The following is a 56,039-nucleotide window of genomic DNA, read 5'->3' as shown; positions in this document are numbered from 1 at the left end:
ACAGAAGCTTCTTCCGCCCCACCGGCGGATCGCGGCAGCGAGCGCGCGATCCGCCTGCTCTTCGTGATCCAGCTCGTCTCCATGGGGGCCATGGAGATGAGCGGCCCCTTCTGGCCGGTGCACCTGCGTGCGCTCGTCGGCAGTGAGGGCCTTTTCGCCTTCGCCGCCATCGCGGTGTACGTGGGGCCCATGCTGGGCATCATGCTGACCAGCGCCTTCTGGGGCCGCATCGGCGACCGTCGCGGCCACAAGCCGATGATGATCCGCGCGCTGATGGGCCTGGCGCTCACGCAGCTGGCGCTGGCCTTCTGCACCGACGTGTGGGCCATCCTCGCGTTGCGTTTCATGCAGGGGGCCTGCGCCGGATTCATTGCGCCGGCGCAGGCCTATGGCGTGGCGGTGGTGTCGCCGCTGCGGCGAGCGCGTCTCTTCGCCTTCCTGCAGGTGTCCACCAACGTGGGTTCGCTGGGGGGGGCCATGGCGGGCGGCCTGATCCTCGACACGGCGAGCTTTTTCTGGATCAACACGACGGCGGCGCTGCTGTGCGCATCGTGTGCGCTGGCGACATGGGTGCTGCTGCCGGCGGCCACGCACTCGGGCCCAGCGCCCGCCGCGAAGAGCGCCACGACCGAACCCGGCCGGCAGGCGTGGCGCCGTGCGCCCATCGTCGGGCTGCTGTTCATCATCGGCCTGCTGCTGATGAGCCGCATGCTCACGCAGACCACGTTCTCGCTGTACGTGCGTTCGGTGTTTGGCGTGGACAACTGGGTGGCGGGCCTGTGCTATGGCTTGCTGGCGCTGGGCTTCGTGGTCTCGGCCCCGCGCTGGGCGCGCCACTTCGAAGGCAAGTCCTGGCCGGAGGTGCTGCCGCAGGTCGCCGTGGTGGCCGCGGCCTGCGCGGTGCTCACGGCGCTGGCCGGCTTCACGCACCTGGTGGCCGTGTTCGTGGCGATCCACTTCGCCTGGGGGCTGCTGCTGGGCGCCACCACGCCGGTGCTCACCGCGCTGATCTCCACCGCCGCCGGGCCGCGCCACCAGGGTCACGTGCTGGGTGTGGCGCAGAGCACGGGCCAGTTCGCCTCCATCACCGGCATCGCGCTCGGCATGGGCTTCACGCAGGTGGCGGGCCTCGAGCACATCTACGCCTTCGTCGCGCTGTTCTACGCCATGGTGGTGGTGGTCGTCGCCGTGATGCGAAGACGTTCGCGCAGCGCGCCCGCCGCCACCGCGCCGGAACAGCTGCCGTCCTGAGTTGTCACGAGAGAAACCATGAACCCCACGACAGAACACAAGACTTCTTCATCACGCCGGTGGCTCCTCGCCGGTCTCGGGGCGACGGTGGCCGCCGGCGCCATCGCGGCCTGGCGGCTCGCCACGCCATCGGCCGATGTGCCCCAGGCCGCGACGCCCGCTGCGGCCACGGCCACGACAGCGACAACGATCACCGACCTGCGGGGCCGCAAGGTACAGGTGCGCCTGCCCGTGCAGCGCGTGATGCTGGGCGAAGGCCGCCAGCTCTACCTGCTGGCCGCGCTGGACACCGAAGACCCGCTGCACCGCATCGTCGCGTGGCGCAAGGACATGATCCAGGCCGACCCGGACACCTATGCGCTCTACAAGGCCAGGTTCCCGAAAATCGCCGATATCCCGACCTTCGGCGGCTTCGAGGACGGCACCTTTGACATCGAGCAGGCCATCGCGCTGAAACCCGACGTGATCCTGCTCAACGTGGAGGCGCAGCGTGCCACCGACGATGCGCGCTATATCGAAAAGCTCGACGCGGTGGGCATCCCCGTGGTGTACGTGGACTTCCGCCACCAGCCGGTGGAAAACACCGAACCCACCATGCGCCTGTTCGGCCAGTTGCTCGGCAAGGAAGTGCGCGCGCAGGCGCTGATCGACTTCCGCCGCCAGCAGCTCGCGCGGGTGACCGACGTGATCGCAGCGCGGCAGCCGGCGCGGCCCAAGGTGTTCATCGAGCGCATCGGCGGCTACAGCCAGGACTGCTGCCTCACCTTCGGCGACGAGAACTTCGGCCGCTACGTCGAGATGGCCGGCGGCACCAACATCGCCAAGGGCCTGGTGCCCGGCACCTTCGGTCAGCTCAATGCCGAGCAGGTGCTCGCCACCGATCCGGCGCACGTGGTGGTGACCAGCGCCAACTGGGAGGCCTACGTGCCCGGCGGCCGCTGGGTCGGCGTGGGCCCGGGCGCAGACCTCGCCGAGGCGACCCGCAAGCTGGAGGGCTATCTCGAACGACCGGCGTATGCGGCCACCAGTGCGCAACGCAACCGCGCCTTCCACGCCATCTGGCACCAGTTCTACAACAGCCCCTACCAGTTCGTGGCGGTGCAGCAGCTGGCCAAGTGGCTGCACCCGGAGTTGTTTGCCGACCTCGACCCAGACGCGACCTTCCGCGAATTGCACGAGCGCTTCCTGCCCATCGCCTACCGCCCGGGCTATTTCGTGAGCCTCGCGCGCGAGGCCGCCGCGAAAGGGGATGCGCCATGAGCAGCACCCTGCCGTTGACCGCGCCACCCGCCGGCCAGTACCGCGTGCTGGTCAAGCGCCGCCAGGCCTTGCTCGCGTTGCTGGCCTTGCTGCTGCTGGGCAGCTTCCTGCTCGACCTGGCGCTCGGCCCCACGCGCTATGGCCTGGGGGAAGTGGTGCGCGCACTGCTGTGGCCCGCTGAAGCCTCGCCGCAGGCGCGCGTGGTGATGTGGGAGATCCGCCTGCCGGTGGCGTTGATGGCCGTCGTGGTGGGTGCGGCCTTGTCGCTGGCCGGCGCGCAGATGCAGACCGTGCTCAACAACCCGCTGGCCAGCCCCTTCACGCTGGGCGTGTCGGCCGCGGCCAGCTTCGGCGCGGCACTCGGCCTGGCCTTCGGTGTGCGGCTGCTGCCGGTGGCCTTTCCGGCCGTGGCCGACTACATCGTTCCGATCAACGCCTTTATGATGGCGCTGCTGTGCTCGGGGCTCATCCACGCCCTGAGCCTGCGCCGCGGGGTGACGGTCGAAACCATCGTGCTGCTGGGCATCGCGCTGGTGTTCACCTTCAATGCGCTGCTGGCGCTGGTGCAGTACTTCGCGAGTGAACAGGCCGTGGCCGCGGTGGTGTTCTGGACCATGGGCAGCCTCACCAAGGCTACCTGGCCCAAGCTCACCATCACCACGCTCGCGCTGGTGTGCACGCTGCCGCTGTTCGCCAGGCAGGCCTGGGCGCTCACGGCATTGCGCCTGGGCGACGACAAGGCCGCCAGCTTCGGCATCAACGTGCGGCGGCTGCGCCTGCAGACCTTGGTGCTGGTGAGCCTGCTGGCGGCGTTTCCGGTCGCCTTCGTCGGCACCATCGGCTTCATCGGCCTGGTGGGCCCGCACATCGCGCGGCTGCTCATCGGCGAAGACCAGCGCTTCTTCATGCCGGCCTCGATGCTGGCCGGGGCGTTGATCCTCTCGCTGAGCTCGGTGGTCAGCAAGACCCTGGTGCCCGGCGCGATCTTCCCCATCGGCGTGATCACTTCTTTGATCGGCGTGCCGTTTTTCATCTCCCTCATCCTCAGCAGCCGGAGACGCACATGGTGAGCCTGCAACTGAAGGGCGTGGGCGCCGGCTACGGCCGCACGCTCACCGTGTCCGGCGTCACCACGCCGGTGTTCACCGGCGGCGAGGTGGTGGCCGTGATCGGCCCCAACGCGGCGGGCAAGTCCACGCTCTTCAAGCGCATCGCCGGCCTGCTGAAAGGCCCGGGCGAGCTCCAGCTCGAAGGCTCGCGCAAGGGCGAGGCCGGCATTGTCTACATGCCGCAGGACACCTCGGCCAGCCCGGCGCTCACGGTGTACGAGTCGGTGCTGCTGGCGCGCAAGCAGCACGGCGGCGGCTGGGCCGTGCGGCCCGAAGACCTGGCGCTCATCGACGAAACGCTCGCCTCGCTCGGCATCCGCGACATCGCCTTCCGCCAGCTCGGAGAACTCAGCGGCGGCCAGCGCCAACTGGCCTCGATCGCCCAGACCCTGGTGCGCGACCCCGAGGTGCTGTTGATGGACGAACCCACCAGCGCGCTCGACCTGCACCGGCAGCTGCAAGTGCTCGCCTTCACCCGCGAACTGGCCCGCCGCCGTGGGCTGCTGGTCTTCATCGCGATCCACGACCTCAACCAGGCTCTTCGGTTTTCGGACCAGACACTGGTGCTGGCCAATGGCTGCCTGTGCGCCAGCGGCTCCAGCAGCACGGTCATTTCGACCGAGATGCTGAGCGAGATCTACCAGGTGAACGCTCGTGTGGAGCCGTGCTCGCGCGGCACGCTGCAGGTGATCGTGGACGGGATGGTGGACGAGCCGGCGGTGGCATAGGGCGCCTGCCGCACGGGGCGGCTGAGCGGTCCGCCGCCGGGAACCTTAGAGCGCTACCGGCATCCCGCTGCGCAGCGACTGCGTGAGCGCCTGGCCGATGCGGGTGGCTTCGGTGGCGTCGTTCAGTGTGAGCGGGCTTGGGCGCTCGCCACGGCAGGCCGCGACGAAGGCTTCCATCTCCAGCCGGAAGGCGTCGCCGAAGCGCGCGAAAAAGTCGGGCAGGGCGCGGTGGCCCACGCCGCAGGCGTCGCGGTACTGCACGCGGCTCAGGTGCGCGCCCATGCCCACCTGCAGCGTGCCGGTGGTGCCGATCACCTCGGTGGTGGTCTCGTGGCCGTGCGGCATGGTGCGGCTGGCGTAGAACACGGCGCGCTGGCCGCCCTCGAACTCCACGATACCCATGCCGTTGTCCACGTCGCCGTGTTCGGCCAGCGCGGGGTGCAGGGCGATGGTGCCGCTGGCGAAGGCTCGCGTGGCTTTCGGGTTGCCCAGCATCCAGCGCGCCAGGTCGATGTCGTGCACGCTGCAGTCCATGAAGATGCCGCCCGACGAGCCGGCAAAGCGCACGAAGAAGCCCGATTCGTCGTTCTGGTCGCAGGTCTGTGAACGCACCAGGAAGGGCTTGCCCAGGTCGCCGCTGTCGATGGCGGCCTTGGCCTCGGCGTAGCTGGGGTCGAAGCGGCGCACGAAGCCCACCATGGCCACGAGGTTCGGGTGCTCCTTCGCAACGGCTTCCACCGCCTCGCAGGTGGCCACGTCCAGCGACAGCGGTTTTTCCACGAACACGTGTTTGCCCGCGCGCAGGCAGGCGATGGTCTGGTCGGCGTGCAGCGTGGTGGGGGTGACCAGCACCACGGCGTCGACGTCCGGGTCGGCCAGCAGGGCGTCGAGCGTGCCGTGGCAGCGGCCCACGCCCAGTTCGCTGCGCGCCCAGTCGAGCTCGGCGGTCACGGGGCTGCAGGCCGCCACCAGGCACGCGCCCGGGGTGTGGCGTGCGAGCTGTTCGGCGTGGCGTTTGCCGAGCCGGCCCAGGCCGGCGATGCCGACGTTGAGTGTTGGAATGCTCATGACAGTCCTTGGAGGGTGAAGGGCTTGCGTCTCTGTTCCAGCGCACGCCGTGGAACTGGCTTTGCCAGGCCACAGGCGTGGTCCTCCTGGGGGGAAGACGCGAAGCGGCGCAGGGGGGTTACAGGACGACCGGCTGACCGGTCTGGGCACTCTGCGCGGCCGCGTCGGCCAGCTTCTGCGCCAGCACGCCGTCCTGCACCGTGGTCTTGAAGGGCTGGCCGCTTTGCAGGCAGGCGAAGAAGTGTTCGATCTCCAGCCGGTAGGCGGCGGCGTAGCGCTGCAGGAAGAAGGCCTCGGGCTTGTCGGCCTTCACGCCGTTCGCGTCCCACTGCAGCACTTCGCTGGGCGTGTGGTTGCCACACTGCAGCAGGCCGGCCGAGCCCAGCACCTCGAAGCGCTGGTCGTAGCCGTAGGCGGCGCGGCGCGTGGTGTTGATCTGGCACAGCCGGCCCTTGGTCGTGCGGATGGTGACGGCGGTGCAGTCGAAGTCGCCCGCGGCGCCCACGGCCGGGTCGGTCAGCACCGAGCCGGTGGCGGACAGCCAGGCGGCCTCGTCGCCGTCGGCGCAGAGGATCCAGCGGAACACGTCGAAGTCGTGGATCAGCATGTCGCGGAAGATGCCGCCGGACTGTTTGATGTAGTCCACCGGCGGCGCGCCGGGGTCGCGGCTGGTGATGACCAGCATTTCGGGCTTGCCGATCTCGCCCGCGTCCATGCGGCGGCGGGCTTCGTTGAAGGTGGGGTCGAAACGGCGCTGGAAGCCGATCATGCAGCCCACGCCAGCGGCGGCCACGGCCTGGGCCACGGCTTCGGCGCGCGGCACGGACAGGTCCACCGGCTTCTCGCAGAAGATGTGTTTGCCCGCGGCGGCGGCCCGTGTGATCAGTTCGCTGTGGGTGCTGGTGGGCGAGCAGATGGCCATCGCGTCGATGGACGGATCGGCGAACACGGCGTCGATGGTCGACACCTCGGCGCCCAGCGCCTGGGCCAGGTCGGCGGCGGCCGCGGGCACGGCGTCGCAGACGTATTTGAGCTGGACGCCCGGCAGGGCGGCGAGGTTGGCGGCGTGGATGCGGCCGATGCGGCCGGCGCCAAAAACGGCAACGTTTTTCATGGAAGTTCGGTCAGGTGGTGGGTTGGAGAAAGGGGTTGCGCGGTGCCACGGCGCTCAACGCGACGCGGCACCGCTGGGCTTGTATTCGAGTTCGAGCCGGTAGGCCAGGGCGATGAACAGGCACTGCGCCAGGGCCATGGTGCTGGAGAGCGCGCGGAAACCGAACACCGCGCTTTCTTGCACCACCAGCGCCACGTCGGCCATCTGGGCCAGTGCGCCGACGCGGCTGTCGGTGATGGCGATCACCGGCACGCCGGCGTTGGCGGCCTGCCGCACCACGCCCATGGTTTCTTCGGCGTAGGGGGCAAAACTCACAGCCACCATCACGTCGCCCTGGCGCAGGCCGCGCAGCTGGCCGCTGTGCATGGCGCCGGTGAAGTCGACCAGCTGCACCGGTTTGTCGGTGTGCTGCAGGGCGTAGGCCAGGTAGGTGGCCACCGGGAAAGCCCGGCGCGCGCCGGCCACCCAGAGCGAGGACGCGTGGGCCAGCAGGTCCACCGCGCGGTCGATCGGCAGGTCGGGCAGCTGTCGGCGCAGTTCTTCGAGGCCGGCCACGGCCCCGCCCACGAATTCCTGGGCGATGCCGGCGCTGTCCAGCGGGTGGTCGCTGCGCGCCACGGCTTCGCGGATGCGATTCTGGTAGCTGCGGCTGGGGGCGATCTGGGTGGACAGCCCGGCGCGAAACAGCGCCTGCATCTCCGAGAAGCCCGAGAAACCGAAATGTTTGGCAAAACGCACCACGGCCGAGGGCTGCACGCCACAGTGGTCGGCGATGTCCTGGATGCGTTCCAGCCCCACGTGGTCGCGGTGCTGCTCGATGTAGGCGCCGATGAGCTTGAGCTGGCGGCTGAGCTGCCCGTGCTCGCGCACCAGGCGTTGCAGGAACTCGTCCACCGGGGTGAGCGGCTTGGCTGGGGTCATGGTCTGGGGTGGCGTGAAGGGCAGGGAGAAGGGCTCCGCTGCGGTGGAACGAACTGTAGCCGAGAAATGGAAAAATAGAAAAAATCTTTCATTAGGGAAAACATCTAGAACAAATATTCTTTTCCGGTTTTAACATCCGCCCGTGCCACCGTTTGGCTGGGTCTTGCCCGCCCCTGACGGCACGCTGGCTTTCGCTTCCACAACCCGACTGGAGACAACATGAACGCTTCATCCCTGCGCCCCGTGCTCAAGACCCTGGCCCTGGCCGCCCTGCTGGCCGCCGGCGCCGCCCACGCCGAGGGCCGCTACATCCTCATCAGCCACGCCCCGGATTCGGACTCGTGGTGGAACACCATCAAGAACTCCGTCAAACAGGCGGGTGAGGACTACGGGGTGACGGTCGAATACCGCAACCCCGCCAACGGCGATCTGGCCGACATGGCGCGCCTGATCGAGCAAGCCGCGGCGCAGAACGTGGACGGTGTGATCACCACCATCGCCGACTTCAACGTGCTGCAGGGCGCGCTGAAGAAAGTGACCGACAAGAAGATTCCGCTCATCACCATCAACTCCGGCACCACCGCGCAGAGCGAAAAACTCGGCGCCATCATGCACGTGGGCCAGCCCGAGTACGAAGCCGGCAAGGGCGCGGGCGAGCGCGCCAAGGCCGCGGGTGTGAAGAGCTTCCTGTGCGTGAACCACTACGCCACCAACCCGGCCTCGTTCGACCGTTGCCGTGGATTTGCCGAGGCCATCGGCGCCGACTTCAAGAAGAGCACCATCGACTCCGGCGACGACCCGACCACCATCGAGTCCAAGGTCAGCGCCTACCTGCGCCAGAACAGCGGCACCCAGGCCGTCCTGGCCCTGGGCCCGACCTCGGCCCACCCCACACTCAAGGCGCTGGAAAAGGGCGGCCAGACCGGCAAGATCTGGTTCGCCACCTTTGACCTGTCCGACGAGATCGGCAAGGGCATCAAGAGCGGCGCCGTCCAGTTCGGCATCGACCAGCAGCCCTACCTGCAGGGCTACATCCCGGTGGCGGTGATGGCGTCCATGAAGGCCATGAAGACGAACGACATCAAGAAGGTGTCCGAGGCCATCCAGGCCAACGCCAAGACCCAGGCCCGCTTCAAGGAATACGGCCTGGCACCGGCCTTCGGCGCGCGCCACATCGGCTCGGGCCCGGGCTTCGTGACCAAGGACACCCTGCCCAAGGTGGAGAAGTACGCCGGTCAGTACCGCTGACCGGATCGCGGACCGGTGCCCGGATGGGCCCGGTCCGCTGCCAGTGAACCCTCTGAGGAAATGAAATGGCCAGTGCAAACTTGAGCGGCACGCCCGCCAACCTGCCGGGCGACGAGCGCATGCGCAACGTCGGCGCCTTGCGCAAACTGCTCGCCCGACCGGAGTTCGGGGCGATCGCCGGCACCCTGCTCGTGGTGGCGATCTTTGTGATGGCCGCGGGCGATTCGGGCATGTTCAGCGCCGAAGGCTCCGTCAACTGGGGCACCGTGGCGGCGTTCCTGGGCATCATCGCCGTGGGCGCGGCCCTGCTGATGATCGCGGGCGAGTTCGACCTGTCGGTCGGCTCCATGATCGGCTTCGCCGGCATGATGGTGGCGATCCCGATCCTGGAGTGGGGCTGGGCACCGAGCCTGGCCGTGCTGTTCGCCTTTGCCTGCGCCATGGCCCTGGGCTGGCTCAACGGCTGGCTGGTGATCAAGACCGGCCTGCCCAGCTTCATCGTGACCCTGGCCTTCTTCTTCATCCTGCGCGGCCTGTCGCTCGCCGTGGCCGTGCTGCTGACGGGCAAGACCATCCTCTCCAGCAGCGGCGACGTGGTGCTGCACGAGGCCATGATGGCCGACCCCATCGTTAACGCCCTGTTCCATGGCCATGTGCTCACCGGCCTGTTTGACGCGCTGTCCGCAGCGGGCTGGATGGCCGCGCGCGACGACGGCACCGCGCTGGCGATTGGCGTGCCCAAGGTGGTGGTGTGGTGGCTGCTGCTCACGGCGGTGGGCGCCTTCGTGCTGGCCCGTACCCGCGCGGGCAACTGGATCCTGTCGGTGGGCGGCGACGCCAACGCCGCCAAGAACGTGGGCATTCCGGTGGCCAAGGTCAAGATCGGCCTGTTCATGTTCACCGCCTTCTGCGCCACGCTGTTCGCGGTGTTGCAGGTGGCCGACGCCGGTTCGGCCGCGGCCGACCGGGGCCTGCAGAAAGAATTCGAAGCCATCATCGCGGCGGTCATCGGAGGCTGCCTGCTCACCGGCGGCTACGGCTCGGTGATCGGCGCGGCGTTTGGCGCGCTGATCTTCGGCATGGTGCAGATCGGCATCGGCTACACCAGCATCGACAACAACTGGTACCGCGTGTTCCTCGGCGTGATGCTGCTGATCGCCGTGCTGTTCAACAACTACATCCGTCGCCGCTACGCGATGGGCAGGACGTGAACACCCCCCCGCGCCGCCTTCGGCGTCACCCCCCAGGGGGCGCCACTGGCAGCCCGGCGAAGCCGGTTCTGCGGTGGCCTTGGGTGGGCGTTGCTTCGTGACACCCCGTTTGCTGATTTTCTGAAGGAACATTTTGTGAGTGACTACATCCTTCAACTCGAAGACATCTCCAAGTTCTTCGGCCCCGTGATCGCGCTGAACGGCGTGACCCTGCGACTGAAAAAGGGTGAGGTGCATTGCCTGCTGGGCGACAACGGCGCGGGCAAGTCCACGCTGATCAAGACGCTGGCCGGTGTGCACCTGCCCGACAAGGGGCAGTACCTGGTGGATGGCAAGGAGGTGCGCCTGCGTTCGCCACGCGACGCGCTGGACGCCGGTGTCGCCACCGTGTACCAGGACCTGGCGCTGGTGCCGCTGATGAGCGTGGCGCGCAACTTCTTCATGGGCCGCGAGCCGGTGCGCCGCCTGCTGGGTCTGGTGCCGGTGATGGACCACGCCACCGCCGAACGCATCTCGGTGGAAAAGCTCAGCGAGATGGGCATCCGCGTGCGCGACGCGGGGCAGATGGTGGGCACCATGTCGGGCGGAGAAAAGCAGTGCCTGGCCATTGCCCGGGCCATCCACTTCGGTGCGCGCGTGCTGATCCTGGACGAACCCACAGCGGCCCTGGGCGTGAAGCAGAGCGCGAACGTGCTCAAGCTCATCGTCAAGGCGCGCGCACGCGGCATCTCGGTCATCTTCATCACCCACAACGCCAACCACGCCTACCCGGTGGGCGACAGCTTCACCCTGCTCAACCGCGGCAAGTCCATGGGCACCTACGCCAAGGCCGACATTTCCAAGGAAGCGCTGCTGGACATGATGGCCGGTGGGGCCGAGATGAAGACGCTGATGGAAGACCTGGAAGGAGTGACCATCTGATGCCCAAGCTTTCATTCCCGCCGGGGCGCACGCACGACCTGGCCTGCCTGGGCCGGCTCGCGGTGGACCTGTACGCCCAGCAGTTCGGCAGCCGCCTGGAAGACGCGCGCAGCCTGGCCATGTACCTGGGCGGCAGCTCGGCCAACCTGGCCTTCGGTGTGGCGCGCCTGGGTTGCAGGAGCGCCATGGTCTCGCGCGTGGGCAACGAGCAGATGGGCCGCTTCCTGCTGGAGCGCCTGCAGGCCGAAGGCTGCGACGTGAGCCAGGTGCAGATCGACCTGCAACGCCTGACCGCCCTGGTGCTGCTGGGCATCAAGGACCGCGACACTTTCCCGCTGCTGTTCGTGCGTGAGAACTGCGCCGACATGGCCATCGACGCTTCGGCCATCAGCGAGGACTTCATCGCCCAGTGCCGTGCGCTGGCCATCACCGGCACCCACCTGTCCACCGAAGGCACGCGCGCCGCCGCGCACAAGGCGCTGCAGGCCGCGCGTCGCCACGGCACCGTGACCGTGCTGGACATCGACTACCGCCCCGTGCTGTGGGGCCTCACCTCGCGCGGCGCGGGCGAGAACCGCTACGTGGCCGACGCGGGCGTGACGCGCCAGCTGCAGGAATCGCTGCCGCTGTTCGATCTGCTGGTGGGCACGGAAGAAGAGTTCTTCATTGCGGGAGGTGTGGCGGACGACCTGATCGCCAGCCTGCGCGCCGTGCGCGCGCTGTGCCCGCAGGCCACGCTGGTGGTCAAGCGAGGCGCCCTGGGCTGTTGCGTGATCGAAGGCGCTGTGCCCGACCACATCGACGCCGCGCCCACCTACCGGGGCGAACGCGTGGAGGTGCTCAACGTGCTGGGCGCGGGCGACGCTTTCCTCTCGGGTCTGATGGCCAGCCTGCTGCAGGGCAAGGACTGGGCCGAAGCGACCCAGGTGGCCAACGCCTGCGGCGCCATCGTGGTCTCGCGCCATGCCTGCTCGGCCGCCATGCCCACGCCGGCCGAACTGGCCCACTGGTTCGGCGGCAGCCGTTGCCCCAAGGTCGACGCCGACGAGCAGCTGGCCCACCTTCACCGCGTGACGGCCGCACGCCCGAGCTGGAACGAGCTGTGCGTGATGGCCTTCGACCACCGCAGCCAGTTCTACGACATCGCGCGCGCCGCTGGCGCCAGCGAATCGCGCATTCCAGCCTTGAAGAAGCTGCTGGTGCAGGCGGCCGAGCAGGTGGAGCGCAGCCGCCAACTGCAGGGCCACACCGGGGTTCTGATCGACGGCGGCGACTACGGCCGCGACGCGCTGGCCAGTGCCACCGGGCGCGGCTGGTGGGTGGGTCGCCCGGTCGAGCTGCCCGGTTCGCGCCCCTTGCGTTTTGACGGCACGCGTTCGGTGGGCAGCGCGCTCATCCACTGGCCGACCGAGCAGGTGGTCAAGTGCCTGGTGCACTACCACCCGGACGATCACTTTGAGCTGCGCCTGCAGCAGGAGCAGACGGTGTTGGAACTGTGGGAGGCCACGCGCGAGAGCGGCAACGAGCTGCTGCTGGAGATCATTCCCCCGAAGGCGATGACGCCCGACGGCACGGCAGACGCCGCCGTGCTGCGCGCGGTCAAGCGCTTCTACAACCTGGGTGTGAAACCCGAATGGTGGAAGCTCGCGCCCATGCAGGAGCAAGGCTGGCGCGATCTGGAAGCGCTCATCAGCGAGCGCGACCGCCACTGCCGCGGCGCCGTGATCCTGGGCCTGAACCAGCCGCTGGATTTCCTGGCGTCCAGTTTTGCCAACGCCACCAACCCCATCGTCAAGGGTTTCATGGTCGGGCGCACACTCTGGGCCGACGCCTCGCTCAAGTGGTTCCGCGGCGATATCGACGACGCGGCCCTGATCGACGAGGTGGCTCGCAACTTCGCGGTGCTGGTGGACGCCTGGCGCTCGCGCCACACCGCACAACGCGCAGCAGCCTGAACATGGACCATCCCCGCGTCGCCTTCGGCGCCACCCCCTCAAGGGGGCGATGCGAGTGGCCCGGCGGAGCCGGTTCCACCGCATCCTGGGCCTAAGGCACGCACGCCGAAAACGTTCGAAGATTGAAACCATGAAAACCGTACGACTCACGATGGCGCAGGCCCTGGTCAAGCACCTGGCCGCCCTGCGGATGGAGGTGGAACACCTCGACGGCCGCACCTCGATCGAACCCTACTGCGGCGGCGTGTTCACCATCTTCGGCCACGGCAACGTGGCCGGCCTGGGCGAAGCCTTGGCGGCCGAGCGTGACCATCTCAGGACCTACCGCGCCCACAACGAACAGACCATGACGCACGCCGCCATCGCCTTCGCCAAGGCCCAGTTCCGCCAGCGCATCATGGCCGTGTCCACCAGCATCGGCCCGGGCGCGACCAACATGGTCACGGCGGCGGCCGTGGCGCACGTGAACCGCCTGCCGGTCCTGCTGCTGCCGGGCGATGTGTTCGCCACACGCCGCCCCGACCCTGTGCTGCAGCAGATCGAAAGCTTCGGCCAGGGCGACGTGAGCGCCAGCGACTGCTTCCGCCCCGTCACGCGTTACTTCGACCGCCTCACCCGGCCCGAGCACATCCTCACCGCGTTGCCGCGTGCCATCCAGACGATGACGGACCCGGCCAACTGCGGCCCGGCCTGCCTCTCGCTGCCGCAGGACGTGCAGGCCATGGCCTTCGACTGCCCCGAGGACTTCCTCAACCCCGGTGTGCTGCGCTTCCGCCGCCCGCCGGCCGACGAGCGCGAACTGGCCAACGCCATCGCGCTGCTGCGCGGCGCCAAGTGCCCGCTCATCGTGGCCGGTGGGGGGGTGCTCTACAGCCAGGCCTGGGTCGCACTGCGCGCCTTCGTCGAGACGCACGGCGTGCCGGTGGTCGAGTCGCACGGCGGCAAGAGCAGCCTGCCCTGGGACCACCCGCTCAACCTCGGCGCCATCGGTGTCGACGGTGTGTCCTGGGCCAATGAGATGGCGCGCGAGGCCGACGTGGTGTTCGCCGTCGGCACCCGCCTGCAGGACTTCACCACCGGCTCGCACGCCCTGTTCCCGCAGGCCCAACTGCTGAGCCTGAACGTGCAGCCCTACGACGCCGGCAAGTGGAGCGGCACCGCCCTGGTGGCCGACGCCCGCGTGGGCCTGGGCCAGCTCGAAACCGGCCTGGCCGGCTGGGCCGCCGACGCCGCCTGGACGGACCGCGCGAAGCAGCAGGCCGCGGCCGCGAACGCCCGCATCACCGAACTGACCACCAACGTCCCGAAGGACATGCTGCCCTACGACGCCGAAGTCATCGGCGCGGTGCGCGACTCGGCCACCGAGCTGGGCCTGGACAGCGGCCAACACGACGTGGCCCTGTGCGCCGCCGGCACGCTGCCCGCCGAGCTGCACAAGCTCTGGCGCGCCAGCCTGCCGGGCAACTACCACATGGAGTACGGCTATTCGTGCATGGGCTACGAAGTGGCCGGCGGACTGGGCGTGAAGATGGCCCGTCCGGACCAGGAGTCCATCGTGCTGGTGGGCGACGGCTCCTACATGATGGCCAACTCCGAGCTGGCCACCTCGGTCATGCTCGGCCAGAAGATCATCGTGGTGGTGCTGGACAACCGCGGCTACGGCTGCATCCAGCGCCTGCAGACAGCGACCGGCAGCCCGGCCTTCAACAACCTGCTCGACGACTGCGTGCCCGAAGGCGGCGAGCGCAGCAGCATCGACTTCGCGATGCACGCGCGGTCCATGGGCGCTGACGCGGTGCACGTGAAAGACGTGGCCGAGCTCAAGGCCGCCATGGTCAAGGCCCGCCAGGCCAGACGCACCCAGGTCATCGTGATCGACACCACCCACACCCGCACCACCGATGGCGGCTGCTGGTGGGAAGTGGCTATTCCTGAAGTGTCCGGCCGCGCCGGGGTGCGCGAAGCCCATGAACGCTACACCCAGGCACAACGACTGCAGCGCCTCTGACCCCCATCCCATCAAAATCGAAAGAGTGAGAACACCATGAGCTGGAACGTCCGTATCGGCATCAACCCCCTGTCGTGGATGAACGACGACCTGCCCTCGCTGGGCGGGGAAACGCCGCTGGAAACCGCACTGAAGGAAGGCAAGGAGATCGGTTACGAAGGTTTCGAGCTGGGCAACAAGTTTCCGAAGGACGGCCCGGGCCTGAAGGCCAAGCTCGACGAGTTCGGCCTGGCCTGCGTGTCGGGCTGGTACTCGGGTTTCCTGGCCGAGCTGGAGCCGGGCCAGACCAACGAACAGGCCGTCGCCGCGGAGATCGAACGCTGCAAGGCGCACATGAGCAAGCTGCAGTTCAACGGCGTCAAGGTGGTGGTCTACGGCGAGTGCGCCGGCACCGTGCAGGGTCAGATGGACACGCCGGTGTCCAAGCGCCCGCAGTTTGCCAGCGATTCAATGTGGCTGGCCTACGCCGAGCGCCTGAACGCTTTCGGCGAGCACCTGCTCCAGACCTACGGCATCCAGCTGGCCTACCACCACCACATGGGCGCCTACGTCGAATCGCCCGCCGACGTGGACAAACTGATGGCGCTCACCGACCCGGCCAAGGTTTTCCTGCTGTTCGATACCGGCCACGCCTACTTCGGTGGCGCCACCAGCCCGGTGGAGCTGCTGAAGAAACACGTCAAGCGTGTGGTGCACGTGCACTGCAAGGACGTGCGCACGCCCGTGATCGCCCAGGCGCGCAACGACGGCTGGAGTTTTCTGAACGGTGTGATCAATGGCACCTTCACCGTGCCGGGCGATGGCAGCATCGACTACGCCAGCGTGCTCAAGACCTTGAAGGACAACGGCTACGAAGGCTGGCTGGTGGTCGAGGCCGAGCAGGACCCGGCGGTGGCGCCGAGCTACCAGTACGCCCAGAAGGGCTACGAGACCCTGCGCTCGTTGGTGGACAGCCTGAACTGATCGACAGGAGACACACCATGGTCAGCCCATTGCTCGCCAAGGCCGCGCCCACCGGGCGCGAGATCGTCAACGTCACGCCCGAAAGGGCCGGCTGGACGCATGTGGGCTTTCGCGCCCTGCGCCTGGCGGCCGGAGAGTCGGAAACGGTGGACACCGGCGAGCGCGAGCTGTGCCTGGTGGTGCTCACCGGCACGGTGGACGTCACCATCGACGGTGAAACGTACGCCAACATGGGCACGCGCAGCAGCGTGTTCGAAGAGGTGTCGCCGGCCGCGGTCTACGTGCCGCCCGGCAAGGTGGTGCACATCCGTGCGGTGCGCGCGGCCGAGGTGGCGCTGTGCACGGCGCCGGCCGATGCGCGCAACCGCAAGGTCAGCGTGCTGGATTCTTCAAAGATGAAACGCAGCGTGCGCGGCAAGGGCACGAACACGCGCTACGTCTGCGACATCCTGCCGCACGACGACCCGACCGCGGCGCACCTGCTGGTGGTGGAGGTGGTGACGCCGGCCAGCCATTCCAGCAGCTACCCGCCGCACAAGCACGATCAGGAAACGCCGCCGGTCGAGACCCAGCTGGAAGAGACCTACTACCACCGCCTCAACCCGCCGCAGGGGTTTGCCTTCCAGCGCGTCTACACCGACGACCGCAGCATGGACGAAGCCTGCGCGGTGGAAGACCACGACGTGGTGATGGTGCCGCGCGGTTACCACCCGGTGGTGGCGCCGCACGGCTACGACCTGTACTACCTGAACGTGATGGCGGGGCCGAACCGCTTCTGGGTCTTCAAGAACGACCCGGCGCATGAGTGGATGATCAAGTAGCTCCCCCCGCGCCGCCTGCGGCGTCACCCCCCAGGGGGCGATGCGAGTGGCCCGGCAAAGCCGGTTCCACCGCATCCTGAAGAGAGTCACGCGCTCCGGAGTGAGCAGGGACTTTCCGGCGCGGAGGATTTGACCGAGGGCATCGCGGAGCCGGCTTCGCCGGGCCCAGATGCCGTCCCCTTTCAGGGGGGAAGCCGCGTCAGCGGCGCAGGGGGGTTACTCCACCTCGTGCCGGTCGGCGGCGGCGAACAGGTCTTGGGCAAAAGCCGGATCGGAGTCCAGCAGGTCCATGGCCATGGCGCGCACCTGTTCGGCTTCTTCGAAACGGGTCAGCTTGCGCGGGGTGGTGACGGCCAGAAGCCGCGCGCTCAACAGGGCGCGGGCGCGTTGCAGGCCTTCGTGGAACCAGGCGGCGATCGGGGCGACCAGGGAAGGGTGGGCGGTGTGGGCAAGGACGCTGGACATGGCGTTTCTCCTATCAAGCAAGCAAACAACAAATGTTGCAGTGCAGTATAGGGTAAACCCTAGGTTTTTGCATCAGCCCTGATCAAGAATCCCCACGCGCCGTGACGCAATGCCCGTTTCGAGCCCGGTGTGAGGTGGCATGCGTTCCGTTCAAACCTGCGGCTGTGCGGCGCGCCGGATCCAGTCACGGAACGCTTGCAGCGGCGGGTAGCCCTCACGGTGCGCAGGCCATGCAAGGTAATAGCTCCCGCTTTCCAGCGGGCCGTCCACGGGCATGACCAGATCGCCGCGCGCGAGTTCGCCGTCGATCAGGAACCGGGGCAGCAGGGCGCAGCCGAGTCCGGCGGTGGCGGCTTGCGCGGCCATCGCGAACTGATCGACCAGCATGCCGTGGACCTCGGCGGCGTGCACACCCATCGCCGCGAACCAGCGCTCCCAGGCGTCGGGGCGGCTGACCAGGTGCAGCAAGGGCGCAGAGAGCAGGTCGGCGGCGGACCGGATCGGGTGTTGTGCCAGCAGCCCGGGGCTGCACACGGGCACCACCGTCTCGTTCATCAGGCCATCCAGTGTGGCGCCGGGCCACTGCGGCGTGCCGAAGTGGATGGCGGCGTCCATCGACTCGGCTTGGAAGTCAAAGGGCACCAGTCGCGTCGTCAGATTGACGGTGATGCCGGGGTTGTGCGCCAGAAACTGCGGCAGCCGGGGCGCGAGCCAGCGGGTGCCAAAGGTCGGGAGGATGGCCAGGTTCAGCGTGCCGCCCCGGGGGTTGGCCCGAAAGGCCAGGGTGGCGGCGGACACGCGCCGCAGCGCGGCCCGGATTTCCTGGGCGTAGGCCTCGCCCGCCATGGTCAGGCGGACCGTCTGGCGCTCCCGGGTGAACAACTCGGCGCCGAGCTGTTCCTCCAGCCCCCGGATCTGCCGGCTGACCGCGCTTTGCGTGAGGTGGAGCTCGCCGGCGGCTGCGGTGAAGCTGCCCAGCCGGGCGGCCGCCTCAAAGGCTCTGAGCACGCCCATCGATGGCAGGAACCGTGGGGGGAGTTGGGGTTGGGTCATTGCCGTTGGTCATTCGAAAACCGAATGACATCGGTCGGCATTATCGTTTGACCTGCCTCTATGTCCCGGCAAAACTACCTCCCTGTACCGCGGAGTTGAGAAGGCTTCAGAATGAACTGGGCTGCTCTCTGTGCCTGTGGAAGTCCCCCTCCATGTCGCCATGAACCACCCTGATCGCCTGAGTCCCGACGAAATCCGCTCGCATTGGGCCTGCCCATGAACCTCGATCCCCGTTCACACGGCCTGTGGGAGGCCTCCGCACCTCCGGCACCGACCACTTCGGCGCTGACCTCGACGCTGCACGCCGATGCGGTGGTGGTCGGCGCCGGGTACACCGGTCTGTCGGCCGCCCTGTACCTGGCGCAGCGCGGCGCCCGCGTGGTGGTGCTGGAGGCGCAGGAGGTGGGCTTTGGTGGCTCCGGGCGCAACGTGGGCCTGGTCAATGCCGGCATGTGGGTCATGCCCTCCGCGCTGCCCGGCGAGCTGGGCGAAACACGGGGCACCCGGCTCTTGAACCAGCTGGGCAACGCACCCTCCCTGGTGTTCGAGCTGATCGAGCGCCACGGCATGGACTGCGAGCCGCAGCGCAGCGGCACCCTGCACTGCGCCCCCGACGCGGCGGGCCTGCGCGACCTGCACGAACGGGCGCGCCAGTGGCAGGCCCTGGGTGCGCCCGTGAGGGTGTTGTCCCAGGCCGAGACGGCGCAGAAGACCGGCACCGAGGCGTACCTGGGCGCGCTGCTGGACCTGCGCGCGGGCACCGTCCAGCCCCTGGCCTACGCCCGGGGGCTGGCCCATGCCGCCATAGCCGCCGGTGCGCAGCTGCACACCCGCACGGCGGTGACCTCGGTGCAGGACGAGGGACAGCACTGGCGCCTGGACACCGCGGGTGGCGCCGCCGTTCACGCGCCCTGGGTGATCGTGGCCACCAACGCCTATTCCAGCGCCGACGGGCCCTGGGGCGCGCTGCAGGCCGAGCTGGTCCGGCTGCCGTACTTCAATATGGCGACGACCCCGCTGCCGCCCGCGGTTCTGAAACACATCCTTCCCGAGCGCCAGGGCGCCTGGGACACGCGCCAGGTGCTGTCCTCCTTCCGTCTGGACCGCCAGGGACGCCTGGTGTTGGGCAGCGTCGGCGCGCTGCGTGGCCTGGGCCACCGCATCCACCGCGACTGGGGCCGCCGCGCCCTGGTTCGGCTGTTCCCGCAACTGCGCGGCGTTTCCTTTGAACACGAGTGGTACGGGCAGATCGGCATGACGGCCAACGCGCTGCCGCGTTTTCACCCACTGGCCCGCAACACCGTGGCCTTCTGCGGCTACAACGGGCGCGGCATCGCACCCGGCACGGTGCTGGGCCGCGAGCTGGCGCGCCTGGTGCTGGGCGAGATCACGGCCGCGGACCTGTCGCTGCCCGCCACCGACACCGCGCCGGCGCGGCTGAAGGCGGCGCGGGAAGTTTTCTACGAGATCGGCGCGCAGTTCTCGCACCTCGTCGGTGCCCGGTGATCAGCAACACCCCCTGCGCCGCTGTGCGGCTTCCCCCCTCAACCTCTCCTTCCACAACATCCCCTGAAATCCCCATGCCCCATCCCCTGTCCCAAACCACTTCGCAACGGCTGGCCCGCCTGGGTGTGGACCCCAGCGCATTCACCGGCGGTGCACTGACCGTGTGCTCGCCGATCGACGGCAGCGCGATCGGCGCCGTGCATCCGGCCTCGGCCGAAGCGGTCGCAGAGGCTGTCGGCCGGGCCGAGTCGGCCTTCAAGGCCTGGCGCAGCGTGCCCGCGCCGCGCCGCGGCGAGCTGATCCGCCTGTTCGGCGAGGAGCTGCGCGAGCACAAGCAGACACTGGGCGAGCTGGTGTCGGTGGAGGCGGGCAAGATTCGCTCCGAGGGCCTGGGCGAGGTGCAGGAAATGATCGACATCTGCGATTTCGCGGTCGGTCTCTCGCGCCAGTTGTACGGCCTGACCATCGCCTCCGAGCGCCCCGGCCACCGCATGATGGAAACCTGGCACCCGCTGGGTGTGGTGGGCGTGATCAGCGCTTTCAACTTCCCGGTCGCGGTCTGGGCCTGGAACGCCGCGCTGGCCGTGGTCTGCGGCGACGCCGTGGTGTGGAAACCGTCGGAGAAGACACCGCTGTCGGCGCTGGCCTGTCAGTCCCTGTTCGAGCGCGCCGCGCGCCGCTTCGGCGACGAGGCCCCGGCAGGCCTGTCGGAGCTGGTGATCGGCGCGCGCGACGCGGGCGAGGCGCTGGTGGACGACGTGCGCGTGGCCCTGGTCTCGGCCACCGGCAGCACCCGCATGGGGCGCGAGGTCGGGCCCCGGGTGGCGCGCCGTTTCGGTCGCTCGCTGCTGGAGCTGGGCGGCAACAACGCGGTCATCGTCGCGCCCACGGCCGATCTGGACCTGGCGGTGCGCGGCATCGCCTTCGCCGCCGTCGGCACCGCCGGCCAGCGCTGCACCAGCACGCGCCGCCTGATCGTGCACCAGAGCCACCAGGCCGTTCTGGTGCAGCGGCTGAAGAAGGCCTACGCTGGCCTGCCCATCGGCCACCCGCTGGCGGCCGACACCCTGGTCGGGCCGCTGATCGACGCCCAGAGCTTCGAGGCCATGCAAAGCGCTTTGCGCGCGGCGACTGAACAGGGTGGCCGGGTGTTCGGCGGCGAGCGGGTGCTGGCGGCGCAATACCCCGAGGCTTATTACGTCAAACCGGCCATCGTGGAGATGCCCGCGCAGACCGAGACGGTCTGCCACGAGACCTTCGCGCCCATCCTGTACGTGATGAGCTACGAGCGTTTCGAGGATGCGGTGGCGCTGCAGAACGCCGTGCCCCAGGGCCTGTCCTCGGCCATCTTCAGCAACGACCTGCGCGAGACCGAGGCCTTTCTCTCAGCGACGGGCTCCGATTGCGGCATCGCCAACGTGAACATCGGCACCTCGGGCGCCGAAATCGGCGGCGCCTTCGGCGGCGAGAAGGACACCGGCGGCGGACGCGAGTCGGGCTCGGACGCCTGGAAGGCCTACATGCGGCGCGCCACCAACACCATCAACTACTCGCGCGAGCTGCCGCTGGCGCAAGGTGTGCGCTTTGACGTTTGACGTCCCCCCGCAGCGCTTCGCGCTACCCCCCAGGGGGCTGAGGGCCGCGGCTCCAAGCCTGCCTGCGCAGGCTTGGACGGTCCGAAGAAGCCTCGCCTCTGGCGAGGCTGCGGCCTGCAAGGCGCACTGGCCGTCCGGCAGAGCCGGCCCGGCGGTGCCCTGGGTTGGGCCGCTTCATGCGTTGCGGGTGGCGCTCCGGTGCCATGGGAACGGATACGGCTTCGCCTCATGCTTCGTGGTCTTCCGTTGATCACTCTGTCTTTGTGTTGATGCCGTCGAAAAACCCCGGCGCCAGCGCCTCCCGCAGGTAGGCCACCAGGGCCGTCACCGCGCGCGGCACGTGGGCCGAATAGGGCCGGATCGCGTAGAGCTGTTCGGCGAACGCGCCCACCGGCTTCCACGCCGGCAGCACCTGCACCAGCTTGCCCGCGAGCAGGCTGGCCTGCGCGCTGAAGTCGGGCAGCAGCGCAATGCCCAGCCCGCCCAGGGCCGCGTCGCGCAGCGCCTCGCTGTTGTTGGCCGCCAGCGAGCCCGACACCTGCACCGTCACCCGATCGGCGCCGGCCTGAGGCCTGAGCGGCTCCAGCGTCCAGGCCGGTGTGTCCTGCGAGCGTGGGTAGTGCAGGCAGTTGTGCCGCGCCAGATCGGCCGGCGCCTGCGGCGTGCCCTGGCGGCGCAGGTAGGCGCGGCTGGCCACCAGCACCGAGCGCGTGGCGCACAGCGTCCAGGCCACGTGGGTGTCGGGCGGGTTGGCCGTGTGGCGGATCGCCAGGTCGAAGCCCTCGGTGGCCAGCGACGACAGGTGGTCCGACAGGTTCAGCTCCAGCCGCACCTCGGGGTACTGGCGCAGGAAACCGGCCAGGTGCGGCACCAGCTGCTGGCGGGCGAAGGCCACGGGCGCCGTCACGCGCAGCAGGCCACGCGGCGCGCCCGCCGCATCACGCACCTGCGCGAAACACTGCGCGATGTGTTCGAACGAGGCCCGGGTGTCGTCCACCAGGCGCTGGCCGGCCTCGGTCAGGCGCACGCTGCGCGTGGTGCGCTGCACCAGCGCCACGCCCGCCATGCGCTCCAGCTCGGCGATGCGCTGGCTCACCGCCGCCTTGCTCACGCCCAGCCGTGCCGCCGCCGCCGTGTAGCTGCCCTGCTGGGCCAACACGCCCAGCCAGTGGAAGTGGCCCCAAAGCTCTTGGTGCCGTTCGTGGATCTTCGGTTCGTTCATGGGGCGTATTGTTCATGATTTTGAACAATCAATTCAGGTTTTCGGCCTTGTATCGGGCGGGTGCGCTCCCTACACTGCATCCACCGTTTACCCACACCGAGACACACCATGACCACCGCCATCACCCACTACATCGCTGGCGCCCGCGCTGCCGGCACCTCCCCCCGCGCGCAGGACGTGTTCAACCCCGCCACCGGCGCCGTCACCGGCCGCGTGGCGCTGGCCAGCGCCGTTGACGTGGACGCCGCCGTGGACGCCGCGCAGGCCGCGTTCCCGGCCTGGTCGGACACGCCGCCGATCCGCCGCGCCCGTGTGATGTTCAAGTTCTTGGAGCTGGTGAACCAGCACAAGGACACGCTGGCGCAGCTGATCACGGCCGAACACGGCAAGGTGTTCACCGACGCGCAGGGCGAGGTGGCTCGCGGCATCGACATCATCGAATTCGCCTGCGGCATCCCGCAACTGCTCAAGGGCGACTTCACCGACCAGGTCTCCACGGGCATGGACAACTGGACCCTGCGCCAGCCCCTGGGCGTGGTGGCCGGCATCACGCCGTTCAACTTCCCCGTGATGGTGCCCATGTGGATGTTCCCGGTGGCCATCGCCGCCGGTAACACCTTCGTGCTCAAGCCCAGCCCCATCGACCCCAGCGCCAGCCTTTTCATGGCCGAACTGCTGCAACAGGCCGGTCTGCCCAATGGCGTGTTCAACGTGATGCAGGGCGACAAGGAAGCCGTGGACGCGCTGCTGGTGCACCCGGACGTGAAAGCCATCAGCTTCGTGGGCTCCACCCCCATCGCCAACTACATCTACGAGACCGGCGCCCACCACGGCAAACGCGTGCAGGCCCTGGGCGGCGCCAAGAACCACATGGTGGTCATGCCCGACGCCGACCTGGACCAGGCGGTGGACGCATTGATCGGCGCGGCCTACGGCAGCGCCGGCGAGCGCTGCATGGCCATCTCGGTGGCGGTGCTGGTGGGCGACGTGGCCGACAAGATCATGCCCAAGCTGATCGAGCGCACCAAGGCGCTCAAGGTGCTCAACGGCACCAACCTCGCCGCCGAAATGGGCCCGATCGTGACGGCCGCCGCGCACCAGCGCATCACGGGCTACATCGAGGTGGGTGCGGCCGAAGGCGCCAAGCTGCTGGTGGATGGCCGCCAGTTCGATGCGAAGCAGCCCGGCGAAGGCTGCGAAGGCGGTTTCTGGATGGGCGGCACGCTGTTCGACCACGTGACCCCCGACATGCGCATCTACAAGGAAGAGATCTTCGGCCCGGTGCTGAGCTGCGTGCGGGTGCAGGATTTCGCCGAGGCGGTGAACCTGATCAACGCCCACGAGTTCGGCAACGGCACCAGCTGCTTCACGCGCGACGGCAACGTGGCGCGCGAGTTCGCCCGCCGCATCCAGGTGGGCATGGTCGGCATCAACGTGCCGATCCCCGTGCCCATGGCCTGGCAGGGTTTCGGTGGCTGGAAGAAGAGCCTGTTCGGTGACATGCACGCGTACGGCGAAGAGGGCGTGCGCTTCTATACGAAGCAGAAGTCGATCATGCAGCGCTGGCCCGAGTCGATCGGCAAGGGCGCCGAGTTTGTGATGCCGACCGCGAAGTAGATCCCCCCCGCGCCGCCTGCGGCGTCACCCCCCAGGGGGCGCCACTGGCGGCCCGGCGGAGCCGGTTCTGCGGTGGCCTTGGCTGGCGCACTTCCATCTTGCGGGTCTGTCGCCTCGTCGCTCTTTTGGGTGGCGGGGCTTTTTTGTGCCTGCTTCTCTTCGGCCAGATGTAGGGCATATCCGACTCCGCGAATGTCCCCCGGGCCTGCGATCCTCCTCCTTTACTTCGCTGCGCCGGATACGCCATGCACCTGGCCAGCCAACACGGAGGGTCGCCCACACCCGGCCTGCGAGCACCAGCCAACAAGCACCAGCACCGCTTGCAACAAGGTTGTCGACGCAAAGGGCTGGGTTTTCAACGGGTTACTGGGTAGAGTGGCTGGTTATCACCGACCACGATCCCAGGAGACCCTCCATGTACACCGCCGCCCCCACCCGCTACGACAGCATGCCCTACCGGACTTGCGGACACAGCGGTCTGCGACTGCCCGCCATTTCGCTGGGCCTGTGGCACAACTTCGGCGACAGCACGCACCTGGACACCCAGCGCGCCCTGCTGCACACCGCATTCGATCTGGGCATCACCCACTTCGACCTCGCCAACAACTACGGCCCGCCGGCCGGCAGCGCCGAAACCAACTTCGGCGAACACCTGCGGCGCGACTTCCGGCCCTACCGCGACGAACTGCTTATCTCCACCAAGGCCGGCTGGGACATGTGGCGCGGGCCGTACGGCCAGGGTGGCGGTTCGCGCAAATACGTGCTCGCCAGCCTGGACCAGAGCCTCAAGCGCATGGGGCTGGACTACGTGGACATCTTCTATTCGCACCGCTTCGACCCCGACACCCCGCTGGAAGAAACCATGGGCGCGCTGGCCACGGCGGTGCAGCAGGGCAAGGCGCTGTACGTGGGCATTTCCAGCTACTCGGCCGGCAAGACCCGCGAGGCCGCGGCGCTGCTGCGGCAGATGGGTGTGCGCTGCCTGATCCACCAGCCGTCCTACAACCTGCTCAACCGCTGGGTCGAAGGCGAGCTGCTCGATACCCTGAAAGCCGAGGGTATCGGCTGCATCGCCTTCAGTCCGCTGGCCCAGGGCCTGCTGACCGGCAAGTACCTCAATGGCGTCCCCGAGTCGGCGCGCATCAACCAGCCGGGCGGTGGCTCGTTCAAGCCCGAACACCTGAGCGAACAGAACCTGGCCCATGTGCGCGCGCTCAACGAGATCGCCGCGTCGCGGGGTCAGAGCCTGGCCCAGATGGCCGTGGCCTGGGTGCTGCGCCAGCCGGGCATGACCTCGGCCCTGATCGGCGCCAGCAAGCCCGAGCAGATCGTGGATCTGGCGGGCGCGCTGGACAACCTCGCCTTCAGCGCCGAAGAGCTGGCCGCGATCGACCAGCACGCGGTGGAAGGCGGCATCAACCTCTGGAAGAAGCCGTCGACCGACCAACGGCCTTGAAGCTTGCTGAACCTTGCTGTTACGGCTCGCCGATCAAGGTGCCCCAAGGTTTGTCGGTTTCGCCGATGAGGCGGGCCACCACCTTGGCCGCTGGCGTGAGGTGGCCTTGCTTGGGCAGGGCCAGGGTCACGTAGCGCCGCAGATCGGGGCTGACGATGCGGGCGGCCTGCAAGCCGCCCGCGCGCATTTCCTCCGCCACCGAAAACGGCCCCAGCACCGAGTACAGCCCAGGTGAATGGGCCACCAGCTCTTTCTGCACGCGCAACGAGTCGGCCTCCACCACCGCCTGCAGTGCAAAGCCCTTGCTGCGCGCGGTTTCGTCCAGCACGGCGCGCCAGTGTGAGGGTCGGCGCGGCAGCACCAGGCGCAGGCCTTCCAACTGCACGAAGTCGACCGTGCCATCGCGCGTGAGCCGGTCGCCCGGTATCGACACCAGGTAGGTGCCGGCGGTGGCCAGCAGCTTTTCGTCCGCTCCGGTGGGTTTGCGGAAGCGGAACAGCACGGCCATGTCCACGCTGCCGGTGTCCAGCAGCGTGTCGAGCTCGCCGCCCTGGCCTTCGCGAATATTCAGGCGGATCAGCGGGTACTCGGCCTGCAGGCGCAGGTAGAGCCGGGTGATCAGCGGGTGCGCGGCCGAGGGCAGGATGGCCAGCCGCACCTCGCCCATGGGCAGGCCGGCGTCGGCGCGGATGTCGGCCAAGAGCTGGTCGGTGTCGCGCACCCAGCCGCGCACCCGGGTCTGCACCCGCTGACCGAGTTCGGTCAGCGCCACCCCGCGCCCGGTTCGGCGGAACAGCGGGCCGCCACAAGCCGCTTCCAGATCGCTGATCTGGCGGCTGATGTGCGATTGCACCGTGTGGCGCTGGGCCGCTGCCTTGGTGAAGCTGCCGAGCTCGGCCACTTCCAGAAACAGACGGAAGCTGTTGGGGTTGGTGGGTTGGCGTGGCGTCATTGATATGCCTTATGAGAGATGTCTGAAATCTCAGTTTGCATTCTATTCAGATGGCTCCTTGATTCCTAGACTCTGGCCCATCCCTTCCACATCCGTCATTTGAAGCATCAGGAGACACACCGCCATGAAGATCGCCAGTTTTGAAACAGAAGGTCGCGCCACGTACGGTGTCGTCGACGCCGCCGGGTTGTACCACCCGGTACCCGCAACCTTTCAGCAACGTTTTGCCGACCTGAAATCGGTCATCGCCGCGGGCGAACTGGCCAACCTTCCGGCCGCTACTGACGCAGGCCTGCGCGCCGACCAGGTGCGTCTGTTGCCCGTGATCCCCAATCCAGGCAAGCTGATCTGCGTCGGCCTGAACTACAAAAGCCACGTGGCCGAAACCAAGCGCGCCGACAGCGACTACCCCTCGCTGTTCCTGCGCTTCAATGACAGCCTGGCCGCGCACGGCGACGTGGTGCTGCGCCCGGCGTTCTCGGAGCGCTTCGACTGGGAGGGTGAGCTCGCGTTCGTCGTCGGCACCGGCGGCCGCCACATTGCCAAAGAAAACGCCTTTGAGCACATTGCCGGCTACGCCTGCTTCAACGACGTGAGCGTGCGCGACTGGCAGAAGCACACCCACCAGTTCACCCCCGGCAAGAACTTCCCCGGCACCGCGCCCTTCGGCCCGGTGCTGGTGACCCGCGACGAGGTGCCCGACGTGACCGCGCTCACGCTGGAGACGCGCGTCAACGGTCAGGTGATGCAGCACGCCAGCCTGGGCGACCTGATCTTCGACATCCCGACCATCGTGGCCTATGTGTCGCGCTTCACACCTCTCGCGCCCGGCGACGTGATCGCCACCGGCACCCCGGGTGGCGTGGGCGACCGCCGCGAACCGCCGCTGTACATGAAGGAAGGCGATGTGGCCGAGGTCGAGATCACTGGTCTGGGCGTGCTGCGCAACCGCATCGGCACCGACCATTCCGCAGCCTGAACCCGAGACAACCCCCCATGAGCACCCAACCCCAACTGCGCGTCGCCGTCGACATCGGCGGCACCTTCACCGACATGGCGGCTTTTGACGAAGCCACCGGCAAGCTGCTGTTCGGCAAGGCCCTGTCCACGCACGGCCAGCTGGTCAACGGCATCCAGGCCACGCTGGACAGCGCGAAGATCGACCTGAAGGACGGCAACCTGTTCCTGCACGGTTCCACCATCGCCATCAACACCCTGCTGGAGCGCAACGGCGCCAACACCGCGCTGCTGATCACCGAAGGCTTTCGCGACATCTACGAGATCGGCCGCGTCAACCGGCCCGACGCCTACAACCTTTTCTTCAACAAGCACCAGCCGCTGGTGAAACGCTCGCTGCGCTTCGAGGTGGCCGAGCGCCTGCGCGCCGACGGCAGCATCCACAAGCCGCTGGACGAGGGTGCTGTGCGCGCACTCGCCAAGGAACTGCGTGGCCAGGGTATCGAGGCGGTGGCCGTGCTGCTGCTGCACTCGTACCGCAACCCGGCGCACGAACAGCGCGTCAAGCAGATCCTGCAGGAAGAGCTGCCCGGCGCCTTCGTCTGCGCCTCGCACGAGTTGAGCCAGGAATACCGCGAATTCGAACGCGTCTCCACCGCCGTGGCCAACGCCTATGTGGGCCCGCGCGTCTCGGCCTACCTGGGCGAGCTGGAGCGGCACCTGAGCGCGAAGGGATTTGAAGGCGACTTCTACGTCGTGCAGTCCACCGGCGGCCTGTTCCCCAGCGCCCACGCCCGGCGCGACTGCGTGCGCATGCTCGAATCCGGCCCCGCGGCGGGGGTGATCGGCGCGCAGGCCATCTGCGCCCAGCTCGGCATGGGCGACGCCATCGCCTTCGACATGGGCGGCACCACGGCCAAGGCCGGTGTGATCAGCGAAGGCCGGCCATTGACGACGGGTTCGGCCCTGATCGGTGGTTACGAACGCGCGCTGCCGATCCAGATCCCGATGATGGACATCCACGAGGTGGGCACCGGTGGTGGCTCCATTGCTCGCATTGAAACCGGCAACGCGCTGCGCGTCGGCCCACAAAGCGCGGGCTCCATCCCCGGCCCGGTGGCCTACGGCCGCGGCGGCACCGAACCCACCGTGACCGACGCCAACCTGCTGCTCGGCCGGCTTGATGCCGAGCACTTCCTGGGCGGCGAACTCAAGCTCGACCTGGCCGGTTGCCAGCGCCAGATGCAGGAGCGCATCGCCGGCCCGCTGGAGCTGGACCCGACCGCCGCGGCCGACGGCATCCTGCGCATCGCGGTGACGCAGATGTCGCACGCGGTGAAGGCGGTGACCACCGAGCGCGGCCTGGACGCTGGCAGCTTCACGATGGTGGTGTATGGCGGCGCCGGCCCGCTGCACGCCTCGGCCATTGCCCGCGAACTCGGTATCCGCAAGGTGCTGATCCCGTACGCGCCGGGTTATTTCTCGGCCTACGGCATGCTGTTCTCCGACCGCCGCTACGACTACGTGCGCTCGGTGTTCCGCAAGCTCGACGACGTGTCGTTTGACGAGATCGAAGCGCTCTACCAATCGATGGAAGACGAAGGCCGCGCGGCACTGACGCAGTCGGGCACCCGGGCCGAAGACGTGGTGATCGAACGCGCCGCCGACATGCGCTACGTGGGCCAGGAACACGCGGTCACGGTGGACCTGCCCGGTGCTTTCTTCGTGGACAAGGACCGCTCGGCCATCAAGCGCCAGTTCGACGACCTGCACAAGGTGCGCTACGGCACCTCGGCGCCCAAGGAGCCGGCCGACCTGGTGAGCCTGCGCGTGACGGTGCTGGGCACCATGAAGAAGCCGCCCAAGCACAGCGTGGACGTGGGCGTGGCCGCACCCGAGAAGGCGTCGCTGCGCGACATCAAGCCGGTGTATTTCCGCCAGGGCGGCTGGGCCGAAACGCCGGTCTACAAGCGCGACCTGCTGCGCGCCGGCAACCAGATCGCGGGCCCGGCGCTGATCGAGGAACACGCCTCCACCACGGTGGTGCAGCCAGGCGACTCGCTGCTTGTGGACGAACTCGGCAACCTGCAAATCAACATCGGAGATGACCGGTCATGAACACACGAGACATCCAGAACCCGGCCGTCGATCCGGTCACCGTCGAAATCATCCGCAACGGCCTCTACGCCGTGACGGAGGAGATGAAGACCAACCTCACGCGCACCGCCTACAACCTCATCATTTACGAAGCACTCGACTTCACGGTCGGCCTGTTCACCAAGGAGGGCGACACGGTCTCCATTGGCCTGGGCCTGCCGATGTTCATCCGCGGCATGTCGGAAACCGTGAAGGCGAAGATCCGCCATTTCGGGGTCGAGAACATCCTGCCCGGCGACATCCTCGTCACCAACGACGCCTACACCACCGGCAGCCACCTGAACCACTTCACGTTCACGATGCCGATTTTTCACGAGGGCCGGCTCGAAGGCTTCACCTGCTGCATGGCGCACTGGCTGGACGTGGGCGGCACGCTGGGCAACGTCACCACCGACATCTTCAGCGAGGGCATCCAGATCCCGATCCTGAAGTACCAGCGCGAAGGCGTGGTCAACCAGGACCTGATCGACATCATCGCCATGAACGTGCGCCTGGCCGAGCGCGCCCTGGGCGACCTGCGCGCGCAGATCACCGCCATCACCACCGGTGAGCGCCGCTACGTGGAGCTGCTGCAGCGCTACGGTGCCGACGCGGTGAACGCGTCGATCCGCCAGATCATGGATTCCAGCGAGGCGGTGGCGCGCAAGAACACGCTGTCGATCCCCGACGGCGTGTACGAGGCCGAGTCCTTCATGGACGACGACGGCCTGGAGATCGGCAAGCGCATCCCGATCCGCGTGAAGGTGACGGTGACCGGCGACGAGATGACCGTCGATCTGTCGGACGTGTCCAAGCAGGTGCGCGGTTTCTACAACTCCGGCTTCACCACCGGCATCGCCTGCGCGCAGGTGGCCTACAAGTGCCTGACCACGCCGACCGACTACCCGGTCAACGACGGATCGTTCCGGCCGTTGAAGGTCATCATGCCCATGGGCACGGTGATCAGCGCCGAGCGCCCCTACCCGATGCGGGTGTGGATGACCTTCCCGATGACGGTGATCGACACCATCTTCAAGGCGCTCGCGCCGGCGATTCCGCACCGCTCCATCGCCGGCCACCACGCCGACCTGGTGTTCCCGAACATCCACGGCATCTCGCCCGAGGACGGTCGCCTCTTCATCGTCGGCATCGGCCCGCTGGGCGGCGGCTGGGGCGCCAAGAGCACGGAAGACGGCGTCTCGGTCACGGTCTGCATCAACGATGGCGACACCCACAACAGCCCGACCGAGCAGCTTGAAGCCAAGTACCCGGTGCTGGTCGAGAAGTACGAAATCCGCAAGGACAGCGCCGGTGCCGGCCGCTACCGCGGCGGCCTCGGGGCCGAGATGGTGGTGCAGGCGCTCAGCCCGTTCACCGTGACCACCCGCATCGACCGCGTGCATTGCAAGCCCTGGGGTCTGGAAGGCGGCGGCGACGCCATGGGCAACGGCCTGGCCGTGCGCCACAAGGGCGAGTGGAAGACCGACCACCTGAACGCCAAGATCTTCAACGTGCGGCTGGAGCGCGGCGACGCCTACAAGATGCTCTCGGGCGGAGGTGGCGGCTTCGGCAGCCCGCTGGACCGCGAACTGGACCTGGTGGCCGATGACGTGCGCGAAGGCTATGTGAGCGCCCAGGTGGCGCGCGAGGTCTACAAGGTGGCGCTGGATGGACATGGCCAGGTGGACCACGCCGCGACGCAGGCCCTGCGCAGCGGCCACGCCCCGGCAGCGGCCGAAGACGTGGCCTGGGACGGCCAGTGAGCACCGCCGTGGCCGACCCGCGCGCCGAACGCCTCGCCCACCTGTGGAGCCGGCTTTCGGCCCAGCACGTGACGCTGGGCGCCGGTTGCGGCTGCATGGTGGGCGGGGTCAGCGTCTCGCTGGAAGACTTTGAACTCGACATCGCCGACTACCTGTGGGCCGAGGGCGAGCGCCTGGGTGAGACCGTGGTGGTGGCCTTCCTGCTGCAGCCGGGCCCAATCGACCAGCAGAAGAAGCCGGTGGCGACTCTGCTGGCCCGGCTGGAAGAGGGCGAGGGCGACGAGGTCGTGGCCGACTGGCTGCTCAGTCGCCTGGCCCGCACGCTCGACTCGTTCGCCAAGCTGCACGGCCCTTCGTCGGTTTGACTCGGAAGCCCCCACCATGGCCTTCATCCTGCCCACTCTGAACGACGACACCGCCGGCCCGGCCGTGCGCGTGCCCATCACCGTGCTCACCGGTTTTCTCGGCAGCGGCAAGACCACGCTGCTCAACCGCCTGCTGCGCGAGCCGAATATGCACGGCACGGCGGTGGTCATCAACGAATTCGGCTCGGTGGGGCTGGACCACGACCTGGTGGACCACACCCAGGAAAACATGGTGCTGCTGGCCAACGGCTGCATCTGCTGCACCGTGCGCGGCGATTTGGTTGAGGCCTTCGAGCGCTTGGCGCAGAGCCCCGAGGCGCAGCGCGGTGAGCTGCGCCATGTGGTGGTGGAGACCACCGGCCTGGCCGACCCGGCGCCCATCCTGCACACCCTCATGGGCGACCCGCGTCTGGCGCGCCACTGGCGGCTGGCCGGCGTGGCCTGTACGGTGGACGCCTTCAACGCCATGGCCACGCTGGACCAGCACCCCGAGGCCGTGAAGCAGGCCGCGGTGGCCGACCGCCTGCTGCTGACCAAGACCGACCTGGTGCCGCCAGGGCAGCTCGCGCCGCTGTGCGAGCGGCTGCGCGCCATCAACCCGCTGGCGGCCCTGAGCACCGAACCCGATGGCGCCCTGCAGGCGCTGCTCGGCCTGCTGGAGCGGCCCAGCGCCGCGCTGGTGCCGATGCCGCTGCAAACCGACCCCGACAGCACGCGCTCGTTCTTTTTCCCGGTGAGCGCGCCAGGTCAGCGCGACCCGAACCGGCACGACGACCACATTCGCTCGCACGTGATCGTGCGCGAAGCGCCGCTCTCGCGCGAAGGCTTCATGGCCTGGCTGGACATGATCGCGGCCATGCGCGGCGACGACCTGCTGCGCGTCAAAGGCATCGTGCAGCTGGCCGACGACCCGGAGCACCCGATGGTCATCCACGGCGTGCAGCACCTGTTCCACCCGCCCCAGACCCTGCCGCGCTGGCCCAGTGAAGACCGGCGCACCCGCATTGTGTTCATTACGCGCGACATCGATGCCGAGGACATCGACGCGACCCTGCGCATTTTTGAAAGACGCCGCACCCGCGGGCCCCGTCCTGCCCAACCTGTTTGAATGTCAGAAGGAGACAAACCCATGACGATGATGAAGAAACTGATTGCCTGCGCCGTGCTCGGCGTGTGCAGCCTCTCGCCCGCGCTGGCGCAAGGCAAATTTCCCGAAGGCACGATGCGCCTGGTGGTGCCTTTCGCCGCTGGTGGTGGGGTGGACCAGGCCGCGCGCTTGCTGGGCCGCCAGCTGCAAACCGACCTCGGTGTGACGGTGATTGTGGAAAACAAGGCCGGCGCCAGCGGCACCATCGGCGGCAAGGCCGTGCAGATGGCCGCCCCCGATGGCATGACCCTGCTGTTCTCGGCCGCCACCCACGTGCTGGCCCAGCAGGTGCTGGCCAACCCGCCCTACAACCCGCAGACCGACTTTGCACCAGTGGCGCGTGTGGGCGAAGCACCCCTGCTGCTGGTGATACCGCCCAATGCACCGCAGAAGACGCTGAAGGAAGTGTTGGAAGCGGCCCGCGCGCAGCCCGACAAGTGGACCGCGGCCCTGCCAGCGCTGGGCGCACCCAGCCATCTGGCCACGTTATTGCTGGCCAAGCAGGGCAACCTCAAGCTCACCATGACGCCGTACCGTGGCACCGCGCCCGCGCTGGCCGACGTGGCCGGCGGGCATGTGCAGCTGCTCATGGATTCCATCATTTCACTGCAGGGCATGGCCAAGAGCGGCAAGGTCAAGCCCATCGCCACCACCTCCGCCAAGCGCAGCGGCGTGGCGCCCGACGTGCCGACCGCGGTGGAAAGTGGTTACCCGGGTCTGGTCTACAACTCCTGGTACGGGGTGTGGGCCCCCAAGGGCACGCCCGCTGACCGGGTGCAGCTGCTGAACACAGCCATCAACAAGGCGGTCGCCGGACTGGCCCGAACCGGATCGTTCACGGCGCTGGGCATCCTGCCGGTGCTGGAGACCACCGACCAGTTCCGCCAGTTCGTGGCGGCCGATGTGGGCCGCAGCGCCGAACTGCTCAAGGAAGCGGGCTTCAAGCCGGAATGAACGGCTGTCCCCCAAGTAAAAAGTAAAAAGGGCCGCTGGATGCGGCCCTTTTCATGGGTGTGCGGCGATCAGCTCAGCACCACGCTGGACAAGCGCCGGCGGTAGGTGGCCACCGTCGGGTCTTCGGGCGGCACCTGGCCTTCGGCGACCTTGGGCTTGGGCGGTTCGATGATGTCGAGAATGGCGATGTAGGTCTTGCGGGCCAGGTCTTCGCTCCAGGCCTTGTCGCGCATCAGGATTTCCAGCAGCTCGTCCATCGCCGGCACGAACTGGCTGTGGGCCATGAGCAACTGGGCCAGGGCGAAGCGGCTGTCGAAATCGCGCTTGTTGGCGGTGATCGCGGCCTGCAGTTCGGCCGCGCGGGCCTGCGGGTCGTTCACTGTGGCCTGGGCGTCGCGCGCTGTCATCCAGCGGTTGAGCGAGTCGAGCCGGCGCACGCCGGCGGCCTTGGCGATCACGGGGGCGAAGGCCACCTTGGCGTCGTCGTCGCGGTCCAGTTCCAGCAGCAGTTTCACCAGGTCGAAACGCGCGTCGTCGTTGTTGGGGTCGGTCTGCACCGCCTGCTGCAGCTTCTCCAGCGCACCTTCCACGTCGCCGTCGGCCAGTGCATCCAGCGCCGCGGCTTCTTCGGCGGCGGCTTCCACCGCTTCGGCCGCGGGCAGGTGCTTGTCCAGGAATTCCTTGATCTGGCCCTCGGGCAGCGCGCCCATGAAGCCGTCCACCGGCTGGCCGTTCATGAGCAGCACGCAGGTCGGGATGCTGCGGATGCCGAAGGCCTGGGCGAGCTGCTGCTCCTGGTCGGAATCGATCTTCACCAGCTTGAAGCGGCCCGCGTAGTCGATCTCGATCTTCTCCAGCAGCGGGCCGATGACCTTGCACGGGCCGCACCAGGGCGCCCAGAAATCGACCAGCACGGGCGTTTGCATCGAGGCTTCGATGACCTCGGTTTCGAAGTTGGCGATGGTGACGTTGATCATGGCAATGGCTCTGGAGATGGGCCCACGGTGGGCGGTGCGCGAGCGCGAAACGTAAAATCGACACTTTACCGGAGCCGGGCCGTCCTCCCCAGACCCGCTCCCCCCGCCGGCCCCCCGGGGCCCGACACAAGGCAACCCAATGAATCCCATTCAAGTGGGCGTGGTCATGGGCTCCAGCAGCGACTGGGACACCATGCAGCACGCCGTGCAGATCCTCAAGGACTTCGGCATCGCACACGAGGCGCGGGTGGTCTCGGCGCACCGCATGCCCGACGACATGTTCGCCTACGCCGAGGCCGCCGTCGGCCGCGGCCTCAAGGCCATCATCGCCGGGGCCGGCGGTGCGGCGCACCTGCCGGGCATGATCGCCGCCAAGACGGTGGTGCCGGTGCTGGGCGTGCCGGTGATGTCCAAGGCGCTGTCCGGCGTGGATTCGCTGCACAGCATCGTTCAGATGCCCAAGGGCGTGCCGGTGGCCACGTTCGCCATCGGCGCGGCCGGTGCGGCGAACGCGGCGCTGTTCGCCGTGGCCCTGCTGGCGAACGTTGACCCGGCCCTGCGCGCCAAGCTGGAAGCCTTCCGCGCTGCACAGACAGATGCGGCCCGCCAGATGACATTGCCTTCCTGATCCCATGAGCCTCAAACCCCTTTTGCCCGGCGCCCTGTCGGACCGTGGCCAGCAGATGACTCTGGGTGTCATGGGCGGCGGCCAGCTGGGCCGCATGTTCGTGCAGGCCGCTCAGGCCATGGGCTATTTCACGGCGGTGCTGGACCCGGACCCTGCCAGCCCGGCCGGGCTGATCAGCCACTACCACATACAAACGCCGTATGACGACGAGCAGGGCCTGGCACAGCTGATGCAGCGCTGCGATGCGATCACGACCGAGTTCGAGAACGTGCCCGCGCCCGCGCTGCTCACGCTCGGCGCGCACCGGCCGGTGGCCCCTTCGTCGGCTTGCGTGGCCGTGGCGCAGGACCGCATCGAGGAAAAGGCGCACTTTGTGGCCTGCGGCCCGGTCAGCGGCGTGTACCCCGCGCCCTACGCGGCCATTGCAACGCCCGAACTGCTGGCGGCCGTGCCGGCCGATCTGCTGCCCGGCATTCTGAAAACCGCGCGCCTGGGCTACGACGGCAAGGGCCAGATCCGCGTCAAGACTCGCGAAGAACTGGCCGCCGCCTGGGACCAGCTGGGCCGCGTGCCCTGCGTGCTGGAAAAGCTGATGCCGCTGCAGAGCGAGTGTTCGGTGCTGGTGGCGCGCGGCGCCGACGGCAGTGTGGCGAGTTTCCCGGTGCAGGCCAACACGCACCACGACGGCATCCTCGCCATCACCGAGGTCTACGAGGGCGCCGTGCCGGCCGAACTGGCCGCGCGCGCCCAGGCCAGCACGGTGGCGATCGCGAACCACCTGAGCTACGTGGGCGTGCTCTGTGTGGAGTACTTCGTGGTGGACAACGGCCAAGGCGGTTCGGACCTGATCGTCAACGAAATGGCGCCGCGCCCGCACAACAGCGGCCACTACACGCAGAACGCCTGCGACCTCTCGCAGTTCGAAGCCCAGGTGCGTGCACTCGCCGGCCTGCCGCTGCCCACCCCGCGCCAGCACAGCCCGGCCATCATGGTCAACCTGCTGGGCGACCTCTGGTTCAACCCCAACGGCGTGCGCGCCCAGGCCAGCGAACAACCGGTGTCGCCGCCCTGGGCGCAGGTGCTGGCGCTGCCCGGCACCCACCTGCACCTGTACGGCAAGCTCAGCGCGCGAGCGGGCCGCAAGATGGGCCACCTGAACATCACCGGCAGCTCAGTGGATCAGGTGCGCGAGACGGCCGCGAAGGTGCTGGCCCTGCTGGGCCTCCCGGGACTATGACCCCCCCGAAGCGCCTGCGGCGCCTCCCCCAAGGGGGCAGCACTGGCGGCCCGGCAAAGCCGGTTCCGCGGTGCTCTGGGTGGGCGTGCCTCCGCGGGTGACAAGGTCCATTTCGCTCATGTCTCTTCTCCTCAACGCCCAAGATCCGGTGGCCATCGAATCCGCCGCCCGGCGCCTGGCCGCGGGTTCGCTGGTGGGCCTGCCGACTGAAACCGTCTACGGTCTGGCCGCCGATGCCGACAACGCCAGCGCGGTGCACCGCATCTTTGAGGCCAAGGGCCGCCCGAGCGACCACCCGCTGATCGTGCACCTCGCGCCGGGCGCGGGGCCGCAGGGCTGGCGCGCCGGGGTGGAACACTACGCGAGCGAGGTGCCGGCGTTTGCGCTGGTGCTGATGCAGGCTTTCTGGCCCGGTCCGCTCACGCTCATCCTGCCGCGCCGGCCCGAGGTGGCGGCGGTGGCCGCGGGGGGCCAGGATTCGGTGGGCCTGCGTTGCCCGGCGCACCCGGTGGCCCAGGCGCTGCTGACGGCCGCGGCCGCCCAGGGGGTGCATGGCGTGGCCGCGCCCAGCGCCAACCGCTTTGGCCGCGTCAGCCCCACCACGGCCCAGCATGTGGCCGAAGAGTTCGCCGGGCTGTCCGATGACGCGCTGCTGATCCTGGACGGCGGCGCCTGCCCGGTCGGCATCGAGTCCACCATCGTGGACTGCACGCGGGGCTACCCGGTGCTGCTGCGCCCCGGCATGATCACGCCGGCCCGGCTCGAAGCGGCCTGCGGCCAGCCGCTGCGCGAGCGCGATCAGGCCGCGCCGCGCGCCTCGGGCACGCTCGAATCGCACTACGCACCACGCGCCCAGGTGCGCCTGATGAGCGCGCAGCAGTTGCAGGCTGCCCTGGACCTGCTCGGCGCCGACGCCAAACACATCGCGGTCTATGCGCGTCCGGCAGTCAAGACTTTGGCCCCGGTGCCGCGGCGGCGCATGCCCGACGACGCCGCGCGCTGCGCGCAGGAGCTGTTTGCCGTGCTGCGCGAACTCGATGCCACCGGCGTGCGCCTGATCTGGGTGGAGACGCCCCCGGACGACGCCGCGTGGGACGGCGTGCGCGATCGGCTGCAGCGCGCTGCGGCCTGATACGGTTTCGCCTTCAAACGTATAACTGCGTTGGTTCGCCTTGCCGTGCTAGAGCACTGTCTGCGGCTCCCGCCTTGTTCTACGCTTGAATGCAAAACCGTATGAGCCCGTCGGCGCGCCAGGCGCCGGAGCGCGACCCCGAGGCATGAAGCGGTGCGGGGGTGGCTCGCTTCAATCCGACTGTGAGGCCGTCCACTCCACCAGTGCTTCGAGCGCCGGGCGCGCGGCCGGCGCGTTGGGGTGGTTGATGAAACCGACCACCGCGTAGCGCGTGCCGCTGAGCGCGTTGACGTAGCCGGCCACCCCCATCACGTCGCGCAGGGTGCCGGTCTTGAGCCAGGCATTGCCGCGCGCCGCGCTGTTCGGGCCTTGCGCCATGCGGGCGGCCGTGCCATTGACACCGGCGATGGACAGGGACTGCACGAAGCGCTCGCCCTGCGGGTGCCGCGCCGCGTGGCGCAGCAGGCCCACCAGCGCATCGGCGGTGATGCGCTCGTCGCGCGACAGGCCCGAGCCGTTGTGCAGCACCGGGGGTTCGTAGGTTTGTCCGAAGGTGCGCCGCCACCAGCTCGCGATCACCTCACGCGAGCGCTCGAAGCGGCCCGGGCGCATCAGGGCCAGCCGGTCGGCCAGCGTGCTCTCGCTCATCACCTGGGTGGGCGAGAGCCGGCCCAGGGTGAGGAAGACCTGCTGCGCCATCACGTTGTTGCTCCACTGGTTGACGTCGGTGATGATGTCCGACAGCGGCAGCGAGCGCGCGTCGTGCAGCAGGCGCGCGCCGGGCGGTGTGGGGCCGGTGCGCACCTGGCCGGTGAGCGCGCCGCCGCTGGCGCGCCACAGGCCTTCCAGGGCGCGGGCGGCGTAACTGGCGGGGTCCTGGTAGGCCACGGGCCAGCTGCGTTCACCACAATCGAGCGGATAGCGGCCGGTGAAACGGATGGTGTTGGCGTCGTCGAAATGCGCCAGCAGGCCCAGGCGCCAGTCGCCGCAGCCGCCGCCGGAGAGCGGCACGGTGGTGTCGATGGACAGGCCCGCCAGCGGCGGCTCGCTGCGCACCCAGGCCACGCCCACGGCCGGGTCGGGCTGGAAGCTCAGGATCACCGACTTGAAGTTCACCAGCAGGGCGTCGGGCGAGGCGTTGTACGGGCGCAGGGCCTCGCCGTCGAATGCTGCGGGGTCGCTCGCGGGCAGCTCGAAGTCGCCGTGGTCGAGCACCATGTCGCCCAGCACCACACGCACCCCCTGGTCCTGCAGGGTCACGAAGGCGTCCTGGATGCGTTCGAGCACCAGCTTGGGGTCGCCGCCGCCGCGCACGTACAGGTTGCCGCGCAACACGCCCTCACTGACCTCGCCGTCGGTGAAGAAGCGCGTGGTCCAGGTGAAGTCCGGGCCCAGCAGGTCGATCGCCGCGTAGGTGGTGACCAGCTTCATCACCGAAGCCGGGTTGACCGAGGCCTCGGCGCGGTGGCGCAGCCGCTCGGGGCCAGGCGGCGCGATCGGTACCACCAGCGCCGACAGCGCGTCGGCCGGCACACCGGCGCGCGCCAGCGCCGCCGACACGCCGGGGGGCAGCCCGTCTTTCGACGGGATCGGCAACTGGGCACAGGCGGGCAGGGTCAGCGCCCCCAGCAGAACCAGCGCGGTGCGCGCGAGGGCGCGGCGCACACGGCGCCAGTGGGGGGGTGGTAAAGAGCGCAACAAAGCGGGTGGCAGGGCGGCGGACATGGGGTTTTCATTATGGGACGGCGGCCCGCGCCGCAGGCGACCTGCGGTGAAAAGTGGCGGGCCTTTCCGGGCCCCGCTCGGCCCGCGGCAATGCCGCGCGGCGGCCGGGGCTGGCCCCGGGGGTGGCCGATAATGCCCGGATGTCTTTGTCCCCCGAGAGTCTCGACCCGGCCACCCGCTCCCCGTTGCGCTTGCTGGCCCTGGAAACCAGCACCGACACCCTGTCGGTGGCGGTGGGTCCGGGCGCGCCCGGGCGGCCGGTCCGCCCGCACACCGGCCCGGGCGGCGCGCAGGCCTCGGCCACGCTGCTGCCGGTGGTGCAAACCCTGCTGGCGCAGGCGGGCTGGGCGCTGCACGAACTCGACGCGCTGGTGTTTGGCCGCGGTCCGGGCTCGTTCACCGGCCTGCGCACGGCCTGCGCCGTGGCCCAGGGCCTGGCCTACGGCGCCCGGGGTGCGGGCCGCGCCGGGGGCATCCCGGTGCTGCCGGTGGACACGCTGCACGCCCTGGCCGAAGAAGCGCGCTGGCAGCGCGAGCAGGCCGGGCAGGCGCTGCCGGCCGTGATCGTGGCCCTGCTCGACGCCCGCATGGACGAGATGTACGTGGCGCTGTACGCCTGCGGGCCGCAGGGCCTGGCGATCGCGCCGCTGCAGCCGCCGCGCCTGTGTGCGCCGGCCGAGCTGGGCGGCTATCTGCAGCAGAGCCTGCCGCCGGCGCTCTCGCTGGAGGCGGGCGACTGCCTGCTGGCCGGCAATGTGTTCGACGCCTACGGCGCGCAGTTCAGCGATCTGCCCGGCGCACGCCAGCGCGCGCTGCCCACGGCCAGCGCCCTGCTGCGCCTGGCCCCGGCGCTGCTGGCCGCAGGACACGCCGTGGCCGCGCAGGACGCGCTGCCGCTCTACGTGCGCGACAAGGTGGCGCAGACCACGGCCGAACGCGAGCAGCTGCGGCTGGACCACCTGGCCCGGCTGGCCGCGCCCACGCCCACCGATCCCCTGGGCGCCTGATGGCGACTGGCATGGCGCAATCACCCGAACCCGACACGACCCCACACGCGTCCCGCGTGCCCGTGTGGACGCCGGCCGACTGGCCGTGCGCCGATGCCGCCGCCGCGCGCCGCATCGCCTTCGTGCCCATGGCCGAGGCCGATCTGGACGCGGTGCACGCGGTGGAAAAGCTGGCCTACACCCACCCATGGACGCGCAAACACCTGGCCGACTCGCTGACCTCGGGCTACCCGGCGGTGATGCTGCTGGGCGAGACGCTGCCCGGCGAGGCGGCCAGCCCCGGGCGCACCGACGGCCGCGTGCTGCTGGGCTACCTCGTGGCCATGCCCGGTGTGGACGAGGTACACCTGCTCAACATCACCGTCGCGCCGGCCCACCAGCGCCAGGGCTGGGCCCGTTTCATGCTCGACGCGCTGGTGCTGTGGTCGCGTGGGCAGGGTGCGCAATGGCTCTGGCTGGAGGTGCGGCAGGGCAATGTGCCCGCGCGTGCGCTCTACGAAAGCTACGGTTTTGTCCAGGTCGGCCTGCGCCGCGGCTACTACCCGGCGGGCTCGTTCCAGCGCGAAGACGCGGTGGTGATGAGCCTGAGCCTGGCGGCCCGCGGCCACGGAGGGGAGGCGCCATGACGGACACCTCGTTCGTGCCCCAGCTCGACGCGCGCCAGCGCGCCATGCTGGCCGAGATGGGCGTGCGCGTCTGGGCTCCCAAACCTCCGCCCGCAGTGACCGCCGAACCGCCAGCGGTGGCGCCGCCCGTGGCCGCCGCGCCCGCGACCCCGCCACCCAGCGCTCCCGCGGCGGCACCCATCGCGGCGCCCGCGGCCAGCCGCGCACCGGCAACACCCGCCGCCAGGCCGGTGCCGGCACCCGCTGCCGCGCCATCTGCAGCGGCCACCGCCGCTGCGCCCTTGGGCCTGCGGCCGGTCGGCATCGACACCATGGACTGGCCGGCGCTGCAGGCCGCCGTGGCCGGCTGCGAAGCCTGCAGCCTGTGCCGCAGCCGCAAGAACACCGTGTTCGGCGTGGGCGACACCCAGGCCGACTGGATGGTGATCGGCGAAGCGCCGGGCGAAAACGAGGACCTGCAAGGTGAGCCTTTCGTGGGCGCGGCCGGCCAGCTGCTCGACAACATGCTGCGCGCCGTGGGCCGCAGCCGCAGTGGGTCGGGCGAGCAGGGTGCCTACATCGCCAACGTGCTCAAGTGCCGCCCGCCGGCCAACCGCAACCCGCAGCCGCAGGAAGTGGCGCAGTGCGAGCCCTACCTGGCGCGCCAGGTGGCGCTGGTCCAGCCCAAGGTCATCATCGCCATGGGCCGTTTCGCGGTGCAGTCCTTGCTGCAGACCAGCGAGCCCATCGGCCGCCTGCGTGGCCAGGTGCACCGTTACCAGGGCGTGCCGGTGATCGTGACCTACCACCCGGCCTACCTGCTGCGCACCCCCGGCGACAAGGGCAAGGCCTGGGCCGACCTGTGCCTGGCGATGGAGACGGTCGCCGCCGAATAGCTGCGTTGCAGCGCCTTGCAGGCGCTGGCAGGCGGCCGGCCCGGGGGGCGCTGGCAGGCGCGACACTGATGCGCGGTTTTTCGCGTTTTCCGGTCGCTCCACCATGCACACATCGCCCTTGTCCTCCCCGGCGCAGGCCCCCCGGATATCCCGTGGGCCGGCCAGCCTTCCCACCCTTGAATCCACCCCGCCCGCCACCCGGGACGAGCCGCTGGACCTGGCCAGCGCCTTCCTGGCGTGCCTGCAACCCGAGCTCGCACGCACCGAGCCGCAGCGCAACGAGGTCCATCGGCTGCGCCACCAGGTGTATTGCGAGGAGCTGCGGTTCGAGCCCCTGCGGCCCGACGGGCGGGAGACCGATCCGTTCGATCCGCAGTCTGTTTACTGCACGGTGCGCCACCGGCGCTCCGGCGTGCTCGCGGGCACCGTGCGCCTCGTGGGCAAACGCCACGCCGGCGAGCAACTGCCGATGGAGGCGCATTGCGCCCACGGACTCACGCACGAGAGCCTGCAGCCGGGCCATTTCCCGCCCCACGAAGTCTGCGAGATCTCGCGGCTGGCCGTGCCGCCCCGCTTTCGCAAACAGCGCCCCGAGCCGGGTGAAGGCGCCAGCGCCATGGCGCACATGGGGTTTTCGGCCGAGGAACTGCGCACCTTTCCCTACATCGCGGTCGGCCTGTACCTCTCGGCCATCGCCATGGCGTGCCACACCGGCCGCTTCCACATGTACGCGGTGATGGAGCCGCGCCTGGCGCGCGGGCTGGGTTTCGCGGGCATCCGCTTCGAGCGCCTGGGCCCGGTCATCGAATACCACGGCCAACGCGCGGCCTACCACCTCGACAGTCGCACCGGTCCGCAGGGCCTGGCCCCCATGTACCAGGACCTGCTGCAGCAGCTCGATGCCCGGTTGTTCCCGGCCGAGACCGCCCGCGGGGGCGCGTCCGGGCTGTGGCCGCTCAGGGGTCGAGCGCTGGGGGACGTCCGTCCTCCGTCCGCTGGGGCCACAACACCGTCGCAATCGCCACCATGACCAGCGCCACGGCGGCCCAGTCCTGCCAGTGCAGCACCTCGCCCAGCCACCAGGCACCGCTGAACACGCCCAGCACCGGGATGAACATCACCGACAGCGTGGACGCGATCGGCGGCAGGTCGCGCGCCAGCATCAGCCAGGCCACTTGCGCAAACGCGAACACGCCGATGGCGTTGTAGACGATGGCGCCCCACACCGGCAGCGTGGGCCAGGCCCAGGCATCGCGCTCGAACAGCAGCGCCAGCAGGCTCATCCACAGCGTGGTGAACACGGTCATCCAGAACGAGATGGCCAGCGTGGGGTGCGGGATGCGGGTGCGCCGCATCATCTGTGTGCCCAGCGCCCAGGTGGCCGCGGCCACCAGCATCATGGCCACGCCCAGCGGCTTGCCCGAGAGCGTGCTCAGCTCGTGCCAGAGCAGCAGCAACACGCCCAGCGCCGCGGCCAGCACGCCGCCCCAGGCCCGGTGGGGCAGGCGCTGGTCGAACCAGGCCGCGCCGATCAGCGCCGAAAACACCGGCATGGTGTAGCCCAGGATGGCCGCGCGCCCGCTCGACAGGGTCTGGATCGCCAGGATCGCCAGCGTGTGCCAGAAGAACATGTTGAACACGGTGAGCCAGCCCAGCTCGCGCCAGTGTTCGCGCCCGATCGCGAACGGCACCCGCCGCGCCACCAGGAACAGCGCCAGCACCGGCAGGCCCAGCCACATGCACAGCGAGCGAAAGCTCAGCGCGGGAAAGCCCGTCACGCCGAATTTCATGATGGGCCAGTTGATGCCCCAGACCAGGGTGAGCAGGGCGAGGATGACCAGTTGCCGGCGGGAGAGGGCTTGCATGGGGGGTGATCTTAGGCGGATGGGCTTTTGATGGCGGAGCGTGGGGGCGAGCGATCCGGCGCCGGGCCGCCCCAAGCCGGATCAGCCCCCAGACCCGGGCAGCACCGGGTCCTTCACCGGTGCCGGGGCAGCGACCCGCGCAGCGGCGGAGCGTGGGGGCCACGTCTCCGTAAAATCAGTGCCCATGACCTTTCTTGACATGCTCGGCGCGGCAGAGCGCCAGAACCAGTCCCTGCTCTGCGTTGGCCTGGACCCCGATCCCGCCAAGTTTCCCGCCGGCATGAAGGGCGACGCCAGCCGCATCTACGACTTTTGCGCTGCCATCGTCGAGGCCACGGCCGACACCGTGATCGCCTTCAAGCCGCAGATCGCCTACTTCGCCGCGCACCGCGCCGAGGACCAGCTCGAACGCCTGATGGCGCACATGAAGCGCATCGCGCCCCAGGTGCCGGTGATCCTGGACGCCAAACGCGGCGACATCGGCAGCACGGCCGAGCAATACGCCATCGAGGCCTTCGAGCGCTACGGCGCCGACGCCGTGACCCTCTCGCCCTTCATGGGCTTCGACTCGGTGCAGCCTTATCTGAAGTACCACGGCAAGGGCGCCTTCCTGCTCTGCCGCACCTCCAACCCCGGTGGCGACGACCTGCAGAACCAGCGCCTGGCGTCGGTCGAGGGCCAACCGCGGGTCTACGAACACATCGCCCGCCTGGCCCAGGGGCCGTGGAACCTGAACGGCCAGCTCGGCCTGGTCGTGGGCGCCACCTACCCCGCCGAGATCGAGCGCGTGCGCGAACTCGCGCCCACGCTGCCGCTGCTGATCCCAGGCGTGGGCGCACAGGGCGGTGACGCCGTGGCCACCATCCGCGCCGGTTACCGCCGGCAGGGCGACGCGACCACCGGGCCGGTCATCGTCAACAGCTCGCGCGCCATCCTTTATGCCTCCAGCGGTGACGACTTCGCCGCCGCCGCACGCACCGAAGCCCTGCGCACGCGCGACGTGCTGAACGCCGCCAAAGGCTGAGGGCTGAGCGGCAGGTGGCTGGTTGGGGGTGGCAGAGGGTGTGCGAACATTCCGCGCTGTCACCCACTTCAACCGTTTTCCAGGGAAGCCGCCATGACCCAAAAAATCGACCCCGCCCGACTGAAGGCCGCCGCAGAACATCTGGAATGGGTGTGCCAGCAGTACCCGAACGAGGAGCGGGTACAGGGCCTGTTGGAGAGCAGGCGCCCATTGATAGAGGACGCCAAGGCAGGCAGGGTCACCCAACCATTTGCCGACGAGCACAGCTTTCCGGCTCAGTGGGCGGTCTTTGCGGAAGGCCTTTATCGCGACTACCGCGACCCCAACGTGGAAGGCGCCTACGGTGACTTCACAGATGAGCTCAGAGGTGGTTTGACGGAGGACGACAAAGAGATTGAAGCAATCATTGAACAGCTGAGAAACAAGAGACTCTCTGGCAACGGGGAGCGCCAGTGAGTGCCCCCGATCTGACTCCCGACGACGTACGGCAAGGGAACGTCGAGGCGATTGCGAAGGCCAATACCTTCACAACACACGGTGTGACGCCGCAGGAAGCAAGGCAGTACCTCCGAACTCCGGAAGGGGTGTTGTACCTGTCCAGGCCGGAGGAAGCCGCGCCAACGGGCACCCCCATAGCGGACTTGCAGGCCCATGCGCACCGAGGCGAGGTGCGTTCCTTTCACCTGAGCAAGGACGGGGAGCGTGTGGCGGTGGTGCAGGAACATGCGCCGGTCAGCGAGTTCAGCGTGCGGCCCGCGCTGGCGCAGCCTGCGGAACAGCATCTGGCGCACGCGCACCAGGCGGCCCATGCCCAGGCGCAGGAGGCGACCCGCACCGCCCATGCCCCTACCGCTGCCGCTCCTGAGCGCGCGATGGCCTGAGCGGCTGAGAGCCTGCTTGACGCAGGAGACAGCCCTGGGCGGTGGCTGTCCCTACCATGGGGTGTTGCAACGAGGAAAAGCCGCATGATCGATCTCTACACCGCCGCCACGCCCAACGGGCACAAAGTGTCCATCGCGCTCGAAGAACTGGGCCTGCCCTATACCCTGAAGGTGCTGGACCTGTCGCAGAACGAGCAGAAGACCCCCGCCTTCCTGGCCATCAACCCCAACGGCCGTATCCCGGCCCTCGTGGACCGCGAGGCCGACGATTTCGCGGTGTTCGAGTCGGGCGCCTGCCTGATCTACCTGGCCGAAAAGACCGGCCGGCTCATGCCCTCGGACGCCAAAGGCCGCTCGCGCGTGCTGCAGTGGCTGATGTTCCAGATGGGTGGCATCGGCCCGATGATGGGCCAGGCCAATGTGTTCTTCCGTTACTTTCCCGAGAAGATCCCGGCCGTCATCGACCGCTACCAGGGCGAGAGCAAGCGCCTGTTCCGCGTGCTCGACGGCCAGTTGAAAGACCACGAGTACCTGGCGGGCGACTACTCCATCGCCGACATCACCAACTGGGCCTGGGTGCGCACGCACCGCTGGTCGGGCGTGGACATGGACGACCTGCCGCACCTCAAACGCTGGCGCGACGCGATCCGTGCGCGGCCGGCGGTGCAGCGTGGCATTGAACAGCCGCCGTCCAGGGTGGATCTCACGCGCGACGGCGATGCGGGCGCGCAGCGTTTCGCCGAAGACGCGCGCCGCATGGTCGAGATGGGGCAGAGCCTGAAGGGAGCCCAGCCATGAAGCTCTACGTTGCGCCGCGAGCGCCCAACCCCCGGCGTGTGCTCATGTTCCTGGTGGAAAAGACCATCAACGGGCTCGATCTGGTCAACGTGAACCTCAACGCGCTGGAGCACCAGAGCGAGTCCTACCGGGCCAAGAGCCCGCTGGCCCGCGTGCCCGCGCTGGAGCTGGACGACGGCCGCGTGCTCACCGAAACCCGCGCCATCTGCACCTACATGGAGGGGCTGCACCCCGAGCCCAACCTGATGGGTCGGGACGCCACCGAGCGCGCCTTCATCGAAATGGCCGACCGGCGCGTGGAGTGGTATTTCATGCTGCCCATCGCCAACTGCGTGCGCCACACCCACCCCGGGCTGGCGCCGCTGGAGCAGCCGCAGTTTCCCGAGTTCGGCCAGTCGCAAGGCCAGAAGCTGCGCGACACCGCGGCCTGGCTCGATGCTGAACTGCAGCGCCAGCCCTGGGTGGCGGGCGATCGCTTCACCATCGCGGACATCACGGCCTTCTGTGCACTGGAGTTCGCGAAGCTGATGCGCTTCCACGCGGGTGCGGAAGGCTTTCATGCGCTGCAGGCCTGGCGCGACCGGATGGCCGAGCGGCCCAGCGCCAAGGCTTGACCGCTTCACGCGGAGCGGGTCGCTGACAAGGGGTCGCCTATTCCAGCGGGGCCGGGCGCGTGCTCTCGAACTGGGCGCGGGCGCTGCTGGCCAGGGCCATTTCACCGGGGGTTTCGGGGGTCCAGCTGTTGACCAGCATGGGCCGGCCTTCGGCGTCCAGCGCGATCACCACCACCAGGCATTCGGCGACCTTTTCCGGCCGGGTGTCCGTCAGGTCGCCGCCACGCACCTCCACGCCGATGTTCATGTTGGTCTCGCCGGTGAAGGCCAGGCGGGCGCGCACCTCCACCATGTCACCGAGTTTCAGGGTCCGCTGAAACCGGATGCTGCTGACGTAAACCGTGCGGCAGCGGCCGTGCGACCAGGTGGTGGCGCAGGCGCGAGCGGCGTCGTCGATCCACTTCATCACGGTGCCGCCGTGCACGTCACCCCCAGGGCCGACGGCGCTCGCTTCAACCAGAAAACGCAAGGTGGTGGATGACATGAAGACTTCCTCCTGGCACAGGTTGAAAAACCCCATTGTGGGCCGTCAGCGAGGCGTTTGCCAAACTTCCGGCCTACCCGGGGACGGAACCGGTCTCACCCCCAGGGTGTGGGGGTGTTCATCAGCGTGCGTTCCAGGCGCGGCAGGGCGCGCAGGCCATCGCCCAGGCGGGCCTGTACCTTTTCGCGCAGGTCGTGGGCGGCCGGCAGCGGGCAGGAGCCCAGCAGCGCCAGCGCCGTGTTCAGGTCGTTGAGCGAGCCCAGCCGTTCCTGGGCCTCGGTCAGGGCCGCGGTGCTGCGCCGCAGCCGCTTCGCGGGCAGCAGGCTGGCGAGGAACTCCTGGGCGTAGCGCAGCTTTTTCAGCTGGATGCGCAGCGCGTGCCGGCCTTCGCTGCCCTGGCGCAGGGCCTGGCGGGCCTGCCGCCGCAGCCGCGCGTGCTGCTGGCGCAGGGTGCTGCGCGCCCAGCCCGGCAAGGGGCGCGCCGCCCGCCGGTGTTTCGGGGGCGCCAGCGCCAGCAGCGCGCGGGTGAAAGCGAGCAGGTTCAGCGCATGGGCCGGGTCGGTGAGGGTGGCCAGGGCCCGCTGGTGGGCGGCGCGGCGCTCGGCGTTTACCCAGTCGCGCAGGGCCTGCGTCTGCGGGTCGGATGGCGCATCGTTCGCTTCGCCCAGCAGCTCGGGCAGCCATTCGGTGGCGAGCACGTCCCAGTTGCGCGCGTCGCCCAGGCGGTTCGCGGTGGCCTTCCATTGCGCGCTCCAGTGGCTGGCAAAGCGGCGCGGCAGGGCCGGGCCGAACAGCCTCAGCCCGGTGCGCAGCCGGCGCAACGCTACCCGCGCCTGGTGGATGAACTCCGGGTCGGGCAGGGTCTGCGGGTCGCGCGCCTGCAGCAGCCCGGCCACGTTGGCCTGCAGGTGGGCCAGGCAGCTCAGGGCCGCCGCCCGGAAAGCGGCGCGTGGGGGCATGTCGGGCGCCAGCAGCACCGGGCCGGCCTTGACCGGCTGCAGGCGCTGCCCCTGGAACAGCGCCAGGCCGCGCTCGGCCTTGCTGCGGTCCGAGGGGTGCAGCCACAGGCCCCGCGCGGCGTCGCCTTCGGGGCCCAGCGCCAAGGTGTGGGCCAGATCGAGCAGCGCGTCCACCGGGCCGCTCTGGAGTTCGAGTTCCAGCTCCAGGATCGGCTCGCGCTGCGTGCCCTGGGGCGTGCCGGGCGTGTGGCCGGTGGTGATGGCGCCTTCGTCGAGCGCCACCTCGATCAGGGCTCCGCCGTGGTGCAGCAGCCAGCTGCGGCGCGTGAAGTCGGTGCGGAACACCGGCACCAGTTGCCAGGCCAGGCGGGTGAGCTCCTGCGCCAGGGCCGGGTCGTCCACCAGCGCCGCGAAATCCAGCGCACCCGCCCGCGTGGGGCCTTCCCACTCGCCGCGTCGCGACAGCCCGCCCACCGACGTGCCGGCGGTCTTGACGGTGAGCAGCGTGCGCCGGCCCACGCGCCGCTCGCGCACCGCGATGCGCCGCTGCATCAGCGCTTGCGTGGGGGTGTCGAAATAGGTGTTGAACAGGTGCTCGCGCCGCGCGGCCAGGGGCCTCAGCAGCGGGTGCGCCAGCAGACGGGGCAAGTCGCGTGCCCGCAGCGAGAGCTTGAGTTCGGTTTCCTGTGCCATGGCCCCCAGTTTGCCGCAATGGGGAAAATCCTTCGGGACGCTTGCATCTGGTTGCCTTTGGCCCCGGCGCGCGCTGGCTATGATGCTCGAATGTCTGGAATCAATTGGCGCGGTTGGGTTTGGGTGGTGGGCAGCTGTCTGGCCTGGGGCGCACGTGCCGACGATTCGCTCGTGATCGGCGGCGACAAGGGTTACCTGATCGGGGCCTCGGTGGTGAGCGCCACCGGGCACGTGGGCAGCGGCGGGCGCGTGTCGCTGGACCTCAAGCCCATGTGGGCTTTCCAGCTCGGGCCGTTCAGGGTGTCGAGATCACGGGCCAATTCGCTCATGAACACCGGCCGCGAGCGGCTGGAAACGGGTCTGAGTGCCGAATTCGACTGGTTGACCGACTGGCGGCTCGGCGCTTCGTTGCGGCTGGACAACGGGCGGTCTTTCGACGACGACGAGGTGTTTCGGGGTCTGCCCGACGTGCCCACCACGCTGCGCGGGCGCGTCTCCACCGGTCGCCCTCTGGGTGAGCGCTGGGACTGGGGCATGAACGTCGACCACGATTTGCTGGGTCGCAACGGCGGCATGCGCCTGGGCACCGGCGTGAACTACCGTTACCCGCTGTCGCCCCGCACGAACTGGGACTTTTCGTTCGGAGGCGGGTGGGGCGATTCGAGGTACCTGCGAACCCACTACGGCATTTCGACCGAAGCCGCACAGGCCACAGGGCGCGCGCCCTACCGGCTGGGCGGCGGCTGGGAAAACGTCCGGCTGGGCGCGAACTTCGAGACGGCCCTGACCGACCATTGGGTGGTCTTTGGTGGGCTGGAGGTGTCGCGCCTGCTCGGGGCCGCCGCGCGCAGCCCGCTGGTCGGGCGGGTCACCACGCATGGCCTGAGCGTGGGGCTGGCGTACCGCAGCAAATGATCGGAGCACCCCCCGCGTCGCCTGCGGCGCCACCCCCCTGAAGGGGGGCGACACCAGCGGCCCGGCGGAGCCGGTTCCGCGGTATCTCTGGGTTGGCGTTGCTTCAGGCGGTGCGGGGCTCGCTCCGCTTCGGGGGTTTCTTGTTGGGACCCTTCGCATCCGCCGGTCGCGCTTCGGTTCGGTCGTTCAGCGCTTGAGCAGTCTGGCCAGGTAGCGTCCGGTGTGGCTCTCGCCGTTGGCGGCCAGGTCTTCGGGGGTGCCCACGCCCACCACGGTGCCGCCGCCGGACCCTCCCTCAGGACCCATGTCGATCAGCCAGTCGGCGGTCTTGATGACGTCGAGGTTGTGCTCGATCACGACGATGGTGTTGCCGGCGTCGCGCAGCTGGTGCAGCACTTTCAGCAGCAGCTCGATGTCGGCGAAGTGCAGGCCGGTGGTGGGTTCGTCCAGGATGTAAAGCGTGCGGCCGGTGTCGCGCTTGCTGAGTTCCAGCGCCAGCTTGACGCGCTGCGCCTCGCCGCCCGAGAGCGTGGTTGCGCTCTGGCCGAGCTGGATGTAGGTCAGGCCCACGTCCATCAGGGTCTGCAGCTTGCGGTGCAGCGTGGGCACGGCGCCGAAGAAGGCGTAGGCCTGCTCCACCGTCATGTCCAGGATCTGCGCGATGTTCCTGCCCTTGTACTGCACGTCCAGCGTTTCGCGGTTGTAACGCTGGCCGTGGCAGACCTCGCAGGGCACGTAGACGTCGGGCAGGAAATGCATCTCCACCTTCACCACGCCGTCGCCCTGGCAGGCCTCGCAGCGGCCGCCGGCCACGTTGAAGCTGAAACGGCCCGGGCCATAGCCACGCTCTTTCGCCGTGGGCATTTCGGCCATCAGCTCGCGGATGCCGGTGAAGAGGCCGGTGTAGGTGGCTGGGTTGCTGCGTGGCGTGCGGCCGATGGGGCTCTGGTCGACGTTGATGACCTTGTCGAAGTGTTCGATGCCCTCGATGGCGTCGTGTTCGGCCGGTTCTTCGTGCGAGCGGTAGAGCGTGCGCGAGACGGCGGCGTACAGCGTGTCGTTCACCAGGGTCGATTTGCCGGAGCCCGAGACGCCGGTCACGCAGGTGAGCAGGCCCACGGGGAAGGCCACGCTCACGCCCTGGAGGTTGTGGCCGGTGGCGTTGACGACGCGGATTTCCTGCAGCTCGCGCAGCGAGGCCAGGTGCGCCGCTTCGCGCGCGCTGCGGCGCTCGGCCGCGGGGCTCATGGGAAAGCGCGACTTGATGGGCGCGGCCCTGGCCGCGGCGGCGGTCTTGTTCACCGGCAGCCAGGGCGTGCGCCGCGTGGGCACGGCGATGGCGCGCGCGCCGCTCAGGTACTGGCCCGTCAGTGAGCCGGGTGTGGCCATCACCTCGGCACAGGTGCCCTGTGCCATCACATGGCCGCCGTGCACGCCCGCGCCCGGGCCCATGTCGATCACGTGGTCGGCGCAGCGGATCATGTCCTCGTCGTGCTCGACCACCAGCACCGTGTTGCCGAGGTCGCGCAGGTGCTGCAGGGTGGTGATCAGGCGGTCGTTGTCGCGCTGGTGCAGGCCGATGCTGGGCTCGTCGAGCACGTACATCACACCGGTCAGGCCGCTGCCGATCTGGCTCGCCAGGCGGATGCGCTGCGCTTCGCCGCCACTCAGCGTCTCGGCACTGCGGTCCAGGCTCAGGTAGTTCAGGCCGACGTCGTTCAGGAACTTCAGGCGCTGGCGGATCTCGTTGATCACGCGCGCGGCGATGTCGCCCTTGGCGCCCGGCAGGTGCAGCGCGCTGAAGTAAGCCAGCGACTCGCCGAGCGTGATGTGGCTGATCTTGTAGATGGGTTGCTTCTGCTCGCCTTCGCCCACGAACACGTGGCGCGCTTCCTTGCGCAGGCGCGAGCCGCCGCAGTCCGGGCAGGGCTGGGTGGCGCGGTAGCGGGCCAGCTCTTCGCGCACGTTGGCGCTGTCGGTCTCGCGGTAGCGGCGCTCGAAGTTGCGGATGATGCCCTCGAATGGGTGCTTCTTGCTGATCTTCTTGCCCGCGCGTTCGCCCGATTCGAGCGCGTAGCTGAACTTGATCTCTTCCTCGCCCGAGCCATAGAGCAGCACCTGCTGCACCGCGTCGGGCAAGGATTCCCAGGCCGCTTCGGTGTTGAACTTGTAGTGCGCCGCCAGGCTTTCGATCATGGCGAAGTAGTAGCCGTTGCGCCGATCCCAGCCCTTGATGGCGCCGCTGGCCAGACTGAGCGAGGGGAAGGCGACCACGCGCTCGGCGTCGAACACCTCCGTGTGGCCCAGGCCGTCGCAACTGGGGCAGGCGCCCATGGGCGAGTTGAACGAGAACAGCCGTGGCTCCAGCTCGCCCACGGTGTAGCTGCATACCGGGCAGGCGAACTTGGCCGAGAAGCCGTGTTCGGCACCACTGTCCATCTCCACCGCGATCGCCTTGCCCTCGGCCAGGCGCAGCGCGGCTTCGAAGCTTTCGGCGAGGCGCTGGCGCAGCGGGTTCACGGCCTCGTCCTCGCCACCGGTGCGTACCTTGATGCGGTCGATCACCACGTCGATGTTGTGTTTTTCGGTCTTCTTCAGTGCGGGCAGGGCGTCGAAGTCCAGCACCTCGCCGTTGATGCGGAAACGCACATAGCCCTGGGCTTGCATGTCGGCGAACAGCTCCAGGAACTCGCCCTTCTTCTCGCGCGCCACGGGCGCCAGGATCATGAGGCGAGTGTCCTGCGGCAGGGCCAGCACCGTGTCCACCATCTGCGCCACGCTCTGCGAGGCCAGCGGCAGGTCGTGGTCCGGGCAGTGCGGCGTGCCGGCGCGGGCGTAGAGCAGGCGCAGGTAGTCGTGGATCTCGGTCACCGTGCCCACGGTGGAGCGCGGGTTGTGGCTGGTGGCCTTCTGCTCAATGGCAATCGCGGGCGACAGGCCTTCGATCAGGTCCACGTCGGGCTTGTCCATCAGTTGCAGAAACTGCCGCGCGTAGGCCGAGAGGCTTTCCACGTAGCGGCGCTGGCCCTCGGCGTACAGAGTGTCGAAGGCCAGGCTCGATTTGCCCGAACCCGACAAGCCCGTGATCACCACCAGCGCGTGCTTGGGGATGTCGAGGTCGATGTTCTTCAGGTTGTGTGTGCGCGCGCCGCGCACCGATAGCGTGGCCGCGGTGCGCAGGGCCGCGGCGTGGGCGGGGCTGAGCGGGGCGGGCGGCGTGTCCGGCGCGGTGCCGGTCATCGGGGTCGGGTTCTGGTTCAAGGCGGGGTCACCAGGGCTGGGTTCTGGCGTCAAAAAGGCAACCCGACATGATACGGCGGGACCGATTCCGGAGTGCGCCCACCGGACGGGGCGGCGTCCAAGGCATGACGGGGCTCAAACACCGCGCAGTGGCGCGCGCCGGCACGTGGCTTTTCGGGCGGATTCGGCGTACCGTGCAAGCCTTGGCGACAACCACGAGGACGGTTCTCCATGGATTTCCTGGACTGGGTGCGCGGCCCGCTGCTGGCGTTGTCGCTTTTCGTCTTTGTCACCGGCGTCGCGTGGCGCTTGCTCGCGCTGTGGCGCCTGCCCCACTTGTCTGCACCCGGCGCACCCGAACGCCAGCCCTTCGGCACCGGCGCGGCAATGCGCGCGGCCTTCACCCGCATGGTTCCGCGTGGCGGCTTTCACCCAAGCGCCACGCTCGTCACCGTGAACCCGTATGTGTTCCACATCGGGCTCGCGGTGGTGGTTTTCGGCTATGCGCCCCACATCGCCTTCGTCCACCGCCTGACCGGCCTGTCGTGGCCGGCCTTTCCCGACGCCGTGATGTACGCCGCGGCGGCGGCCACCATCATGTCGTTGCTGATGGCCTTGATGTTCCGCCTGACCGATCCGGTGCTGAAACGCATCTCGACCGCCGACGACTGGATCACCTGGGTGATCACCTTCCTGCCCCTCGTCACCGGCATGGCGGTGATCGGCGATCCGTCATCGACCATCCTGGCGCGTGACCACGTGATCTACCGGGACCCGCTGGCGGTGCACCTGCTGACGCTGGAGCTGCTGTTGATCTGGTTTCCGTTCGGCAAGCTGATGCACGCCTTCCTGGTCCTGCCGGCGCGCATGCAGCTGGCCACGTTCTTTGGCCGTCGTGGAGTGCGCTCATGATCAACCAGGATGTGTTCCATGGCTTTCTGCAGGCCATCCACCACCTGCCGGAGATGGCGCAGCCCGATGCGCTGACCGACGCCGAACGCCTCGGCCGTGCCAAGGCGGTCATGCGGGCCAAGACCGACCGCGGTCTGGCGCTGGACCTGGAGGCCTGCGTGAACTGCGGCTACTGCTCGGAAGCCTGCCATTTCTACCAGAGCACCCAGGACGCGAAATACAGCCCCAGCCGCAAGCTGGACCTGCTGCGCCGGGTGCATGCGCGCGAGACATCGGCCTTTGCGCCCCTCAAGCGCCTGTTCCTGCCCGACATCACCCTCGACGATCTCAAGGAATGGCAGGAGCTGGTCTACGACGCCTGCACGGAGTGCGGGCGCTGCAGCATGATCTGCCCGATGGGCGTCAATACCGCCCGCGGTGTGAACGTGATGCGCGAAGCGCTGTTCGAGGCCGGGCTGGCCCCCCTGGAGTTGACGGCGGTGGCGCAGGAGCAGGCCGGGCGGGGCACGGTGTTCGGTGTCGGCCCCGACGAACTCCGGCAGACGGTGGACCTGCTGCGCTCCCAGGGCATCACGATCCCCCTGGACGAACCGCAGGCCGACCTGATGCTCGTGACCACGGTGATCGACGTGCTGCTGTTCCAGGACGCGCTGGCCGCCACGGCGCGCATCCTCAACCACCTGGGCGTGCGCTGGACCCTGCGCAGCGCGGGTTTTGAGGCGGCGAACTTCGGCCTGCTGTCCGGCAGCGAATCGCTGCAGAAGGCGGCCAGCCAGCGCCTGATCGACGAGGCGCTGGCCATCGGGGCCAAAACCGTCATACTGCCCGAGTGCGGGCACGCCTACCCGGCGCTGCGCTGGGAAGCGCGGCTCGCCAACGGCCAGCCGCTGCCTTTCGAGGTGCTGGCGGCGTCCGAATTCGTGGGGCGCGAAATCACCGCCGGGCGTCTGCGACTGCAGCCCCCCGAAGACCCCAGCCGCAAGATCACCTACCACGACGCCTGCAAGCTGGCCCGGCACGGTGGCGTGGTGGACGAGCCGCGCGCGGCGCTGAAAGCCCTGGGCATGGACCTGCGCGAAACCACACCCACGGCCGAGCAGAACTGGTGTTGCGGCGGCGGCGCGGGCGTGTTCCTGATCAACCGCGCCGAGGGTTTGCGGCACCAGGCCTGGGAGATCAAGCGCGAGCAGATCGACGCCACCGGGGCCGACACGGTGGTGGTGTCCTGCGGCAGTTGCCGTCTGAACGTGATGGCCGGCGCCGAAGCCGACGCCTGGCCCACCACCATCGAAAGCGTGGTCGAAATGGTGGCCCGGCAGTTGCCGGACTGATGCTTCCCGGTGCCGCGCCAGCGGCACTTCGGTCTGTCAAGCCGCTGCCGCGCGCGCCGGGATCCGTGCCGACCAGCGGCGCGCGAGGCGCATGCCGGGCTGCTCGACGCAGCGGTACAACCCATAGGCACACAGATAGATCACCGGCAAGGTGACCAGCAAATGGAGTGGGCCATGGCGGCCGAGCTTGTAGAAGCCATAGAGGATCAGCGGAACGTGCAGCAGGTAGATCGAATACGAAATCCGACCGGTCCAGGCCAGAAAAGGCAGGTGCAGCGCCGGGATGTTCAGCATCCAGACAAACAGGGCTGCCACCCCCAGGCCCACGACCTGTTCTGGCATGGGCAGGT

50 protein-coding genes (2 of these 50 cut by a window edge) are annotated in these 56,039 nt (G+C 68.9%); 36 read left to right on the top strand and 14 right to left on the bottom strand.

Going from position 1 to position 56,039, the window contains the following annotated elements; genetic code table 11:
• The 4 genes in view from HTA01S_RS06260 to HTA01S_RS06245 are tightly spaced (at most 18 nt apart) and all read left to right on the top strand, a layout consistent with a single transcriptional unit that may run on beyond the window.
• Positions 1-1,251 carry the 3' portion of an MFS transporter gene (locus HTA01S_RS06260; protein ID WP_068167888.1) on the top strand. It extends 6 nt beyond the left edge of the window, so 1,251 of the gene's 1,257 nt are visible here — the last part of the coding sequence; its start codon lies beyond the left edge, outside the window; it ends in the stop codon at positions 1,249-1,251.
• Positions 1,252-1,269: 18 nt separating this feature from the next.
• Positions 1,270-2,511, top strand: coding sequence for an ABC transporter substrate-binding protein (locus tag HTA01S_RS06255; RefSeq protein WP_084235894.1), 1,242 nt, complete (start codon positions 1,270-1,272; stop codon positions 2,509-2,511).
• Positions 2,508-3,581, top strand: coding sequence for a FecCD family ABC transporter permease (locus HTA01S_RS06250; protein ID WP_068167879.1), 1,074 nt, complete (start codon positions 2,508-2,510; stop codon positions 3,579-3,581). Before HTA01S_RS06255 ends, HTA01S_RS06250 begins: the two co-directional genes overlap by 4 nt.
• The gene (locus HTA01S_RS06245; protein WP_068167876.1) at positions 3,575-4,348 is read left to right on the top strand and encodes an ABC transporter ATP-binding protein; all 774 of its coding nucleotides are present in this window, start codon (positions 3,575-3,577) and stop codon (positions 4,346-4,348) included. The genes HTA01S_RS06250 and HTA01S_RS06245 overlap by 7 nt, the downstream gene beginning before the upstream one ends.
• A gap of 45 nt (positions 4,349-4,393) precedes the next feature.
• Here the strand turns inward: HTA01S_RS06245 and HTA01S_RS06240 are convergent, their stop codons facing one another.
• The 3 genes from HTA01S_RS06240 to HTA01S_RS06230 form a co-directional block, all read right to left on the bottom strand.
• Complete coding sequence (locus HTA01S_RS06240) at positions 4,394-5,416, bottom strand: Gfo/Idh/MocA family protein (protein ID WP_068167873.1); 1,023 nt, start codon at positions 5,414-5,416, stop codon at positions 4,394-4,396.
• Between the two features lie 118 nt (positions 5,417-5,534).
• Positions 5,535-6,530: an inositol 2-dehydrogenase gene (gene iolG, locus HTA01S_RS06235; protein WP_068167870.1), complete on the bottom strand. Its 996-nt coding sequence runs from the start codon at positions 6,528-6,530 to the stop codon at positions 5,535-5,537.
• Positions 6,531-6,584: 54 nt separating this feature from the next.
• Positions 6,585-7,451 carry a MurR/RpiR family transcriptional regulator gene (locus tag HTA01S_RS06230; RefSeq protein WP_068167868.1) on the bottom strand — a complete coding sequence of 289 codons (867 nt, stop codon included), beginning with the start codon at positions 7,449-7,451 and terminating at the stop codon, positions 6,585-6,587.
• 219 nt (positions 7,452-7,670) lie between these two features.
• On the opposite strand from HTA01S_RS06230, the gene HTA01S_RS06225 reads away from it, so the two are divergent.
• From HTA01S_RS06225 to iolB, 7 genes are all read left to right on the top strand, one after another.
• A complete protein-coding gene (locus tag HTA01S_RS06225) occupies positions 7,671-8,699 on the top strand; it encodes a sugar ABC transporter substrate-binding protein (RefSeq protein WP_068167866.1) in 1,029 nt (342 codons plus the stop codon).
• 65 nt (positions 8,700-8,764) lie between these two features.
• Positions 8,765-9,910, top strand: coding sequence for an ABC transporter permease (locus tag HTA01S_RS06220; protein ID WP_068167864.1), 1,146 nt, complete (start codon positions 8,765-8,767; stop codon positions 9,908-9,910).
• 135 nt (positions 9,911-10,045) lie between these two features.
• Positions 10,046-10,831 (top strand): ATP-binding cassette domain-containing protein, encoded by a 786-nt coding sequence (locus HTA01S_RS06215; RefSeq protein ID WP_084235893.1) that lies wholly within the window; start codon positions 10,046-10,048, stop codon positions 10,829-10,831.
• Positions 10,831-12,786 carry a bifunctional 5-dehydro-2-deoxygluconokinase/5-dehydro-2-deoxyphosphogluconate aldolase gene (locus tag HTA01S_RS06210; protein ID WP_068167854.1) on the top strand — a complete coding sequence of 652 codons (1,956 nt, stop codon included), beginning with the start codon at positions 10,831-10,833 and terminating at the stop codon, positions 12,784-12,786. Before HTA01S_RS06215 ends, HTA01S_RS06210 begins: the two co-directional genes overlap by 1 nt.
• A gap of 130 nt (positions 12,787-12,916) precedes the next feature.
• Positions 12,917-14,794 carry a 3D-(3,5/4)-trihydroxycyclohexane-1,2-dione acylhydrolase (decyclizing) gene (gene iolD / locus HTA01S_RS06205; RefSeq protein ID WP_068167852.1) on the top strand — a complete coding sequence of 626 codons (1,878 nt, stop codon included), beginning with the start codon at positions 12,917-12,919 and terminating at the stop codon, positions 14,792-14,794.
• Positions 14,795-14,830: 36 nt separating this feature from the next.
• Entirely contained in the window at positions 14,831-15,757 is a 927-nt protein-coding gene (gene iolE, locus HTA01S_RS06200; RefSeq protein WP_068167850.1) for a myo-inosose-2 dehydratase, read from the top strand.
• A gap of 17 nt (positions 15,758-15,774) precedes the next feature.
• Entirely contained in the window at positions 15,775-16,578 is an 804-nt protein-coding gene (gene iolB, locus HTA01S_RS06195; RefSeq protein ID WP_068167844.1) for a 5-deoxy-glucuronate isomerase, read from the top strand.
• Between the two features lie 216 nt (positions 16,579-16,794).
• Here iolB and HTA01S_RS06190 read toward each other — a convergent pair whose 3' ends face one another.
• Both HTA01S_RS06190 and HTA01S_RS06185 read right to left on the bottom strand, forming a co-directional pair.
• A complete protein-coding gene (locus HTA01S_RS06190) occupies positions 16,795-17,043 on the bottom strand; it encodes a hypothetical protein (protein ID WP_068167841.1) in 249 nt (82 codons plus the stop codon).
• Positions 17,044-17,193: 150 nt separating this feature from the next.
• Positions 17,194-18,096, bottom strand: coding sequence for a LysR family transcriptional regulator (locus HTA01S_RS06185; RefSeq protein WP_068167839.1), 903 nt, complete (start codon positions 18,094-18,096; stop codon positions 17,194-17,196).
• 216 nt (positions 18,097-18,312) lie between these two features.
• On the opposite strand from HTA01S_RS06185, the gene HTA01S_RS06180 reads away from it, so the two are divergent.
• Positions 18,313-19,602, top strand: coding sequence for an NAD(P)/FAD-dependent oxidoreductase (locus HTA01S_RS06180; RefSeq protein ID WP_068168195.1), 1,290 nt, complete (start codon positions 18,313-18,315; stop codon positions 19,600-19,602).
• A gap of 74 nt (positions 19,603-19,676) precedes the next feature.
• Entirely contained in the window at positions 19,677-21,197 is a 1,521-nt protein-coding gene (amaB, locus tag HTA01S_RS06175) for an L-piperidine-6-carboxylate dehydrogenase (RefSeq protein ID WP_068167837.1), read from the top strand.
• A 250-nt stretch (positions 21,198-21,447) separates the two neighbouring features.
• On the opposite strand, the gene HTA01S_RS06170 is transcribed toward amaB, so the two are convergent.
• Positions 21,448-22,419, bottom strand: a complete 972-nt coding sequence (locus HTA01S_RS06170) for a LysR family transcriptional regulator (protein WP_068167830.1) — start codon at positions 22,417-22,419, stop codon at positions 21,448-21,450.
• Positions 22,420-22,527: 108 nt separating this feature from the next.
• Between HTA01S_RS06170 and HTA01S_RS06165 the strand changes: the two genes are divergently transcribed.
• Together HTA01S_RS06165 and mgrA are read left to right on the top strand one after the other, a co-directional pair.
• Entirely contained in the window at positions 22,528-24,036 is a 1,509-nt protein-coding gene (locus HTA01S_RS06165; protein WP_068167827.1) for a CoA-acylating methylmalonate-semialdehyde dehydrogenase, read from the top strand.
• A 415-nt stretch (positions 24,037-24,451) separates the two neighbouring features.
• A complete protein-coding gene (mgrA, locus tag HTA01S_RS06160; protein ID WP_068167825.1) occupies positions 24,452-25,492 on the top strand; it encodes an L-glyceraldehyde 3-phosphate reductase in 1,041 nt (346 codons plus the stop codon).
• A 19-nt stretch (positions 25,493-25,511) separates the two neighbouring features.
• Here mgrA and HTA01S_RS06155 read toward each other — a convergent pair whose 3' ends face one another.
• Entirely contained in the window at positions 25,512-26,444 is a 933-nt protein-coding gene (locus HTA01S_RS06155) for a LysR family transcriptional regulator (RefSeq protein WP_068167816.1), read from the bottom strand.
• 124 nt (positions 26,445-26,568) lie between these two features.
• Here HTA01S_RS06155 and HTA01S_RS06150 point away from each other — a divergent pair, with 124 nt between their 5' ends.
• From HTA01S_RS06150 to HTA01S_RS06125, 6 genes are read left to right on the top strand one after another with little or no spacing between them, the layout of a single operon-like run.
• A complete protein-coding gene (locus HTA01S_RS06150) occupies positions 26,569-27,423 on the top strand; it encodes a fumarylacetoacetate hydrolase family protein (RefSeq protein WP_068167814.1) in 855 nt (284 codons plus the stop codon).
• Between the two features lie 17 nt (positions 27,424-27,440).
• Entirely contained in the window at positions 27,441-29,519 is a 2,079-nt protein-coding gene (locus HTA01S_RS06145; RefSeq protein WP_068167813.1) for a hydantoinase/oxoprolinase family protein, read from the top strand.
• Positions 29,516-31,300: a hydantoinase B/oxoprolinase family protein gene (locus tag HTA01S_RS06140; RefSeq protein ID WP_068167810.1), complete on the top strand. Its 1,785-nt coding sequence runs from the start codon at positions 29,516-29,518 to the stop codon at positions 31,298-31,300. Before HTA01S_RS06145 ends, HTA01S_RS06140 begins: the two co-directional genes overlap by 4 nt.
• Positions 31,297-31,665, top strand: a complete 369-nt coding sequence (locus HTA01S_RS06135; protein WP_084235891.1) for a hypothetical protein — start codon at positions 31,297-31,299, stop codon at positions 31,663-31,665. The genes HTA01S_RS06140 and HTA01S_RS06135 overlap by 4 nt, the downstream gene beginning before the upstream one ends.
• 16 nt (positions 31,666-31,681) lie before the next feature.
• Positions 31,682-32,773: a CobW family GTP-binding protein gene (locus HTA01S_RS06130; protein ID WP_068167804.1), complete on the top strand. Its 1,092-nt coding sequence runs from the start codon at positions 31,682-31,684 to the stop codon at positions 32,771-32,773.
• A 21-nt stretch (positions 32,774-32,794) separates the two neighbouring features.
• Complete coding sequence (locus HTA01S_RS06125) at positions 32,795-33,766, top strand: Bug family tripartite tricarboxylate transporter substrate binding protein (RefSeq protein WP_068167801.1); 972 nt, start codon at positions 32,795-32,797, stop codon at positions 33,764-33,766.
• Between the two features lie 68 nt (positions 33,767-33,834).
• Here the strand turns inward: HTA01S_RS06125 and trxA are convergent, their stop codons facing one another.
• On the bottom strand, positions 33,835-34,743 hold the full coding sequence (gene trxA, locus HTA01S_RS06120) for a thioredoxin (protein WP_068167800.1): 909 nt from the start codon (positions 34,741-34,743) through the stop codon (positions 33,835-33,837).
• Positions 34,744-34,882: 139 nt separating this feature from the next.
• On the opposite strand from trxA, the gene purE reads away from it, so the two are divergent.
• From purE to HTA01S_RS06105, 3 genes are all read left to right on the top strand, one after another.
• On the top strand, positions 34,883-35,371 hold the full coding sequence (purE, locus tag HTA01S_RS06115; RefSeq protein WP_068167797.1) for a 5-(carboxyamino)imidazole ribonucleotide mutase: 489 nt from the start codon (positions 34,883-34,885) through the stop codon (positions 35,369-35,371).
• A gap of 4 nt (positions 35,372-35,375) precedes the next feature.
• The gene (locus tag HTA01S_RS06110; RefSeq protein WP_068167795.1) at positions 35,376-36,608 is read left to right on the top strand and encodes a 5-(carboxyamino)imidazole ribonucleotide synthase; all 1,233 of its coding nucleotides are present in this window, start codon (positions 35,376-35,378) and stop codon (positions 36,606-36,608) included.
• 118 nt (positions 36,609-36,726) lie between these two features.
• Positions 36,727-37,740, top strand: a complete 1,014-nt coding sequence (locus tag HTA01S_RS06105) for an L-threonylcarbamoyladenylate synthase (RefSeq protein ID WP_068167792.1) — start codon at positions 36,727-36,729, stop codon at positions 37,738-37,740.
• A gap of 171 nt (positions 37,741-37,911) precedes the next feature.
• Here the strand turns inward: HTA01S_RS06105 and dacB are convergent, their stop codons facing one another.
• Positions 37,912-39,465 carry a D-alanyl-D-alanine carboxypeptidase/D-alanyl-D-alanine endopeptidase gene (gene dacB / locus HTA01S_RS06100; protein WP_084235890.1) on the bottom strand — a complete coding sequence of 518 codons (1,554 nt, stop codon included), beginning with the start codon at positions 39,463-39,465 and terminating at the stop codon, positions 37,912-37,914.
• A gap of 140 nt (positions 39,466-39,605) precedes the next feature.
• Between dacB and tsaB the strand changes: the two genes are divergently transcribed.
• The 4 genes from tsaB (at position 39,606) to HTA01S_RS06080 (ending at position 43,003) form a co-directional block, all read left to right on the top strand.
• Positions 39,606-40,472, top strand: a complete 867-nt coding sequence (gene tsaB / locus HTA01S_RS06095; RefSeq protein WP_245638011.1) for a tRNA (adenosine(37)-N6)-threonylcarbamoyltransferase complex dimerization subunit type 1 TsaB — start codon at positions 39,606-39,608, stop codon at positions 40,470-40,472.
• A 128-nt stretch (positions 40,473-40,600) separates the two neighbouring features.
• The gene (rimI, locus tag HTA01S_RS06090) at positions 40,601-41,098 is read left to right on the top strand and encodes a ribosomal protein S18-alanine N-acetyltransferase (protein ID WP_068168191.1); all 498 of its coding nucleotides are present in this window, start codon (positions 40,601-40,603) and stop codon (positions 41,096-41,098) included.
• The gene (locus tag HTA01S_RS06085) at positions 41,095-41,973 is read left to right on the top strand and encodes a uracil-DNA glycosylase (RefSeq protein ID WP_068167789.1); all 879 of its coding nucleotides are present in this window, start codon (positions 41,095-41,097) and stop codon (positions 41,971-41,973) included. The genes rimI and HTA01S_RS06085 overlap by 4 nt, the downstream gene beginning before the upstream one ends.
• A 103-nt stretch (positions 41,974-42,076) precedes the next feature.
• Positions 42,077-43,003 (top strand): PEP-CTERM/exosortase system-associated acyltransferase, encoded by a 927-nt coding sequence (locus HTA01S_RS06080; protein WP_068167787.1) that lies wholly within the window; start codon positions 42,077-42,079, stop codon positions 43,001-43,003.
• Here the strand turns inward: HTA01S_RS06080 and HTA01S_RS06075 are convergent.
• Positions 42,930-43,838, bottom strand: coding sequence for a DMT family transporter (locus HTA01S_RS06075; protein WP_068167784.1), 909 nt, complete (start codon positions 43,836-43,838; stop codon positions 42,930-42,932). The genes HTA01S_RS06080 and HTA01S_RS06075 overlap by 74 nt on opposite strands.
• Before the next feature lie 184 nt (positions 43,839-44,022).
• Here HTA01S_RS06075 and pyrF point away from each other — a divergent pair, with 184 nt between their 5' ends.
• The 5 genes from pyrF (at position 44,023) to HTA01S_RS06050 (ending at position 47,155) form a co-directional block, all read left to right on the top strand.
• On the top strand, positions 44,023-44,862 hold the full coding sequence (gene pyrF / locus HTA01S_RS06070; RefSeq protein ID WP_174545178.1) for an orotidine-5'-phosphate decarboxylase: 840 nt from the start codon (positions 44,023-44,025) through the stop codon (positions 44,860-44,862).
• 93 nt (positions 44,863-44,955) lie between these two features.
• The gene (locus HTA01S_RS06065) at positions 44,956-45,318 is read left to right on the top strand and encodes a hypothetical protein (protein WP_068167778.1); all 363 of its coding nucleotides are present in this window, start codon (positions 44,956-44,958) and stop codon (positions 45,316-45,318) included.
• Positions 45,315-45,743: a hypothetical protein gene (locus HTA01S_RS06060; protein ID WP_068167777.1), complete on the top strand. Its 429-nt coding sequence runs from the start codon at positions 45,315-45,317 to the stop codon at positions 45,741-45,743. The genes HTA01S_RS06065 and HTA01S_RS06060 overlap by 4 nt, the downstream gene beginning before the upstream one ends.
• A gap of 84 nt (positions 45,744-45,827) precedes the next feature.
• Positions 45,828-46,541, top strand: a complete 714-nt coding sequence (locus tag HTA01S_RS06055) for a glutathione S-transferase family protein (RefSeq protein WP_068167776.1) — start codon at positions 45,828-45,830, stop codon at positions 46,539-46,541.
• Positions 46,538-47,155, top strand: coding sequence for a glutathione S-transferase family protein (locus HTA01S_RS06050; RefSeq protein WP_068167775.1), 618 nt, complete (start codon positions 46,538-46,540; stop codon positions 47,153-47,155). The genes HTA01S_RS06055 and HTA01S_RS06050 overlap by 4 nt, the downstream gene beginning before the upstream one ends.
• Before the next feature lie 37 nt (positions 47,156-47,192).
• On the opposite strand, the gene HTA01S_RS06045 is transcribed toward HTA01S_RS06050, so the two are convergent.
• Positions 47,193-47,639, bottom strand: a complete 447-nt coding sequence (locus HTA01S_RS06045; RefSeq protein WP_068168183.1) for an acyl-CoA thioesterase — start codon at positions 47,637-47,639, stop codon at positions 47,193-47,195.
• A gap of 95 nt (positions 47,640-47,734) precedes the next feature.
• Entirely contained in the window at positions 47,735-49,291 is a 1,557-nt protein-coding gene (locus tag HTA01S_RS06040) for a CYTH and CHAD domain-containing protein (RefSeq protein WP_068167774.1), read from the bottom strand.
• 90 nt (positions 49,292-49,381) lie between these two features.
• On the opposite strand from HTA01S_RS06040, the gene HTA01S_RS06035 reads away from it, so the two are divergent.
• On the top strand, positions 49,382-50,206 hold the full coding sequence (locus HTA01S_RS06035; protein ID WP_169804745.1) for a MipA/OmpV family protein: 825 nt from the start codon (positions 49,382-49,384) through the stop codon (positions 50,204-50,206).
• A 186-nt stretch (positions 50,207-50,392) separates the two neighbouring features.
• On the opposite strand, the gene uvrA is transcribed toward HTA01S_RS06035, so the two are convergent.
• Positions 50,393-53,446 carry an excinuclease ABC subunit UvrA gene (gene uvrA / locus HTA01S_RS06030; RefSeq protein WP_068167771.1) on the bottom strand — a complete coding sequence of 1,018 codons (3,054 nt, stop codon included), beginning with the start codon at positions 53,444-53,446 and terminating at the stop codon, positions 50,393-50,395.
• A gap of 231 nt (positions 53,447-53,677) precedes the next feature.
• Here uvrA and HTA01S_RS06025 point away from each other — a divergent pair, with 231 nt between their 5' ends.
• Complete coding sequence (locus tag HTA01S_RS06025) at positions 53,678-54,358, top strand: hypothetical protein (protein WP_068167769.1); 681 nt, start codon at positions 53,678-53,680, stop codon at positions 54,356-54,358.
• Positions 54,355-55,689 carry a (Fe-S)-binding protein gene (locus HTA01S_RS06020; RefSeq protein ID WP_068167768.1) on the top strand — a complete coding sequence of 445 codons (1,335 nt, stop codon included), beginning with the start codon at positions 54,355-54,357 and terminating at the stop codon, positions 55,687-55,689. The genes HTA01S_RS06025 and HTA01S_RS06020 overlap by 4 nt, the downstream gene beginning before the upstream one ends.
• Before the next feature lie 36 nt (positions 55,690-55,725).
• Here the strand turns inward: HTA01S_RS06020 and HTA01S_RS06015 are convergent, their stop codons facing one another.
• A protein-coding gene (locus HTA01S_RS06015; protein WP_084235887.1) for an acyltransferase family protein crosses the window boundary here: on the bottom strand, positions 55,726-56,039 show its 3' end. Its footprint extends 802 nt past the window's final position; only the last 314 of its 1,116 coding nucleotides appear in the window; its start codon lies beyond the right edge, outside the window; its stop codon occupies positions 55,726-55,728.

Source organism: Hydrogenophaga taeniospiralis CCUG 15921 (assembly GCF_001592305.1).
Taxonomy (GTDB): domain Bacteria; phylum Pseudomonadota; class Gammaproteobacteria; order Burkholderiales; family Burkholderiaceae_C; genus Hydrogenophaga; species Hydrogenophaga taeniospiralis.
This window is presented reverse-complemented; position numbering and strand designations above follow the sequence as displayed.

Coding starts and splice junctions, on each gene's coding strand:
- HTA01S_RS06255 (WP_084235894.1), top strand. CDS start 1,270: ATGAACCCCACGACAGAACACAAGACTTCTTCATCACGCCGGTGGCTC.
- HTA01S_RS06250 (WP_068167879.1), top strand. CDS start 2,508: ATGAGCAGCACCCTGCCGTTGACCGCGCCACCCGCCGGCCAGTACCGC.
- HTA01S_RS06245 (WP_068167876.1), top strand. CDS start 3,575: ATGGTGAGCCTGCAACTGAAGGGCGTGGGCGCCGGCTACGGCCGCACG.
- HTA01S_RS06240 (WP_068167873.1), bottom strand. CDS start 5,416: ATGAGCATTCCAACACTCAACGTCGGCATCGCCGGCCTGGGCCGGCTC.
- iolG (WP_068167870.1), bottom strand. CDS start 6,530: ATGAAAAACGTTGCCGTTTTTGGCGCCGGCCGCATCGGCCGCATCCAC.
- HTA01S_RS06230 (WP_068167868.1), bottom strand. CDS start 7,451: ATGACCCCAGCCAAGCCGCTCACCCCGGTGGACGAGTTCCTGCAACGC.
- HTA01S_RS06225 (WP_068167866.1), top strand. CDS start 7,671: ATGAACGCTTCATCCCTGCGCCCCGTGCTCAAGACCCTGGCCCTGGCC.
- HTA01S_RS06220 (WP_068167864.1), top strand. CDS start 8,765: ATGGCCAGTGCAAACTTGAGCGGCACGCCCGCCAACCTGCCGGGCGAC.
- HTA01S_RS06210 (WP_068167854.1), top strand. CDS start 10,831: ATGCCCAAGCTTTCATTCCCGCCGGGGCGCACGCACGACCTGGCCTGC.
- iolD (WP_068167852.1), top strand. CDS start 12,917: ATGAAAACCGTACGACTCACGATGGCGCAGGCCCTGGTCAAGCACCTG.
- iolE (WP_068167850.1), top strand. CDS start 14,831: ATGAGCTGGAACGTCCGTATCGGCATCAACCCCCTGTCGTGGATGAAC.
- iolB (WP_068167844.1), top strand. CDS start 15,775: ATGGTCAGCCCATTGCTCGCCAAGGCCGCGCCCACCGGGCGCGAGATC.
- HTA01S_RS06190 (WP_068167841.1), bottom strand. CDS start 17,043: ATGTCCAGCGTCCTTGCCCACACCGCCCACCCTTCCCTGGTCGCCCCG.
- HTA01S_RS06185 (WP_068167839.1), bottom strand. CDS start 18,096: ATGACCCAACCCCAACTCCCCCCACGGTTCCTGCCATCGATGGGCGTG.
- HTA01S_RS06180 (WP_068168195.1), top strand. CDS start 18,313: ATGAACCTCGATCCCCGTTCACACGGCCTGTGGGAGGCCTCCGCACCT.
- amaB (WP_068167837.1), top strand. CDS start 19,677: ATGCCCCATCCCCTGTCCCAAACCACTTCGCAACGGCTGGCCCGCCTG.
- HTA01S_RS06170 (WP_068167830.1), bottom strand. CDS start 22,419: ATGAACGAACCGAAGATCCACGAACGGCACCAAGAGCTTTGGGGCCAC.
- HTA01S_RS06165 (WP_068167827.1), top strand. CDS start 22,528: ATGACCACCGCCATCACCCACTACATCGCTGGCGCCCGCGCTGCCGGC.
- mgrA (WP_068167825.1), top strand. CDS start 24,452: ATGTACACCGCCGCCCCCACCCGCTACGACAGCATGCCCTACCGGACT.
- HTA01S_RS06155 (WP_068167816.1), bottom strand. CDS start 26,444: ATGACGCCACGCCAACCCACCAACCCCAACAGCTTCCGTCTGTTTCTG.
- HTA01S_RS06150 (WP_068167814.1), top strand. CDS start 26,569: ATGAAGATCGCCAGTTTTGAAACAGAAGGTCGCGCCACGTACGGTGTC.
- HTA01S_RS06145 (WP_068167813.1), top strand. CDS start 27,441: ATGAGCACCCAACCCCAACTGCGCGTCGCCGTCGACATCGGCGGCACC.
- HTA01S_RS06140 (WP_068167810.1), top strand. CDS start 29,516: ATGAACACACGAGACATCCAGAACCCGGCCGTCGATCCGGTCACCGTC.
- HTA01S_RS06130 (WP_068167804.1), top strand. CDS start 31,682: ATGGCCTTCATCCTGCCCACTCTGAACGACGACACCGCCGGCCCGGCC.
- HTA01S_RS06125 (WP_068167801.1), top strand. CDS start 32,795: ATGACGATGATGAAGAAACTGATTGCCTGCGCCGTGCTCGGCGTGTGC.
- trxA (WP_068167800.1), bottom strand. CDS start 34,743: ATGATCAACGTCACCATCGCCAACTTCGAAACCGAGGTCATCGAAGCC.
- purE (WP_068167797.1), top strand. CDS start 34,883: ATGAATCCCATTCAAGTGGGCGTGGTCATGGGCTCCAGCAGCGACTGG.
- HTA01S_RS06110 (WP_068167795.1), top strand. CDS start 35,376: ATGAGCCTCAAACCCCTTTTGCCCGGCGCCCTGTCGGACCGTGGCCAG.
- HTA01S_RS06105 (WP_068167792.1), top strand. CDS start 36,727: ATGTCTCTTCTCCTCAACGCCCAAGATCCGGTGGCCATCGAATCCGCC.
- dacB (WP_084235890.1), bottom strand. CDS start 39,465: ATGTCCGCCGCCCTGCCACCCGCTTTGTTGCGCTCTTTACCACCCCCC.
- tsaB (WP_245638011.1), top strand. CDS start 39,606: ATGTCTTTGTCCCCCGAGAGTCTCGACCCGGCCACCCGCTCCCCGTTG.
- rimI (WP_068168191.1), top strand. CDS start 40,601: ATGGCCGAGGCCGATCTGGACGCGGTGCACGCGGTGGAAAAGCTGGCC.
- HTA01S_RS06085 (WP_068167789.1), top strand. CDS start 41,095: ATGACGGACACCTCGTTCGTGCCCCAGCTCGACGCGCGCCAGCGCGCC.
- HTA01S_RS06080 (WP_068167787.1), top strand. CDS start 42,077: ATGCACACATCGCCCTTGTCCTCCCCGGCGCAGGCCCCCCGGATATCC.
- HTA01S_RS06075 (WP_068167784.1), bottom strand. CDS start 43,838: ATGCAAGCCCTCTCCCGCCGGCAACTGGTCATCCTCGCCCTGCTCACC.
- pyrF (WP_174545178.1), top strand. CDS start 44,023: ATGACCTTTCTTGACATGCTCGGCGCGGCAGAGCGCCAGAACCAGTCC.
- HTA01S_RS06065 (WP_068167778.1), top strand. CDS start 44,956: ATGACCCAAAAAATCGACCCCGCCCGACTGAAGGCCGCCGCAGAACAT.
- HTA01S_RS06055 (WP_068167776.1), top strand. CDS start 45,828: ATGATCGATCTCTACACCGCCGCCACGCCCAACGGGCACAAAGTGTCC.
- HTA01S_RS06050 (WP_068167775.1), top strand. CDS start 46,538: ATGAAGCTCTACGTTGCGCCGCGAGCGCCCAACCCCCGGCGTGTGCTC.
- HTA01S_RS06045 (WP_068168183.1), bottom strand. CDS start 47,639: ATGTCATCCACCACCTTGCGTTTTCTGGTTGAAGCGAGCGCCGTCGGC.
- HTA01S_RS06040 (WP_068167774.1), bottom strand. CDS start 49,291: ATGGCACAGGAAACCGAACTCAAGCTCTCGCTGCGGGCACGCGACTTG.
- HTA01S_RS06035 (WP_169804745.1), top strand. CDS start 49,382: ATGTCTGGAATCAATTGGCGCGGTTGGGTTTGGGTGGTGGGCAGCTGT.
- uvrA (WP_068167771.1), bottom strand. CDS start 53,446: ATGACCGGCACCGCGCCGGACACGCCGCCCGCCCCGCTCAGCCCCGCC.
- HTA01S_RS06025 (WP_068167769.1), top strand. CDS start 53,678: ATGGATTTCCTGGACTGGGTGCGCGGCCCGCTGCTGGCGTTGTCGCTT.
- HTA01S_RS06020 (WP_068167768.1), top strand. CDS start 54,355: ATGATCAACCAGGATGTGTTCCATGGCTTTCTGCAGGCCATCCACCAC.